We start from the raw sequence: 46,450 nt of genomic DNA, 5'->3' as shown, positions 1-46,450 counted from the left end.
CTTCTGAATAGTTCAGAAGAGCTTTTTATATTACGGTATATTGATATTTTGGTTAAATTTTGGATGTATGTGTAGCGATCGCTTTGTAGTTTCTAATAGATGGTAGATGGTAGTTGCAATTAATGGTCTTTGAGTAGTAATTTACTAGTGAGACTGATCCATATCATTAAGAAGGAATATTTATTGGCAACATTATCTTTTTACTAATACAATCGAGAACAGGCTTGGTTGTATCCAATACAAGCCTAAGATATCCTTAAGTGATTAGTTAATAACTCAGGGTTGAATAGCGATCGCAAAATCAGCAATAATGGTCAACAGAATAAATGATATCGCTTGGCAAGCACATCGGGGTAGCGTTGCTGCGATTATTCAAGTCTTGAACGAAAGATTAGCAGATTCAGGCGTCAGAACCAGAGCTATTTTTGATGATGGCGTTTTGCAACTTCTTTGTGAGGCTAACACGGTAGATCAACTTGAGAAATCCAATTTAGTAAATAAAATTCAGGAAATTCTTGAATCGATAGCACCCCGTAATGTTCGTAAAGTTAATATCAACAGCAGAATTGTACGAGAACAGCAATTATTGTGGTTAGAGGAAATTACCCGTGAGCCAGAAAGTCAACTTCTGTGGTCAGAAGAAATCATATTAGAACAACCTAATACTTTCCAGCAATTAATTAGAGATTTTCAAGATAGACAAGCTGAGTTAGGAAATTCAAATTTACCGAAAACTCAATCTTCTCGTCCTATATTGATTAACAATAATAACCCTAAAAACTTAGACCGAAGACGGTTATTATTTGCTCTAAGCCTATGCTCATTTTTGCTTTTGATAGGCTGGGTTGCTTATAATCTATCATATGGAAAATTTAAACAAACAACACAAAAATCCTCATACCCAGTTGCACAAGCTTCAAAGCTAGAAAATAATAAACAACAGAGAGCTCAAAGTCAGAATTTGCCAAAAGAAGACATATTTTTAGAAGCAGTACGAATAGCTAACCAAGCTTCTGCTGCTGGTAAAGTGGCTAAAAGCTCAACTCAATGGTTAGAAATAGCTGCTAATTGGCAAAGGGCTTCAGATTTAATGAGTCAAGTATTGCCTAGTCATAGTCGTTATAAAGAAGCGCAAATTCGGACTAAGTTGTATCAGCAGTACAGTCAGGCAGCCCAGCAAGAGGCAGAGAAAAGTAAATCTTAAGTTTTTTGTTGGATGATATATGCTATGGGAAAGGCAATTAATCTAACGATAAGTAAGGCTCATCCAACTCTGCAAGAGCTACTTTTATATTAAGCGCGTACATCTTTACAGTCATATTCTGGAAAATATCTAATAGTAACCAATTTTCTCAAGTTTCGTATTGATAATCCTGGGTTTCGCCTAAATTTTGATAAATTTTCTTTTGCACACTAAAACCAAATAAATTTCGGCTATATTCTAGCCACAATTTATCAATTATTAATAAATGCTCACGCGGAAAACCCAATATTATTTTTTAATTACTTTTGCTTACCTTCTATGTAACCCAGCATAATTATATAGAGACATATAGAGACGTGATCGCTCACGTCTCTACAAATCATCAAACTCAACCTGATTAAACACTCATCTCCAACATCCGCTGAATTGGACGCAATGCTGCCAGTCGTATCTCCTCTGACATAGTAATTTCTGGCGCACGATTTTTCATCGCTAAATAAAGCTTTTCTAAGGTATTCAAACGCATAAAAGGACACTCATTGCAATTGCAATTATTAATCGGTGGGGCAGGAATAAAATGCTTTTGAGGTGCTGCTTTTTGCATTTGGTGAATAATACCCGGCTCAGTAGCAACTATAAATTCTTTAGTGAGACTTTCTTGACAATACTTGAGTAATGCTGCGGTAGAACCAATAAAACTAGCATGACGCAAGACAGGAGGTTCGCATTCTGGGTGAGCGATCGCTTCTGCTTCTGGATGTGCAATTTTTAGCTGCACAATCTTTTTTTCTGAGAAGGTTTCATGCACAATGCAGCTACCTTGCCAAAGCACTAAATCTCGATCAGTTTGTTCCATCACGTATCGCCCTAAATTGCGATCAGGAGCAAAAATAATCGGTACATTCTCTGGTATTTGCTGCACAATTTTGACAGCATTGGAACTAGTGCAAATAATATCGCTCATGGCCTTAATTTCGGCCGAACAATTGATGTAAGAAACCACCAGATGATTCGGATGGGCAGCTTTGAAAGCTCCAAACTCCTTTGGAGGGCAACTATCTGCTAAAGAACAACCAGCACTCAAATCTGGTAGAAGTACCATTTTGTCAGGGTTGAGAATCTTTGCCGTCTCTGCCATGAAGTGAACACCAGCAAAGACAATAACATCAGCATTAGTGTTTGCTGCTGCTTTTGCTAGTTGTAGTGAGTCTCCAATAAAATCTGCTATGTCCTGGATATCTGGCTCTTGATAGTAATGTGCCAGGATTACCGCATTCAGTTCTTTTTTCAGGTTCTTAATAGCTGCAAATAAATCCAGTGGTAAGGCACCTGGTTGGTTTTTTTCTCGTTGAACAAGTGCAGTTGTAAACACAGTTTAGCGTAGCTTAATCTTGCTAGTAGTTGTCTTATCTAAGCAATTATAGTAGTTTTTACCAAAAATGACTGGTGGGTCACACTCTCTTTGGCAAAGTTGTGTCAAAACCCTCGTAAATTGCCTAAGCTGGAAACATATGGCAAGGAAAGTGGCATGATCGTTCAGACAACTAATTCAAAAACCTTGAAAATCGCTGTAGTTGGAGATGTTCACGACCAATGGGAAGTCGAAGATGGTATTGCACTTAAGCATCTCGGTGTTGACTTAGTGCTGTTTGTCGGGGATTTTGGCAACGAGTCGGTAGAAGTGGTAAGAGCGATCGCCTCCCTTGAGATTCCCAAAGCCGCAGTGATGGGCAACCACGATGCTTGGTACACTGCTACGGAATGGGGGCGGAAAAAGTGTCCTTACGACCGTTCCCAAGAAGACTGGGTACAGCAACAATTAGATGTATTAGGTGAAGCCCATGTTGGCTATAGTAAGCGGGATTTTCCCGCTTTCAATTTGACAGTAGTGGGGGGACGTCCCTTTAGCTGGGGTGGCCCAGAATGGAAATTTGCCGATATCTGCAAGCAAAGGTATGGTGTGAGCGATCTTGATGAGTCCGCTGCCCAGATTTTTCAAGCCGTAAAAAGTGCTGCTTATGAGACGGTTATTTTTGTTGGTCACAACGGGCCTTCTGGATTAGGCGATCGCCCAGAAGATCCTTGTGGCAAAGATTGGCATCCTATTGGTGGTGATTATGGTGATCCAGATTTAGCAGAGGCAATATCTCTGACTCTCAATGCTGGTAAAACTGTTCCTCTGGTGACATTTGGTCATATGCATCATACTTTGCGACATACAAAGAAAATGCTACGCAAGCGGGTGTTTAGAAGTCCAGAAGGCATTATTTACTTAAATGCGGCGAGTGTACCTAGAATTTTGGAAAATGGCGGTGAAAAGCTGCGGAATTTTTCCATTGTTCTACTGGAAGATGGTGTAGTTACTCAGGCATCATCTGTTTGGGTTGGTAATGACTTTAAGGTTGCCTCTGAAGAAATTTTGTATGAGCGATCGCGTTCAGTAGTGCAATCTGCATGAGTAATGAGTTATAATTTTTTACTGGTCAGCTTTGTTAGCTGACCGATTTATTGGAGAGGTGGCAGAGTGGTCGAATGCGCTCGACTTGAAATCGAGTGATGTGAAAGCATCCGTGGGTTCGAATCCCACCCTCTCCGTTAAGGAATAAAAAATTGAGAGAACGACTTTAGTTGGAGTCTTTAGTGGAGATGATATTAGCACCAGTAATCCGTGTCGATTCTTCGACTTCTGCTTGGAGTTAACTAATCATTTCTTAAGGTACAATTTCAGGAGCAACAAGTAACCGTAACTAATACTGAGTTTCACTGGATTCTATTCTTTAAGTGAAACCATGAGTTTGTCAATAGAATCAGCCTGACTCTAAGCAGCTTTTACCTCTTCTACATTAGCTCCAGTTGCTGTTCTTGACCTTAACAATTGTTGAGCAAGAGTGTATTATCTAAAAAACTGACGCAATTTGAATATGCAAACAGAAAAACTAGAAGTGCGAGCAAAAATATATTGTTTAGTTAGTAAAGTTTAAATATCGTTGTCTTTGAGACAACATAACTAGACAGATTGGCATTTTATAGAATTAAATTTCAATTAGTTAAACTTACGAGCTACTTTGCTGATTCTTAATAATTACTCGTAGTTATTCTGTGATTTGTTAAATTTCTCGTTTTTCTTGAATTTATCCAATTGTTTTGTCAGAAGATAAATAAAGACTTGGACAGGATTAAGTGTAGTACTTGTATGAGAGTGAGCGTAATAATACCATGTTTTAATGCAGCTGATACTATAGCTGTGCAATTGGAAGCACTTGCTAATCAAAAATGGTCACAGCCTTGGGAGACTATTATTTCTGATAATGGCTCAACGGACAATTCAATGTCAATTGTAGAGCAGTACAAGACACGCATACCTAATCTTCGCATTATCGATTCATCTGATCGCCAAGGCCCAGGACATGCTCGGAATATGGGTGCAAAGGCAGCAAAAGGAGATGCGCTACTATTTATAGATGCCGATGACGAAGTTGCTCCTGGATGGTTGGCAGCGATGGGTGAGGCACTTTCCAAATATGATTTTGTTGCTGGACGACACGAATTGAAGAAGCTCAACGAAGCTCAGATTCTCAGGTGGTATGAGCTAGAAAGTTCTACTGGGGCAATTGTGGAAAATCAATACCTGCCATTTGCAGGTGCAGGTAACCTGGGAGTTAGGCGTTCGCTCCATAATGCCATTGGCGGTTTTGATGGAGAATTGCTTCTCGTTGAAGATGTTGACTACTGCTGGAGAATTCAGCAAAGAGGAACAAAACTTCACTACGTGCCAGAGGCGATCGCTCATATTCGTTTGCGTACTAACCTCATTGGTGCATACAAAAGAGCTTGGAAGATGGGTACTTGCGAGGCATTACTGTATAAAAAGCATCGTCCGCTTGGTATGCCTCAAATGATGACATGGAAAACCTTTCTAAAAACAGCGGTAATTCTTACTTTTCAAGTGTTGCTTTTACAAATTCGTGATCAAGAAAGTTTAGCTAAATGGTTGATGAGTTTTGGCTGGCGTGCGGGGCAGCTGCGAGGTTGTATTAAGCATCGGTATTTACCAGTTTAGTCAAAGTTTTTGAGAAAAAATAACTAGAATATTGGGCGAATTGGCGAAGTATTTGGATAAAGAAATTCTGAATGCGATCGCCTACTATAATTGAGTTCTTTATCTTTAGATACAACCTACTTATGCGGCTGCAAAGAATTTATTCTCAGATACTCGGAAAGTTTGAAAATGCTTGGCAATTAATTCAAGCTGAAATATTATTTCGCTGGATCTTACCTACGAAAAGTAAACCGCTATCAGTAAGCCAAAAACCAACAATGGTATTTGCTCCCCATCAAGATGATGAAACTTTTGGTTGTGGCGGAATGATTGCTCTCAAACGCGAGCTTGGAGTTCCTGTTAAAGTTGTTTTTTTGACTGATGGACATAAATCATACTTTCAGATCAAACCAGAGGACATTGTTGAAGTTCGCAAACAAGAGGCTACAACCGCACTCAATATATTAGGAGTTGAATCACCAGAAGACATATATTTTATCGATCAACCAGATGGCGAACTACAGCATATTTCTGGCGAGCAACAATCAAATACTATTCATCAGTTAGTTCAGTTATTAAAGTCTTTTCAGCCAGCGGAGGTTTACGTTCCTCATCAAAAAGACAAGCATCATGATCATGAGGCTACTTATGATTTAGTTGACGCTGCACTTCAAGAATCTGGAATTAAAGCTCAAGTCTTCCAATATCCAATCTGGCTATTTTGGAAGATGCCACCACTTTTTAAAGTAAATCTAAAACCTTTAGGTCAGTCTTATCAATTATCTATTAAGCCTGTATTCAATAAAAAACAACAAGCAATTCAAGTGTATGATTCTCAACGTCATACCTTGCCTTTCAGCTTTATGAGAAGATTTTTCTTACCTTCTGAAATCTTTTTCCAGCAAGAGAATTAATATTTTCCTCGGCAAATAATTTTTTACTGATTAATTTAACTACCAAGGCAGTAAAATCTACCTGCCTTGAAGTTGCTCTATTATTGGGGGAAAGTGGTGTGTATCCATGTATCTACTCATTGAGTATTTTGTGTTCTGCTTTATGTGCTTTTATTCATTCGCTCTGACTACAATTTTAGGGAGAATTTCGGTGCTTTCCAATACAGTTTATTTATACACTTGAATTAGAGCCATTTACGTGTATGAAAATCTCATGAATATTAGCGTAATCATACCGTGTTTTAATGCAGCTGACACTATCGCTATTCAACTAGAAGCACTTGCTAATCAACAATGGTCACAGCCTTGGGAAGTTATTATTTCCGATAACGGCTCGACTGACAACTCAATCTCGATTGCACAAGAGTATAAGACACGCATACCTAATCTTCGCATTATTGATTCATCTGATCGCCAAGGAGCAGGACACGCTCGCAACGTTGCTGCAAAAGTTGCCAATGGAGATGCACTACTATTTATTGATGCTGATGACGAAGTTGCTCCTGGATGGTTAGCAGCAATGGGTGAGGCACTTGCCAAGTATGATCTCGTTGCTGGCTACGATGATTACAAGAAGTTAAACGATCCTTGGATAGTTAAGTGCTATCAATATGAAAATGGTACTGGAGTAATTGAAAATACATATTATTTGCCATTTGCAGGTAGTGGCAATTTGGGTATTAAGCGCTTACTTCATGATGCCATTGGTGGTTTTGATGAAACGCTATACCAAAGCGAAGATGTAGACTACTGCTGGAGAGCGCAATATACAGGAGCTAAACTTCAATATGTGCCAGAGGCGATCGCTCATATCCGGTTGCGCGATACTCTAACAAGTGTATATCATCGCAGTTGGGCTGTGGGCAAAGGTGGAGTTTTGGTGTATAAAAAGCATAGACCGCTGGGTATGCCTCAACTAGTAACATGGAAAACCTTTATAAAAACAGCGATGATTTTGACTTTTCAAGTATTGCGTTTGCAAATCCGTGACAAGGAAAGTTTAGGTCGGTGGTTAATGAGTTTTGCTTGGCGTGCAGGGCAATTGTGGGGTTGTATTAAATATGGTTATTTGCCAGTTTAGATGTTACTAATTTGACGCAGATTTAAGCGATCGCTTTTCATATCAAGTTCGGTTGAACACTTCTTAATTAAGGCTGACGCGGGGACACGGTGATACGGAGACGCGGAGAGTTGTTCTGATAAGCAATTAGGTGGGTATGATCTCAAATATTCAAGAAAGCTAGGGTAATGAGAGGTAATATCATCCCTAAGCTTTGAGAAATTGACACCAACCGATTTGGTTGGTGTCGGTGCTTTTAGGAAAGAAAATTTCTTAAGCTTCGACTTTTACACCCCGCCAGAAGGCAACATAACCCTCAATATTCTTGGCTTTTTCCTTAGCGCTGGGATAGTACCAAGCGGCGTCTTTATTAACTTGTCCATCTACTTCGATGCTGTAGTAGCTAGCAACACCTTTCCAAGGACAAGTAGTGTGGGTGTCACTGTTTTTGAAGTACTCTTTGTGAATTGAGTCAGGAGGAAAGTAATGGTTACCTTCCACGACTACAGTATTCTCGCTTTCGGCTAAAACAGCGTCATTCCAAATTGCTTTCGGCATAAGTGATTTTACGAGTAAACTGCACACATAACATTTTGACACTTCTAAACCTTGCACGACATTTTTTAATTCACGCACCAGACGCATTAGACGCCCTCCCGGCGGCTTCCCGGAGGGTAGGCGCAGAGAGTAGGTAGCAAATCATTTGTGCTTTTATAATCATTGTTATCAACTAATCACGCAGAATGCTCCAAAAAAAGCGATCGCTATGTCTCAATCTCCCCATTTAGAAAAAGCGCTCAAATATCACTTCGGTTACGATAACTTTCGCCCTGGACAAAGACAAGTCATCGAAGATGCGCTCTCTAATCGGGATCTACTTATTATCATGCCGACTGGTGGTGGTAAATCACTGTGCTTTCAGCTACCAGCATTAATCAAAAAAGGTCTAACTGTGGTAGTGTCGCCTTTAATCGCCTTAATGCAAGATCAGGTGGAAGCACTGCGAAAAAATGGTATTGCGGCAACGTTTCTCAATAGCAGTCTCAACTCTCATCAAACGCGATCGCGCGAACAATATATCTTGGGCGGTAAAGTCAAATTACTCTACGTTGCTCCCGAACGTCTCCTCAGTGAAAGATTTCTGCCATTTCTCGATTTAGTACATCATCAAGTCGGTATTTCTGCCATTGCCATAGATGAAGCACACTGTGTTTCCGAGTGGGGACATGACTTTCGCCCAGAATACCGCCAGTTGATTTCGTTACGGAAACGTTACCCTGATATTCCAGTTTGGGCGCTCACTGCCACAGCAACCGATCGCGTTCGTATTGATATTATTCAACAACTAGGATTGAAAGAAGCTAGCATCCACGTCGCTAGCTTTAATCGTCAAAATCTTTATTACGAAGTCCGTACTAAAAAAAAGAATTCTTACGCCGAACTGTTGGAGTTGATTCGCGAGACAGAAGGTTCGGGAATTATTTACTGCTTGACGCGCAAAAAAGTAGATGAACTCACTTTTAAACTTCAGCATGACAAAGTTTCGGCTCTACCGTACCATGCTGGTTTAACGGATGAAGAACGCAGCCAAAATCAAACTCGGTTTATTCGCGATGATGTGCGCATAATGGTGGCAACTATTGCCTTTGGCATGGGAATTAATAAACCGGATGTGCGGTTTGTGATTCACTTTGATATTCCCCGTAATTTAGAAAGTTATTATCAAGAATCTGGCAGAGCAGGTAGAGATGGAGAAGCTTCGCGCTGTACGCTTTTCTATAGCTATGGTGACGTCAAAACAATTGAGTATCTCATCAGTCAAAAAAGTGACTCTCAAGAACAATTAATTGCCAAACAACAATTGCGGCAAATGATTGATTATGCAGAAGGTACAGACTGCCGCCGCACTATTCAACTCGGTTATTTTGGCGAGCGATTTACAGGTAATTGTAATAATTGCGACAACTGCCGTTATCCTAAACCAGTAGAAGATTGGACAGTAGAAGCAATGAAATTTTTATCTTGTGTGGCGCGTTGTAAAGAAAAATTTGGCATGGGCCACATTATAGATGTATTGCGGGGAGCAAAAACTCAAAAAATTAGCCAATACGAACACGACAAACTTTCGACTTACGGCATTGGTAAAGATAGAGGTATAGAAGAGTGGCGTTTGCTCGGACGTTCTCTTTTACATCAAGGCTTACTAGAACAAACTAGCGATGGTTACGCAGTCTTGAAACTTAATTCCTTGAGTTGGGAAGTGATGCGGCGACAACGCCAAGTATCTATTGCCGTTCCCATACTACAAAAGATTACTTGGAATGAAGAAACTACAAGAGCAACAGAAGCAGAAATGCTATTACAAAAGCTGCGATCGCTTCGTAAACAACTTGCTGATGAACAGTCTGTGCCACCTTACGTAATTTTTGCCGATTCTACTTTGAAGTTAATGGCACAGAGCAAACCTCAAACGAAAGAAGCGTTTGCAAAACTCTCAGGCGTGGGTAGTCATAAACTTACCCAGTATGGCGAAAAGTTTATTACCGAAATTCGCAACTACTGCCAAGAATCTGGCTTCCAACAGCAGCAAATCAATGCCACCGATTTTCTTGACTTACCTTCAACTACAGAATTACAAACATTAAAGTTGTATCAACAAGGTTTAAGTATTGCCCAAATAGCCGAGAAACGCAATCTTCGTCCGACAACAATCATTCGCCATCTTTGTGATTTAATTGAGAAAAACCAATCAGTAGATATAAACCAATTGGTTCCTCTACAAAAGCAGCAAAAAATTTTGCAAGTTTTCGACACTCTTGGAGATATTTCTCTGACTCCCATTAAAGAGTATTTGGGTGAAAACTATAGTTTTGATGAAATTCGACTAGTCAGAGGTAAATGGCGACAGAAAAGCCCCAAGTAATACTATAAATAACCCCACCCGCACTAAAGTAATATCTCCGACTTCTACCCTCCGGAAAGCTACCCCAAGGGTGTCTACAAGAAGTCAGGGATCTGTGTTTTTAGCATTTGTTCTTAAGGGTAGCTAGGTACTTCTTTGCCAGTCTCTTGTGGCGCGGAGACATTTGACAAAGGTTCAGTAGCTTTACTTTTAGCTACCGTCATCATTGATAAAAACTTGGGGAAGGCAAGACATACAAAAGTACTAACAAGTGTTAGGAATAAACCATCTATTAAAGACATATATAATTCCCCTTTCAAAAATTGTGTCTATTCATCTATTCTTAAATAAAAATTTGATAATAGTGAAATCTGAACTTTTGAATTTCTTTTAGCTTATATAAGCTATATTTAATATTTATTTTTGTATCAATCGATAAGCTTTTAGACAATTCTAGAATTGTGAAATTTTAGTCTAATTTAGTGAAAGTTTTGGTTATATAATGCCATAGTTTAGACAGAAAAACAATGTATATGTTTATTGGAATAATCAATAATATCCATAAAGAGTATGAGATAAGTAGAAGGCAGGAGGCAGTGAACACCTTGCGTTTGTGTCTACTTACAGAAGTCACTACGCGCAAGAGTGAAGGTAGGCAGAGGATAGAAGGCAAAGAGCTTCTGTTATTCAGTTTCTGGCGAGCAGCATTTTATGTTTAATTATGTCTACCTACTTAATAGAAGTGAAAAAACAGAAGCCCGACCTTTTTAAAGAAGTCGGGCTTCTTAGCGTTTACAAATACTTGAAATACAAGGCTATATTTAGTTTGTGTTCTATTCACTCACCCATTAGCAGAGCATTTACTACAGAAATGAGGGCTGAATTTACATGAGGGGCTGCCTGTCAACGCGTAAGATGTGCAATAAGGAAAGGTAGTGATTTCGTATTTGGCTTTCTGCGCAGTGGAAATAGCCTTTACAAATTTAGTTTCTTTGGCTTTCGGATTAAAAAAGATACTTAAAAGCTTGGGAAACATCATACAAGCAAAAGTACTGGTAGTCGTCAGTAATATTGAATCTATCCAATCCATAGATAATCACCTCTTTTGCGTCATAGGCGTCTACTGCTTTCAGTTGGAAATAAACTTTACATAACCAACCAAAAATAAAATTAGCATTACATTTTTCTATACTATTTAATTATACTATAGATTTATTTATATATGTACACTAATAATGCAAATTTTATTTAGACAAATGGTCTTGTATCGATTGAGGTTGGTTATTTTAGCTGTATGGCAACATCAGCTATAAAAATAATTTCCTGATTACTTAGGATAGGTGTAATGTTAAAAACTTCTGTAGAAAATCCTTTTCTTGCCAATATTTCTGAACGGGAACGCCAATTAATCAAGCGTTTAACTGATTACTCAAATGTGGAGTCGCTGTCAGAAATTTGGCCATTAGCGGCACAAAAATTTGGTAATACTGTTGCTCTACGCGATCCTCATGCTCAAAGCGAGGTAGTCCTGACTTATACTCAGCTGTGTCAACAAATTCAACAATTTGCGGCGGGCTTACAGGCGTTGGGAGTCAAAGCAGGCGATCGCATTTCCCTAATTTCTGACAACAGCCCGCGTTGGTTTATTGCCGATCAAGGCATGATGACTGCTGGAGCAGTGAATGCAGTGCGTAGCTCCCAAGCCGAGAGAGAAGAACTGCTATTTATCTTGGCAAATAGCGGCAGCACAACCTTGGTAGTAGAAGACTTAAAGACACTCCAGAAGTTACGGGAACGTCTTGACGAACTACCAATTCAATTAGTCATCTTGCTTTCGGATGAAGCTCCACCAGACGCAGAAACCTTGAAAGTTTATTCTTTTCCCCAATTGATGGAAATTGGGGCGCAACATCATCTAGAGCCAGTCAAACAAACTCGTGACCAGCTGGCAACATTAATTTACACATCTGGGACTACAGGTAAGCCCAAAGGTGTGATGCTCAGTCATGGCAACTTGTTGCATCAAGTAACTACGTTAGGCGCAATAGTGCAACCAAAACCTGGAGACATGGTTCTGAGTATTCTCCCCACCTGGCACAGCTACGAACGCAGTGCTGAGTATTTCTTACTTTCTTTAGGTTGTACGCAAGTTTATACTAACCTGCGCTCGATCAAGCAGGATTTAAAAAAATTTAAACCTCATTACATCATTGCTGTACCGCGCCTTTTAGAATCTATTTACGAAGGAGTGCAAAAACAGTTTCGTGAACAACCAGCTTCTCGGCAACGCCTAATAAATTTCTTTTTTGGTATTAGTGAAAAATACATCAAAGCGCGGCGAACAGCCGAGGGTTTGAATTTACTCAATCTCAATCCTTCCTTTGGAGAGCGGTTAGCTGCCGTTACGCAAGCTGCTGCTTTAGAACCTCTACACGCCTCAGGAGAACGCTTAGTTTACAAAAAAGTTAAGGAAGCAACTGGGGGAAGAATCAAGCAAATGATTAGCGGTGGTGGTGCGCTTCCCAAGCATATCGATGACTTTTTTGAGATTATTGGAGTTGAGGTTTTAGTTGGCTACGGATTAACAGAAACTTCACCTGTCACCCATGCACGACGGTATTGGCGAAATTTACGTGGTTCGGCTGGACAACCAATACCAGCTACAGAAGTCAAAATCGTTAATCCTGAAACTCGTCAACCTCTATCAACAGGGGAAAGAGGATTAGTTTTGCTACGGGGGCCGCAAATTATGCAAGGTTATTATCAAAACCCTGAAGCAACAGCCAAAGCAATCGATTCTGAAGGTTGGTTTGATAGTGGTGACTTGGGCTGGGTGACACCGCAAAACGACTTGATTCTAACCGGACGAGCAAAAGATACAATTGTATTAACAAATGGAGAGAATATCGAACCACAGCCAATTGAGGATGCTTGTGTGCGATCGCCCTACATCGATCAGATCATGCTTGTCGGACAAGATCAAAAGAGTCTGGGTGCTTTAATTGTTCCTAATCTAGAAGCTCTAGAAAAATGGGCGCAAAGTCAGAATCTCCAACTCTGTATAGAAGATAAAATTGTGACTTCAGGTACCAGTCAAACAATAAATCTGGAGAGTAAAATAATCCAGGATTTATTTAGGCAAGAATTGAATCGGGAAGTGCAAAATCGCCCTGGCTACAGACCGGATGATCGCATTGGCCCATTCAGGTTAATTCTGGAGCCATTTTCAATTGAAAATGGCATGATGACACAAAAGCTAAGTATTAAGCGTCATGTCGTGATGGAACACTATCGCGATATCATTAACGGAATGTTTGCCTAGTAAGTCCACTGCAAACTTTAAAGTCAACTTCAACCCTTTATGGATGTCTCCAAGCCTCAACTGCTTCTAAAACGCGTCGTTAACGTTAAAGCCATTGTCACTCCTCTATGGAAAGAGGAAGTGCAGCAGCAACTGCAAGCGCAAATCAATCAAACTGATCAGCAATTGCAACAGTTGGACATCCAAGGACAACGAGCGGTTGCAGAAATTCAAAAGCAAAGCCTGCAACCGCCTGGGCCTCAAACTCTCCAACAAATTGAGAATATCCAATTTCAAGTCAATCAAAAGAAAAGCGAACTGCTAGAGCAGAAAAACCAAAGTCTGCAAAATTTACAGCAAGTACAGCTTTTAGAGTTAGACCAAGAAGTCAACCAATTTCAGATGGAAGGCTTTTTCCGGATTGAACCGGGGGATAACTTGATTAGTAAAATGCAGGTCGAAATAGTGCTGCGCGATGGCGTTGTAGAAGAAATTCGCGGCGATATTTGAGTAACAGGGAACAGGGAACAGGGAACAGGGAATAGTATGTTTGTCTTGCTATTGATAACTGCTAACTGCTAACTGCTAACTGTTAATTGAAAACTCCTCACATCACACCTGGTCGCTCCTCACTATTTGCTTCTTGCTACTCGTACTTTCGGCTACTATTGGCAGGTAGCCATTGCCAACTTCTGCTTGCTTTGATTTATAAAACATTTTTCTTGAGAACCAGCCCAAGTAATTTGCCATAGAGGTGGGGAGCTAGCAAGCAGCGACCGCCCAAAACTTGTCAATTCTACTCGATACTTCACCGCATTTCCAGCATTCCTTTTCTCCTTTGTTTTAGTAATCGTTACCAATGCCTGATTCGGTTGCGGATAAGATACCTCTACTTTGCGGGTTCCTCGTTCTGATTCCACAATATCAAAAGCATCAAGGGCGAGGGCGGCAGGATCGCTGCCTTGAAGAACCGACTTGATGCTATCGAGAGGTATGGTTTTATAGTTGGCCCGCTCTGGGTTTGCCACTAGTTCTTGGGCTGAGACGGCAGCAGAAATATGCTGCTGTTGCCCATTGACAGAAAACTGTACAGATTGCTGGCGGGTATTTATATAAACTCCGGCAGCGGTGGCAAAGATACTGAGTACCAGAATGGCCAAAATCTTAGACTTTGCCGACATAAAAAATTAAAAAGCACTTTCCAACAGTTTAATTATCAATCTTGAATTTTAGATTGCGAGATCGCCAGATTTCCTCTTGCTGTTGAGTAAATATTTCCATCACAACAGTCGTGAGCGAAAATACAAATTAATAGACCATTAGGTAATAGAATTGTTCCTCTCGTCTCACCTCAAGCTACAATTCGATCTGAAAAAAGCTGTTAAAGTCCACAAATTATCGATTCGCCAAACTCCCTATGAGCATTCACGAAGTATTCATGCCGGCGCTTAGTTCCACCATGACCGAAGGTAAAATCGTCTCATGGGTAAAATCTCCAGGCGACAAAGTGGAAAAAGGCGAAACAGTGGTAGTTGTCGAGTCGGATAAAGCAGACATGGATGTGGAATCATTTTATGAAGGGTATCTAGCCCACATCCTAGTGCAAGCTGGTGAATCCGCCTCCGTGGGAGCGGCGATCGCTCTGTTGGCAGAAACCGAAGCCGAAATTGAAACAGCCAAGTCTGTTGCCCAAAACCAAGGCTCTGGTACAGCCAAACCCCAAACTACCGCAGCCACCGCTCCCGGACAAACAATAGACACAGCTCCAATACCGACAGCCGCAGTCGCAACTCAAAATGGCTCTAACAACCGTTCAGGTAGGACTGTGGCTTCACCCCGCGCCCGCAAATTAGCCAAGGAACTGAAGGTTGATTTGACAGGTATTTCTGGCAGTGGCCCTCATGGTCGCATTGTAGCCGAAGATGTGGAAGCGGCATCTGGCAAAGTTAGCACCCAACCTGCAACAGCAACCCCTGTTACGCCAGCAGTAGCTCCAGTCACGCCACCTTCATTTGCCCAACCCACACCTACTCCTACACCAGCTGTCGCTGCTGTGCCTGGGCAAGTTGTACCTTTAACAACCTTGCAAAACGCTGTAGCGCGGAATATGGTTGCCAGCCTCTCCGTGCCTGTAATTCATGTTGGTTACAATATTACTACTGATGCACTAGACCAGCTTTATAAACAAATTAAGTCTAAGGGCGTAACGATGACGGCGCTGTTGGCAAAAGCTGTGGCGGTGACATTGCAAAAACATCCTCTAATTAACGCTAACTATTCTGACCAAGGAATTGTCTATCCTTCCAGCATAAATGTTGCTGTAGCCGTAGCAATGGATGATGGAGGATTGATTACACCAGTTCTACAGAACGCCGATCAGTTAGATATATATTCACTTTCGCGCACTTGGAAATCTTTGGTTGAACGCGCTAGAGCCAAAAAGCTACAACCAGAAGAATACAGCATCGGCACATTTACAGTATCCAATTTAGGAATGTTTGGCGTAGATAGATTTGATGCTATCTTACCGCCCAGACAAGGCTCAATCCTGGCAGTTGGGGCATCTCGCCCACAATTGGTGGCAACAGCCGATGGGATGTTTGGCGTGAAGCAGCAAATGCAGGTAAATATCACTTGCGATCACCGCATTATTTATGGTGCTCATGCTGCGGCATTCTTGCAAGATTTGGCGAAGTTAATTGAGACTAAACCTCAATCTTTGACAATGTAAATTAATAATTCTTATGTGAGAATAAAAATTGAAACTTGGAGTATCAAACTCCAAGTTTCTTGATTTTTTTGTTTATAAATCGACCACAGATGGACACAGATAAACACAGATAATTTATCCGTGTGCAGTGATTTATCTGTGGTCTCTATCGCCTAACAATTGGATTTTGCAATCAATCTATTATGTGATGAGATGATTCGTAAACTGTTTATAAAAAAGATTATAGTCTAGTATCAACATATTAATTATTTTGCATCTTATCAATAATTTCTAATTCTTTATAACCTGTTTGTTTGTCGATAGTTCTCAGAAAAGTAAAAGCATCTGTTGTCCCAATGACTATTTCTGCTGTTGTGTAAATAATACATCCATCATCAAGATGCCCGCCGATGGTTTTGCCTTGTGAATCGGCAATTGCAATATGAAGATGAACACCTGTTGTTGCGATTGTACCGTTGAGAGAAAGAATTTCAAATTTATCGATTAATAGTGTACTAGCTTGTTGATTAGCAAAGCGAATTTTTGCTTGTTTAAGGCTGCCGATCGCAGTGATAATGAATCCTGCTTGAATATTTTTCTCTCGTGCAAAATTCCATAAACTTTTTTTTAAATCTTCATCGGGCTTAAGTCTAATAGCAACAGCTTTCATTGATGATTTAGAGTTGTTGGCTAAGTTAAAAATTTTCAAGATTTAGGAATGGTCAAAATTTTTATTTAAAATTGCCTTAGCAGTTGCGATCGCCTCTTTTGTACTTCTAACCACATAAATATTTTCTGGAGATAAATTTTTGAAGAAAACTTTACTTTGTTCGTCGTCACTCAATAAAATTACTTGCTTCTTTCCCTTTAATGCTAGTGCAACTTCTGAAACAGTTCCCGCACTTACTCCAAAAGCAATTACCACATCACTAGAAAGCACATTAATATTATTGCGAGCATTACCCATGTCAGTAAAAAGAGCAATATCGACTGCATCAGAAATACCATCAGGATTAGCATCAGGAAGAATGCCAACCGTTAAACCATTAGCAGATTTTGCTCCCTGACTGGCAGCATTCATTACCCCAACATTTCTACCGCCAGTCAGCAAAACCCACCCAGCTTGAGCAATGAGCTTACCTAGTTCATAGGCATTTTCTAAATCAACTGCTGTCGCCTTTTCTCCTGGCCCCATCACCCCAATTATGATTTTTCTCATAACTCAAATTTTCTTACCATTCTTCAGCCCAATAGACTATTTCTGAGGCTGAACTATCAATTGCGACTCCGGAACTTTCTCCATGATGCCATTTGAAGTCAGAATTACCGCGATCGCGTGCATCTAATACAAATATTTCATAGGAGGAAGGAAAAGAATCTTCTTGAGAACCACTAGTATAAAAAAAAGTAGTTGGTACACCTTTGGCTAAGTTCGCGTGGTCATTTGTATTACCACCTCTATATGTATATTTAGCAATAGCTCTATATTTAGAAAGTAATTTTTTTATCTGTTGATTTGGAAGTTTCAACCTGACTTGGAAAAAGCTATTCCCTTGCGAAGAAGCGGGAGAGTAAGCAAGGTATACATCTGAATATTGGGCAGAAACAACCGTAGGAAAGTGTTTTAATTGATTTTGATTAGTCCAAAGTTTATACTTGATTTCTCCGTAGCGAGATGGATCTTGAATTATTTTAGTTTCCTTTGAGTTGCTCAAAGTTTGTTTAAAAACAAATCCCGTTGCAATCATACCAACGCCGCCGAGCAAAATCAAAGCAATTACAGCGATTTTTATTAATTGTGTAGACGCTATACTTTTTGTTGGTAAATATCGCTTCATTAAGTTGGTATATAAATTTGTGGTTATATATTCAACTTTTATCTAAATTCGTAGAGTTACGGAATAGATATCTAAGTATATTTACAGAAAAAATACCTAAAATTTATAAAGCTTGCGTACAAATCCGGTCGCTAGGAAACAGGGGGACAAAGGAAAAGGCGAGCAATAAACCACTAACCACTGTACGAGCGGGTTTTGCTGATAATCTTTGGGTTAAAACTGATAATTTATCTTCTAAACCCGCCCCTGCTAACTACTAACCACTAACCAATGACTAATGACCGATGACCAATGACAAAAAAGCTTGACAATCTCAAATACATTCGTCATAATAATAAAGTTGCCAATTAAGGGACTGTAGTTCAATTGGTTAGAGCACCGCCCTGTCACGGCGGAAGTTGCGGGTTCGAGCCCCGTCAGTCCCGTTAAGTAACCAAAAGCCTAAGCATTTACTAGTTGAGTACACAAATTTTATTGCTTTTTGCAACTGAAATTTTTACTTGTACTCCCATCCAGTTGTGACGAATAGCAATTTCTTAGATCTCGTCTCATGATGAGTATTTCCGGAATAAACTACAATGATCGTGCTTTGCAATTATAAAAAATTTGTGAATTTGCTGTGACTGTTAGAGTGCGTCTTGCTCCCAGCCCAACTGGGAATTTACATATTGGTACAGCTAGAACGGCTGTATTTAACTGGTTATTTGCTCGTCACCACGACGGCAAGTTTATTTTACGAATAGAAGATACAGATTTAGAGCGATCGCGTCCTGAATATACGGAAAGTATTCTCCAGGGATTGCAATGGCTGGGGTTGAACTGGGATGAGGGGCCAGTTTTTCAAACTCAACGTTTGGAAATTTACAAAAGCGCGGTACAAACCCTTCTAGACAAGGGATTAGCTTATCGCTGCTACACCACTGCTGAAGAACTAGAAGCACTGCGAGAATCCCAAAAAGCAAGAGGACAGGCTCCCCGCTATGATAACCGTCACCGCAATCTGACTCCAGAACAAGAAGCAGCTTACAAAGCCCAAGGGCGTAGCTTTGTAATTCGCTTCAAAATAGATGACGACCGGGAAATTGTCTGGAATGACCTGGTTCGAGAGAAAATGGTTTGGCGGGGTAGCGATTTGGGTGGTGATATGGTTATCGCTCGTGCTGCCGCAGATGGTATCGGTCAACCTCTGTACAATTTTGCGGTTGTCGTTGATGACATGGATATGCAAATAACCCATGTGATCCGAGGAGAAGACCACATCGCCAATACAGCTAAACAAATCCTGCTATACGAAGCTTTTGGAGCAAAAGTACCAGAATTTGTCCACGCACCCTTGATTTTGAACCAGGAGGGACGCAAGCTTTCTAAGCGAGATGGGGTTACTTCCATCTCTGACTTTAAACAAATGGGTTTTATTGCTGAAGCGTTGGTTAATTATATGACCTTGTTGGGTTGGTCGCCTCCGGATTCTACTCAGGAAATCTTTACTTTACAAGAAGCTGCCAAGCAGTTTAGCTTTGAGCGTGTAAATAAAGCAGGTGCTAAGTTTGATTGGGCGAAATTAGATTGGCTCAATAGTCAGTATATTCATGTAATGGCTGTAGATAAACTGACAGATTTGATAATTCCCTACTGGCAGGAAGCTGGGTATCAACTTACGGGCGGACGTGAGCGCCCTTGGTTAGAGCAGTTAGTGACTTTAATTCAGCCAAGCTTGACTCGCTTGGTGGATGCTGTAGAGATGAGTAAACTGTTTTTCACTGATTCTGTGGAATTCAGTGAGGAAGCTGCTGTCCAACTCAAGCAAGAAGGTGTTGCTCTTACCCTTAATGGGGTGATAACTAGTTTAGAAAATCAGCAAGAACTCAACGAAGCTAGGGCCCAGGAAATCATTAAACAGGTGGTGAAAGAGCAAAACGTTAAAAAAGGTTTGGTTATGCGTAGTCTTCGGGCTGCTTTGACTGGAGATATGCATGGCCCCGATCTAATTCAATCATGGTTACTACTTAATCAGATTGGGTTAGACAAACACCGCTTGATGAAGGCAACTGTAGAAAACAATTAGTAGAAAATTGACTTTAGGGATAATACCTGAAGAAGACTAATATCATTTGAATAGTAAATACAGATGGGTGGGGCGCACAAATGTGCGTCCTTATTTGTAGCTTATGGGCAATTACCCTTGTTTAGGGAACTTGGTATGTAAAATAAATGTCACTCAAAATACTGAAAAAGTTTAGAAAATATTAAATGTTAAGTAGATTTTTAAACCAAGTGATCAGACCATCGTTTGTAGTAGCGATGATAGCGATCGCATTGACAATTAATACTAAGACAAATGCAGAAGAAGCACCACCACCCATATTTGCAGATGTCACCATTGGTCTTAAATTCTCTCCAGATCCCATGACAGTTAGAGGGATGAGTGGTGGTTCATTGTCAGGATATCAAGTGGTCAATAAAACCGAAACTTCCACAGGCCCGTGTGCCGGCTTTATTGATGAAAAACCGGATCATATCCTCAATTTAACAAGTAAGTTTGACTATCTGAAATTGCAAGTAGAAAGTCCTGAAGATACTACCTTGATTGTTAGTGGCCCTGGTGGTATTTGGTGCAATGATGATTTTGAGAGTAAAAATCCTGGCATTCTTGGTGAATGGTTACCTGGAACTTATCAGGTTTGGGTTGGTTCCTACCAAAAGGACAAGTATTTTCCTTACAGTCTGCAAATAACAGCAGTTAAATAACCACTATAGAATTAGTTTTTGCACAGTTGTATACATCAGCAGGCATGAAAAAAGTTTGTTTACGTATACCTTCTTTCAAGCCAAGTGGTAGAAACCCTGAAAGAAGCTCTTATCTGTAAATATAACGACCAGGAATCATTCTGCGGCCGTAACGTGTATTCTCCCGACGTGCAGGAAGCCATACGCGACGCCTAGTGGGAACAACTATCCTTCTTCTTGCTTGCGGAACAACCACCCTTCTTCTAGCTGGAACAACTATCCTTGCTCTCCCTTGAGATCTGTGGATATGTTTTCTAGCAATCAGTTCTGATGCTGATGCTTCTGTTGGAAGGGAGATAACAGCAAAGGGTAGAGTAAGCATGACACCAGCAATTATTTGTTTTATCTTCATCACTAAATTTCCCTATTTCTTTAACATTTAGATTCGAGGCAATCAAAGCCTTGAGCTAGCCTGATATCTTACTTTCCCAGAATCATAGAAATTGAAGCTGCCATAAACTAGTGAAAAAAGTAATGAATCAAACCCTTGCTGAAGTGAGAATGTTTGGTATGACTAGTGTCATGAGTCAAGCAATGCCTAAGTAAATTTTATCTCCCCTAATTCTTACTCACTGTGGAATTCACAGACTCCCTATTTGCCAGCTTTCTCACTTTGTCTGGTGTATTGTATTAAAATTAAGTTAAATTTAATTAAGATTCTTTTTGACGGTATGGCTTTGCCATAGCGCCTGAATGGTTCTATAGCAAACTACGTCAAGACGTTAAATTAAACAAAATGAATTTATAAACTCCGTTTCACACTTATTACAGTGGCGGAAAGATATTGCACCACCCGGTGGATATCACTGACTATTTGTATCGGCATCTAGAGGCAAAAAAAGATGAAATTCTCCTGGAGAGTCCTAGTTCTCTGGACGTTGCCAGCTTTGGTAATAGGCTTTTTCTTTTGGCAAGGGGCATTTTCTGGTGCTCCTGCGGATATGAGTAAAAATACAGCCAGCACCCGTATGACCTACGGTCGCTTTCTGGAATATTTGGACGCTGATCGCATCGCGAGTGTGGATCTGTATGAAGGCGGTAGAACGGCAATTGTGGAAGCCGTAGATCCGGATCTCGACAATCGTGTCCAACGAGTGCGGGTGGATTTGCCTGTTAACGCTCCTGAAGTTATTACCAAGCTCAAAGAACAAGGAGTAAGTTTTGATGCCCATCCCATGCGAAATGACGGGGCAATCTGGGGATTGTTAGGAAACCTGATTTTTCCTATTTTGTTGATTACTGGATTGTTCTTTTTGTTCCGTCGTTCTAGTAATTTACCTGGCGGCCCCGGTCAAGCCATGAGCTTTGGCAAATCTAAAGCTCGTTTTCAAATGGAAGCCAAAACAGGCGTCAAGTTTGATGATGTAGCAGGTATTGAAGAAGCTAAAGAAGAACTTCAAGAAGTTGTTACCTTCCTCAAACAGCCAGAAAAATTTACTGCTGTGGGCGCACGAATTCCTAAAGGAGTACTATTAGTAGGGCCTCCGGGAACTGGTAAAACTCTGTTGGCAAAAGCTATTGCTGGAGAAGCTGGTGTACCTTTCTTCAGCATTTCCGGTTCAGAATTTGTGGAAATGTTTGTGGGTGTTGGTGCATCCCGTGTCCGCGACTTATTCAAAAAAGCGAAAGACAATGCTCCATGTATCATCTTTATAGATGAAATTGACGCTGTTGGTAGACAGCGGGGTGCTGGTATCGGTGGCGGTAACGATGAGAGAGAACAAACCCTCAACCAACTGCTGACCGAAATGGATGGTTTTGAAGGCAACACAGGTATAATTATTATTGCTGCCACCAACCGTCCTGATGTACTCGATGCGGCGCTATTACGTCCCGGACGCTTTGATAGACAAGTAATTGTCGATTCACCTGATATCAAAGGGCGTTTGGAAATTTTGAAAGTTCACGCCCGCAACAAGAAACTTGATGCTGGTGTTTCTCTAGAAGCGATCGCTCGCCGCACTCCTGGATTTACAGGAGCAGACTTAGCTAACCTGCTCAACGAAGCTGCTATTCTCACCGCCAGACGCCGTAAAGAAGCTATTACCCTCACAGAAATTGACGATGCTGTGGATCGGGTGGTTGCTGGTATGGAAGGCACACCTCTGGTAGATAGCAAGAGTAAGCGCTTAATTGGTTATCACGAAGTTGGACACGCTTTAATCGGAACTGTCCTTAAAGACCACGATCCGGTACAAAAAGTAACTTTGGTGCCACGGGGGCAAGCACAAGGTTTAACTTGGTTTACTCCTAATGAAGAGCAAGGTTTAATTACCCGCGCTCAACTAAAAGCCAGAATAACTGGTGCTTTGGGTGGACGCGCCGCCGAAGATGTGATTTTTGGTCGAGATGAAGTCACGACTGGTGCAGGTAACGATTTGCAACAAGTAACCAGTATGGCACGGCAAATGGTAACCCGTTTTGGGATGTCTGACTTAGGCCCCATGTCCTTAGAAAGCCAGACTGGTGAAGTGTTCTTAGGTCGTGACTGGATGACTCGTTCAGAATATTCTGAAGCGATCGCAGCACGTATCGATTCTCAAGTCCGCACCATTGTTGAAGAGTGCTACGAAACAGCAAAGCGGATTATTCGTGAAAATCGTACCGTGACAGACCGTTTGGTTGATTTGTTGATTGAGAAAGAAACCATTGACGGTAACGAGTTCCGCCAAATAGTTGCTGAGTACACAACCGTACCGGAAAAACCGCAGTATACACCAATTCTGTAATTTTTCTGAGCAATTAGGTATGCGTGAAAAGGGGATGGTGCTGTCCATCTCCTTTTTTTAATAAACCGCAGAGGACGCAGAGAACACGGAGTCAAGAGGATTCAAGAGGATTTTAGAGAGATTTTGCGTCAGTCCTAAATTGGTTGTATGACACAACGGTTTTCCAGTTTTAGAAAATATTTCGTCAATAATATCTGTATCCTGACTCAATAGCGATCTAGTGGTCAAGCTATTCCAAGTTGTCGGGTGCTGAAAACTTACCCAAATTTTCCTGACGCCACTTGGCATCAAATTTGCGATTTGTCCGCAACTCTAAAACCCTAATCCCTGTAGTTGGTAGTGGATTTAATCTCTTCTGGAACTGTTCCCAACTAGTAATCAATTCATGCTCTACACCGTAAGTGGCACATAACTGAGCAAAATCAATATCTTGGGGGGTAGCAAAAAACTCTTCAAAGGGCGGCTCAAACTTAGCAATGGGCAACATTTCAAAAATTCCACCGCCATTATTATTAATTAATACAATTGTCAGGTGACCAACAAATTTATTTCTGATTAAAAAGCCATTGGTATCGTGTAATAAAGCTAAATCTCCTGTCAACATCAGGCTGCTTTGATTACCGTGGGCAATTCCTAAAGCAGTAGATAATGTCCCATCAATACCATTTGCACCTCTGTTGAAAAAGGGTTTTACACCTGATTGATTGGGTTTCCAAAAAAATTCTATATCCCGCACGGGCATACTGTTGGCAATAAATATAGGTGTTTCTCTGGGTAGAACTTGAGACAGTAACCAGGCAATTTTACTTTCAAGTAAATCCGATGTATTTGCTAAGATTTGATTGACATTCAACCTAACCTTAGCTTCTGCTGCACACCACATTTGAAGATAAGAGGACGGGGTGAAATTAGACGCAAAGAAAGACGCGGAGAAATTATCAAACACATTCCCCGCGTCCCCGCGTTCCCACGTCCCCGTGTCCTCTTTCCCCGTATTTTCTCCAAAGGTAACAGTAAGCTGTTCTACACTCACCCGCAGATGAACTGTCCTACCGTGCAGGGGATCGAGATTTTGGTCGCTGGGATCAATTATCCAACGTTTTGCGGCAGTGGTTTTTAGCCAGTTGCGCAGCACTGGGCTGGTGGGCATTTCACCAATTTGAATTACTATTTCCGGCACTAGTTGTTTCGCCAATTGTTGATTTCGTAAAATCAGGTCATAGGTGGAAATTATATGGGGGTTAAGCTCGGCATAATTTCTAACGGGCGAGAGTCCCTCTGCCAAAACTGGGAATTTTAAGGTCTTGCTTAGTTGGGCGATCGCCTGACAATATTCTTGTGGTTGTTTTGGTTGGGCAACTCCAGCAATGATGATACCTTGATCGGATTTTAGCCATTCTTGTAGAGGAGGAGAGGCTTGGAAGCACTTTGGAGAAAGGGGAGAAATACCTGTCCAGAAGTCTTCTGACTGAAAGTGTAACTGTAAGGAATTCAAGTCAGTGCCATCAGGAATGGGTGCGAGAGGGTCACGAAAGGGTATATTCAAATGTACCGGGCCAGGTACAGGATAAAGCGATCGCTCCCAGGCATAAACTACTGTTTGCCGTAGATAAGCTAACATTCCCATATCCGCGGAGGGCGCAGCTAACTCTGCTTGCCAGTTTGGATAATTACCGTATAATTTCAACTGGTCAATTGTTTGTCCAGAATGGCAATCTCGCAACTCTGATGGTCTATCAGCCGTTAACAGCAGCAATGGTACACGACTTTCTTTTGCTTCAATGACTGCTGGATAAAAATTTGCCCCTGCTGTACCAGATGTGCAAACAATTGCGGTGGGAATTGCAGTTGCTTTTGCCCTACCCAAGGCAAAAAAGGCAGCTGAACGTTCATCAAGAATGGAAATGACTTCTAGAGTAGGCGATTCTTGAGCAAAACTGACTGCTAAGGGTGTGGAACGCGAGCCAGGACAAATCACGGCGCAAGTTAATCCTAAGCGCTTCAATGTCTGCGTTAGGATTGCAGCCCAAAGTTCATTTGTATTTCTGAAACCAATTGGCATGAAGTTACGTTGAGCAAGAAAAAATTACCGTTTGGTACAAAAGTATGAAGTCTTTACTTTACCCAGTTTGATTTATTTTCTAACTCAGGATGGCTCCTACCTGACTTAACGGTCTAATGGCTTTGCCCATTAGTTTCAGATACTATCACAATCTCAGCTCATAAAATCCACTAAATGGTTTCCTTACACAAGCGATCGCACTCAATTGATTGAGATAAATGACTGTTGTCGCTGTAGCTACTGTAGTTTTTAGCAAAATCTCAGTTAATGGAGTACACCTTGACATCTCTTAAGTTTTGTGAGGATGTACAGCTAAGTTATCAGCTAACTGGAGAACGATGGAGCTACAGGTTTTAGAGAAATATATTAACCAAGAAATAATTCCAAACAATTTAAAGCTTTCTTCTATAATGTCATGTCCTATCTTAATCATAGAAGTCATATCAACTGCTATAGACAGAAAAAATAATATAAATGCTAGAGCCAGAAAATGATATTCTGTTTGCCGAATCTGTTTTCTAAAATAGAAAAGATAAAGAAAAACATAGATAAAATAAACTATAAAAAATAATCCTTCTAATAGATTTTGTAATGGTCTGTTATTTTCAGGTAAATTAGCATCAACTCCAAAAAAAATAACGGGGTATGTCTCATGCAATTGAAATAAATCGTCTAGTAGCAAGAAGGATGTTAGAAGAAAAGAGGCTAATAAAAAATTAAACCATTTTTTAAAGCAGATTTGATTTATTTTAGTCAATACAGCACTGAAGATACAGACTGCGGCAGCGCTACTCCACAGCACAATTCCAATGTTAGAAAATAACCCTGTGTAGGGTGGTCTTCCTACTACTTCTGCTGGATCGGCAGTCAGTTCATACATTGAAATATTAAATATTTTACTGAGATACCAAACCAAAATAATAAAAATTAAAGTTGGTAAATAAATCTTGAGTGCAATTGGAGACAGATTTTTGATATTTCGAGATAAATCTAACTGGAATTTCATGCCAATTCTATTACTCTAATATTGATTTAAATTTTTTGTTATATTTTGAATAATTCGTGAAGTTAAGTATTTATTTTGCAAATCAAAATTTGCACCAAAATCTTAAAGATTTCGAGCTAAATCAAGAATGATGTTGTCAGTTGAATCATGCATTTAGTACTTAAACAGATTAGCATGATTGGTTAAGCTCAGGTTAACTAATTGTTAATGTTTTTGCAATCTCTTAATCTTATCTTTACCTAAATATATTGAATTTAAGATAAAAAACCTATCTAAAGACAGATGTAAGTATTTACTAAAGTCTTAGTTTACCGCTGTACTTGAGTATGAGTTCAAAGCCGATGCTAGAGATATTACTAGACTTGGATATGATGGCTTTGCTTCTTAGAGAAGGCGATCGCACTCGAATTCTATGCTGTAATAGCAATGCTTTAAAATCGAAGACATATAATGTCAAAGGAGATTGGGGGCGATCAGTGTTAGGCGCGGCACAACTCAGTTGCCAGGTTATTCGTTGGTGTTTAACATCAAATCAGAACAAGCAAACCGACAAATATTGAGGAGTGCTTATGGTTCAGATTGATCGGTTAAATACCGCGCTCGTTGGATTAGATTTGTACACAGTTGCAGAGCGGCATCAATCAGGATTAGTGGATGCTATCAAAGAGCAAATCCAATCCTGGAAGTCCAACGCCTACTTTGTATCAGCTAGTGTGCATCAAAGTTTAGATGGGGTTCGTGTCTTCACCTACAGTCAGTGGCAACCCAAGTTTGATCATCGCAGTTTGCAGCGTCCAGTAGTGTTCGGAGAGTTTTTTCCACCAGACTCGTTGCAGTTAGAAGTGTCGGCAAGCAAATCGAGAACAGCAGAAGTTGAGATTAGTGCAGGCGATCGCATTACACATCTGGCAGAATTTCGCATGATGCCAGCAAACCAACCAGAAATGGTGAAGCGGACAAGGGTTGAACTAGATCGAGCTATGAATAATGCGTCAGGGCTAATTTCTGCAACATTTCACCGTAGTTTAGATGGAACGCGGATGTTTAATTATGGTCAGTGGGAAAGCAAGGAAGCATTTGAAGCAATTCTCAAGCAACCAGGGTTCAACCCGGACAAGCCCTATTGGGAGGGGCTAGCCCGCAATGAGTTCCATCTATACAATGTTGTTCATGTTGTGTCAGCCAGCTAACACTTCACGGCAGCCGAAGAAGGACACAATTATGCTTGAGCCAAATTTCCTGCTGAGTATGTTGATTGTGGTTATAAGTTCTTTCCTCATACCTTAACTACCATTGCATCGTGATATGCTGCCGAGTTTCATTCTTCGCCTAGTCGTGCTGGCATAATTTGATCGTTAAATTTCCCCTTCCCGAAGTGTCAGAATTTCTACGCCATCATCAGTAACAGCGATGGTATGCTCAAATTGTGCCGAGAGTTTGCGATCGCGTGTTACGGCAGTCCACCCATCATCTAGAACTTCGACTTCCCAGGTACCTTCGTTAATCATCGGCTCAATTGTAAATACCATACCAGGCCTGAGAACTCTGCCTTTACCGCGCGTACCGTAGTGAGGGATATCTGGTGCAGTATGGAAAATGTTGCTGATGCCGTGTCCGACAAAATCTCGTACTACAGAAAAGCCTTGTGCTTCAGCATATTCTTGAATTGCAGCACCAATGTCTCCAATTCTTGCCCCAGGCTGAACCTCTGCAATACCCCTTGTGCGACATTCCTCTGTGACTTCCACTAGCTTTTTCGCAACTGGGGAAGGCGTTCCGACAAAAAATGTCTTCGATGTATCACCGTGGTAACCATCCACAATCAGTGTCACGTCAATATTAATAATGTCGCCATCTTTGAGAATCTGCTTGGGATTGGGAATACCGTGACAAACTACCTCATTGATGCTGGTGCAAATCGATTTGGGATAACCTTTGTAGCCTAATGGTGCGCTTTTGGCTCCATGAGCCTGTGTCCACCTTTCTGCTTCATCATTTAACTCTAGGGTGCTAACTCCTGGCTTTACCATCGGTTCGAGATGGTATAAGAGTTCGGCTGCTAAATGTCCAGCCTTACGCATTTTATCTAATTCTCTTTTGGATAAGATAACAATTGTTTGTTGTTTGTTCATGAAATTTTATTTACAAAATTGGCTATATGTATAAAGGGTTGGGTTTTGTTACTTTGCCATCATGTCCTTTGATGGTTCTAACGGAAGATATACAAGGACATCTCCATGCTCGATTAAACCCGTCTTCTGAAAGCCTAAGCTGAGATACAGTTTTTCGGCCACTATATTTTCCGGTTTGTAGCCAATCAAAATTTCTTTACAGTCTGGCTTTTGCTGAAGTAATTTTATCACTGCTTGCATTGCAGCTTTGCCATATCTCTTTCCTTGATGATTTTTATCAATCATAAAGCGCCATATGAAGTAACCGCTGTTTTGATAACCACTATCCATGCGGTCATACATAATAAAGCCGACCATAGTTTCGTTATAATAAATACCAAACGCAACACTAGATGGATAAAACTTGGATTCGGCTAGTGAATAAAGATTTGAAGCGACAAACTTTTCTTGTTCTTCAGTAGTTTTGAGGCGAATGCATTCTTTCCAATTATCCAGATTAATTTCTCTAAGAGTAATCTCCATGATTTCCCTCGGCAGTTTATTCCCCATTTTGATATTGGGGTGACTGATGACTAATCTTCAACTACTATAGTCAATCCTGTTTCGGCAGAACGCCTTGCAGCATCTGCAACTTTGAGGGTATATAAACTTTCTTCTGGGGTAACGTATAAGGGAGTTTCATAAAAAAGATGGTCTAACACCATAGTTGTATCTTTAGCAAACAATCCCCGACGACTACCAACTTCTATTGGTGTGGTTTCTCCGGCTTTAACTAAAACTCCTGTCTCACCATCAAAAATTAATCCGCCACGTTCACCGTGAACTTCAAACCTGCGTTCTGCTTGCCAGAGGGTTTCGCCTTTTGCATATATTACTTGTGCTAACAGCCCACTGCTAAAAGACAGTTGAGTGACACAAAAACAGCTTTGATAATAATCTGTTTGGGTTGCCCAAAATCGATTATGGCAGTTAACTGTCAACACTTTACCAAACAAATCTGTAAGGCGATGTAAGCGAGACAAAGCAGCCATCATCGGAAAGCCGAAAAGGTTGTGGTTGTAAGTCCATTTCCGGGGTGCAGGATGTTCAGGTTTAATAGTGTTGTAGCGAACGTAAAATACATGACCAACTTGTGGTAAGTGTTGCTTTAGGGCTTGATGCAGTCCGCCTAAAAGTTCAATATGCTCGACGTGAAGGAGTTTGTTTTGTACCTTGGCTAAAGCAATAAGTTCTTCAGCTTCTGCTATATCTAGAGATAGAGGATACTCAACTATTACGTGTTTACCGTAAGAAAGTGCTGTTTTGGCGATCGCACCATGATCTTGGTTAACAGTACAGATCACAACCAGATCTATTTCATTGGTTGTTACTAATTCTTGCCAAGAACTGATGACAGAACACTGAAAGTCTTTAGCAAAGGCTTCTGTTTTTTCTGGTTTATGCCCAACAACAGCGACTAAGTGCGATCGCTCATCACGCAGCAAGGCTTCTGCTCTTAATTTTGCTGCATACCCAGTACCAACTAAACCTACCCGCAGTTTTGCTTTCTCCATTTTCGCCAATTTTATACAGCTTGCCTAGAAAGGCAAAGTAATTTGTTTTGATCACAGCACTTTTGCACCAAGTCATATAAATACAATCCATCTTATTGGTATATGGATTTGTTTTTTTATATATCTGACATTTGACTGGACTTTGGTAGGTATAAACTTATCTAATACATTGGCCAATAGAAGCATTTTTGTATAAGAAAATATTATTAATATTACCTAACCAAATTTCATTACTAATCGCGGTCGATTTCCGGTTACATCTTTTTATTTTTCCCGTAGTATCAAAAGTGAAGCAAAATTTAACAGGCGGCTACTTGCACAAGGTAAGCCGTTTAGCTTGCTTTAGGATAACTTATACTGCCGTTTGTGAAAGAGAGGACTACTACATGGCAACTTATAAAGTTACACTAATTAACGACGCTGAAGGGCTGAATCAAACAATCGAAGTTGACGACGACACATACATTCTAGATGCTGCTGAAGAAGCTGGCCTAGATTTGCCCTACTCTTGCCGCGCAGGCGCTTGCTCTACCTGTGCTGGTAAAATCAAATCTGGTACCATCGATCAAGGCGATCAGTCATTCTTGGATGACGATCAAATAGAAGCTGGATATGTTTTAACCTGCGTTGCTTACCCGACTTCTGACTGTACCATCGAAACCCACAAAGAAGAAGAACTCTACTAAAATTCAAGCACCTTACACGTCTGTCTCCAGCAGCGATTATCAATGCTGTAGAGATAGTGAAAGAAAAAAAGCAGCACGGTTAGAGAAAAATTTTCCTCTTTTGTGTCTGCTCTTAAGACAGAATTTGGCAGAATGTTTACTTTTTAGTCAGAGGCAGGAACACAATTAGTCGTGTTCCTGCTTTATTGACTTGTTTTATAGTGTGGCACAAGTAGAAGGCAGGTGGCAGAGGAGCCGCTGCGCCCTTGCGGGTTAAGCGCGTTGTAGCATGTGGCGTGGCAGAAGGAGTAAGACTTTTCATTCTCTCGTTGTGAGCAATTGCCCGTGGGAGTCTAGCTTGATAGTATTGTTGAGAACTTTAATTTGAGTTTCAGGATAGTAAAACTCAAGTATTTTTGCACTTGACCAACCTAGTTTAGCTAAATTTTGAGCACCAGTTTGGCTCAAGCCTACTCCATGTCCAAGTCCGCCGCCCACAAAGGCATATCCCCATAGTTCGGATTCATCTTTGTCTAATTTGTCCTCATCTAATTTGTCTTTGTTTGATTTGTTCTTGTCTAATTTGTCTTTATCTGATTTGTTCTTGTCTAATTTGTCTAATTTACTTAAGGGTTCCAGGTAAAATAGGGTGCTTACAGGAGCGAAAAAGGCACTGCGAACCTCGTCTTTATGTAAGTAAAATGTGCCTATATCAGTATCAACAGCTAGTTTGAGAATACGTCCACTTCTGCTACGTTCCACTACGTTCATACTTTTAATAGTTTTAAAGTTGGCATAGGGACTTTTCTTAACCTTGAGAAATTTTTGCAATCCCTTAGCAATATCTTCAATTTTGCTTTCCCTGCGCCAGCGGAATACATCCCATCCACTTTCATTGAATCCTTTGTTCAAATCGATAAATTGCCGAAAGTTATTCTCATCAGCTAAATTTTGTGTAGCCAAGTTCCAAACATTGTTAGGAGCATCAACCACGGGTTGCAGGTAAGGACGATCCTCACCATTCCAAACATCACTGAAGGAAGCTGTAACACCACCAGTGGTAGATGAATATAATGCATCTATTAGCTCGTGATTGTAAGTAAGTACCATACTCCGCGTCGCCCTGATTGCCCGATCCGTTTCAGCACTTACTCCTGTCAGCCCATAATATACCTGGCAATGAGTATCTGCACATAATTGATACTCATCTATTGCAAATCTCCGTAAATTTCTTAAGGCATAGGTACGGGCAATAATTGCTTGTACTTCCAGTGCTGCTTTCGGGGCTGTTGTACCAATTTCGTATGGCACTACTCCGCGCAGGTAGGTTTCTAAAGGTACTTCATTGACTAGGGTATAAGTACCGTAGGCATTTGGCTGTAATTGTATACGTCCTGGGTATAAACGACTATTCTCTGGTTTATTGTCTTTTTTCACCCGAATTAAGTTTTTGTTACTGCTAATTTCGATGCGATCGCGACTGTAACGTTTACCATCGATGATCCAATTGACTTTTGGTACTTGTTGCTGAACTTGAGTATCAACATATGCCATTTGATTGTTGGTGGCTCGCACGCTCTCTAATAGCAAACGGCGCAGCAAAGGAGTATTGTAAACATCCCGTTTTGCCCACACTTGCCAACGTTCTGGTTGAGCTATTTCCACTTCTATACCTTGAGCGCGGAATTTTTGAGCGCTATCTTCGGCGATTTCATAAGTGCGATAGGTTCCCAGCACCACCTGTTCCTCAATTTTTGGTTGTGCTAGGGGTTGGATAATCACTTCCAGTTTAATGGGATTAGTAGTGATTAGGGTTTGCTGTTGATTACCTTTTAGAAACTCCACCCGCAAGCGATCGCCTTGAGTGGGTTCTATTTGTAGCTGTTCTTTGGGGTTATCTCCAAATCGCTGTACGATTCCAACCCGCAATTCTACGTCCGTACTCATTTCAGGGCGAGACGCAGCTGTTAACCCCAATAAACAAAATGTTGTCATTACAGTGTAGGAACGACGCCAGAGCGAGATTTTCATAGCAATTAACTTGATTCTGCTGGCAGTGCCGCCTTGGGTGGGACGACAAATTTTCTTTGTAGTGTAATTGTTTTGTGGCATTAGTTAGCCAATTGTTTTGGCAACATCATAAATCCTTATAATCTTTTTAGAAAAATAGTTGCAAAGTGAAGTCATAATGAGTATGATTTATGTAGATGTGACAAGTTAAATAAACAGTTTATGGTAAAAGTCCAAGAAATTCCTTTAAATCAAATTAGACGCCCTTTACCACGTCAAAACGATCCCCAGAAAGTAAAATTTTTGATGGAATCTATTCGTGAGATTGGGCAGCAAGAGCCAATCGATGTCTTAGAAGTAGATGGGCAATATTATGGGTTTTCTGGATGTCATCGTTATGAAGCCTGCCAACGTTTAGGCAAAGAAACAATCTTAGCTAGAGTCCGTAAAGCTCCCAAGAGCGTTTTGATGCGGCACTTGGCATGAGGCGGTGGGGACACGGAGACAAGGAGAGTAATAAACTACTAATCACTAACTACTGTACGGGCGGGTTTTATGGATAATCTTTCCGTTCAAACTGATAATTTATCTTCTAAACCCGCACGCCAGTTGACGCCAGTTGACGCCAGTCGCTTCAACGGGGGGAACCCCCGCAACGCGCTGGCTCCTTTATGCCGGGAAACCCGTCCACCCTTCGGGTTCAGCAGTCCCCCATCGCCGGAAACCGCCAAGACGGGGGCTGCTTCACCGCACTGGCTCCCCTACTAACTAATGACCGTTAACTAATTTGGAGAATAATATGCAAGCTCAAAGCAAAACATCTTTACCTGTCGATATTGGTATTGACGAAGCTAGCAGAGCAAAAATTGCTGAGGGATTATCTCGTTTGCTGGCTGACACCTACACTCTGTATCTGAAAACTCATAATTTTCATTGGAACGTCACAGGGCCGATGTTTCAAACTTTACACTTAATGTTTGAGCAACAGTATACAGAGTTAGCATTAGCAGTAGATCTAGTTGCCGAACGGATTAGAGCACTTGGTTATCCAGCACCGGGAACCTACAGCGAGTTTGTCAAACTTAGCTCCATCCCAGAAACTCCTGGCGTTCCCAAAGCTACAGACATGATTCGCCTCCTAGTAGAAGGGCAAGAAGCTGTTGTACGCACTGCACGTTCTATATTCCCTGTTGTAGAGGAGGTAAACGACGAACCGACTGCCGACTTATTAACTCAACGGATGCAAGTACATGAAAAGACTGCTTGGATGTTGAGAAGTTTACTGGAAGAATAAAGGAATTAGGGACTAGGGACTAGGGATTAGGACTAGGAATTAAAGGAATTTCAGATTTATTTAGAAATTCGCTATTTCTACCCTCTAGCCCCTAGCCTCTAGTCCCCAGCCCCTAGCCTCTAGCTCCTATGCCTGATAATAATGATTTCACTCCAAAGTTGCAAAAATTGATGCAACAAGTGGGTATTGCTAGTTTTAAAGCCTTGAGTAGCGCCGCTGGCGTTTCAGAACGTCAAGTTTTGCGATTGCGACGATTTGGAGTGGAGCAAATGCGAGTGGATGTGCTGCTTAAATTATCGCAAGTACTAAAAGTGTCATTGCAGGAGTTAGTGGCAACTTTTTCTCGCCAACAGTTAATAGAAGCAAAAGTTCCACAAAATCAGGACTTGTTACGACAAATCACAGACTTAAAAAATGAATATGATCGCTTGCAATTACAACTAGAGCAGCAGCGCTTAATTTTGCAGCAACAATTCCAGCAGTCAAGTTTACAACTGCTGGAATCTTTGTTATTACAATTTCCTACTGCTGCTCACAAAGCACGAGAAAACCCACAGTTAAGTGCGATTAACATAGTTCCTCTGGTACAGAAACCTTTGGAAAAACTTCTACAGCAGTGGCAAGTAGAAGCGATCGCACCTGTAGGAGCAGAATTACCCTACGATCCCCAACTTCACCAATTGATGGATGGAAATGTGCAACCAGGAGAAATAGTTAAAGTGCGTTATATAGGTTATCGTCAAGGTGACAAGTTGTTATACAGAGCCAAGGTGAGTCCCCAGAAAGATTAAGAACATGGTTGTCACTCTCCCAGGATGCCTTATAATCGAGAGTCAATAAATTCCTTTGCTTTACGGCTTTTGATTACTCGTGCAGGTACACCCACAGCAATAGAGAAGCGAGGAATATCTTTTGTGACAACAGAATTAGCACCAATAACGCAACCCTTACCAATAGTAACTCCATCTAAAACTTTTACTCCAGAACCTAGCCAACAATCATCTTCAATCACGATTCCTTGTCGAGTTACGCCTTGAGATTCAATAGATTGGGTTGGATCTGAATAAATATGATTATTAGCAAATATGCCAGTATGTGATGCAATTAGACAGTTTTTTCCAATTTTAATATTGCCAGGCCCAGCCATACATACGTAAGGGCCTATGAAAGTATCTTGATCTATATAAATAGACGTGTTTATTAATGATCTGATGTCAACACCATAATCAATAACCACTCCATCTGCTAGATGAATTTTATTATTTTGGTGTCCGCTGGCATTGATATTAACACCTCGAAAAATTGCCACATTGCTACCGATTTCAATACAACTAGGTTCGATGAACTCCACACCATATTGGATACGAGCAGATTTACCAATTTTGGCAAAAATATTATGGTATAGTAAACTTCTTAATTTGACACCTATGCTTGTGGGTATACCTTTTGCCAAATTAAATAAAATAGTTTCTTGAACTCGTTGCCGCTTGGAAGGATATTTTTGGCTATTTCTATTCATATTTGTATAACTCTCAGCTCACTATGCTTCTTGAAAAGATTTCTGAAAAGTTATTAACTCTAGCTTTTTGTTGGGACTGACATATCGAAACTTTTGATTTTTGGCAGCAAAAAGCTTAAAAACCTTGATAAATCAATAAAAATAAGCACTAATGGTCATAATTATCAAGCTTATAAAAAACCAGCATATGTCAAATTTGGTCAATATTCTGGTTGAGACTATTATATTTGACCTAGTTACTTACAAAGTTTCACTATGAATAATCAGGCAACAAACAATTCACTTTCAACTTTTGTTAAGTAAAAGTTTGATAGACTTGTCATTTTAATATTCTGTTGTCAACAAGCAAAAGAGTTAATCAATCCAGTTACATCTATTCAAGCTGTACAAAATCAGGAGTGAAATCTCCTCACACGCTTATTGATATGCAATTGTTGAGTTACTTACGAAAATCTTAACCGAGCGTAAACACATCAATGTTAGGGGGGAGTCTCTCCGACTTCAGCCATTACGTTGAAGTCAACCATCGGAGCGAACAAGTAAATACTTCCCCGATTGCTGTAACGGCTCTTTAGCAGCCTATTTGTAGAGTTTGCTGCTGTAATCATGATGTACAAGCTTACATATATATTGTGGGCAGCGTTTTTATAGTTATAACGGTAATGTACCCATACAATCCTAGAAGAAAACAGTGTAAGAGTTTTGTTAAGAAATAGTAAAATTCAAAGAGAAAAAATAAATTTTTAAAAAAGGCATGGCAAAATAGTAAGTATAAATACTGTTATGTAGTATTATTTATTTTACATATAAATCTGCCTAAAGATAGTAGACTTAATAAATACATAGTGCAAATTAGCTATCCTATACATAAAAGAAAGCGGTAAACAGGCTTGAAAGTTTCTTGATGCAAAGGTTTTATAATTAGCTTATGTAAATCTATCTATTACTTTATCTTGTCAATAACTTAAAAGCATCTGCGTGATCGCAGTGTATAGATTTCACAATACGAAAGAATCTTAAAAGAAGTACTCTAGCGATCGCCTCAGTAATGGCTAAATATATTAACACTTGGATACTTTCTTTAAGAAAGCGAATTATTGTCAATTACTATTTGCTACTTAGTCATTAATAAATTACTAAATAATTTATTAATTTATAAAGCTAATAATTGTACTAAATAACTTATAAATGAGATATATTTTAAATTTAGAATATTCTAAAATACAATAAAAATTACTGAAATTATATGACGGTTCAAGTAAGAATAGTTAAGCCAAGTGGAATTTTAGACTCTACGAAATCACAGGAATTTCGGGAAAAAATTGCCGAAACTCTAGAAAGTGGGGCAAAAGTTGTATTAGTTAATTTGGAAGACGTAACCTTTATGGATAGTTCTGGACTTGGTGCTCTCGTGTTGGCTTTTAAAACTCTGCGAGCAGTAGAGAGTAAATTAGTAGTATGTTCTATGAATGAGCAGGTGAGAATATTATTTGAATTAACCGGTATGGATAAAGTATTTGAGATTTTTACTAATCAAGATGAATTTAAGAGCGCGGAAGTATTTAAGAGTGAATAAGCACAAAGATATAAAGTTATATTTGAGCAATGTCAAATAGAATTTTTTAGATTTGATTATATTTAAAAGATGTAGCTAATTAAACTTCAATTGTAGTATAGATAAATCATCATCAAAAGATTCTTGTTGTTTCAACGCAGTTAACTGATTTATGATTTGATCGAGATGGTAATTACTATTAACAACCATTTTCACAAAATTTTCCAGACCCCAAAGCATACCATCTGGTTTAGCAATTTCATAAGCACCATCGCTAAAAATATAGAGGGCACTGTCTTTCTCGATATCGCAGAAACCATCCACATATTTTACTTGTGGAAACATTCCAATGGGAATACCAGGAGTTCTTAGGAGTTTTGCTTTGGTGATATCAGTTGATTTAGCTGTTGTTAATATTGCGGGTGGATGCCCAGCAGTAGAATAAACAAGTTGATGCTTGATACGGTTATAAACTCCGTACCAAATAGTAAAATATTTGTCATTTTGATAATTAATTTGAAATGTGTCATTTAATGCTCGCAATACCTCACTTGGTTGATAGTAATTTAAGTTTTTAAGAGCACGAGAGCGGAGTAAATTCAAAACAGAAATAGAAGGGAGAGTTGCTCTCAGCCCATGTCCGGCAGTATCCAGCAGATAAATTGCCAGATAATTAGAATCGAGCCAGTAGTAATCAAAACAATCACCACCAAGTTGACGGGAGGGAATGAAGCGAAAATCGATTCTCAAAGGTTCTGTCATGGGTGGAGGTAAGAGCGAACGTACATATTCGGCTGCTTCCTCCAATTCAGCTTCTAAAATTTGCTTTTGGATTTGTAAATCTCGACTGAGCTGGTGTAGGCGTAATCCCGCTCTAACCCGCGCTTGCAGTTCATTATGTTCAATGGGTTTGGTAATAAAATCATCTGCACCTGCATCTAAGCCCTTGACGCGATCAGCAACTGAATATAAGGATGTTAAAAGAATAAAGAATGTAGTAGACAACTCTGGGTTTGCCTTAATACACTGGCAAACTTCTAGCCCATTCATTCCTGGCATGATCCAATCGCAAATGATCAGTGCAGGATGACATATTAATGCTTGTTTTATCCCTTCCTCACCATTACTAGCACCTACTACCTCATAACCCTGTTTTTCCAGCATTCTTTTTAAGAGAATCTGTACTGCAGGATCATCATCAATTACTAAAATTTGAAACATAAGAGATAGGTGTGCCTGTAATTTCAAAGATTACCGTTATCAGCCAAAGTGTAAATAAACGAGCGGAAGCTAGAATTCCACAGGTAATCTTATTGGCTGTTGGAAGTAATTTGTTAACTGTCTATCAATCTACTTTGCCCAAATTTAGTATAAATGTAAACAAAAAGCTAATTATAAAGGTGACAGGGGGTTGAGCCAAAAAAGTATAGTGCGTTTAAGTTGATGCAAATCTCGGTACATTTCTTGTTTGAACCATTGCCCGATCGCATCTAAGGGGTTAAATTCCTTGCCTGGTTGCCATTTAACATCTTGTCCTAAAGGTGTGAGATGATTACCTGGAAGTGTTTGCGCTGTTACCATGCCTGGAAAGCGCTGTTCGAGCAATTCAGTTAAAGCTGCTGACTGATCGATAGTGTCATTAGTAAATTTGATGAGTAGGTTACGACGAATATTGTACCGTTCCTGCACAAGTTTCGTGGTTTCTAACGGTGAAGGGGTGAACTCAACAGCAAAATTAGCATTAAACTGAAAATTAGAGTTTAACTGTTCTACTAAGGGAATAGCATCACGGGCAGCGTAGTTGTTATAAGAAATGAGAATATTACCAGCACGTTCCACAGGAAACAAACTACCAATGAGTAAATGGAGTTTGCATCCCATACTATGCCCGATACCATAAATGGGGAGGTAGCCTTTGCTTAATAAGCCTCTATCTTCTAAGCGTACTAAGACACGTTCAAAGTTAAGAAGGACTTGTTTTGCGATCGCCGCATGATCGAGGGTATTCACAAACGGCGTAGCAATAACCACAAAACCTTTTTCTGCGGTGTTTTCTAGTAATAAACGGTAAGTAATGTGAGGTGCAGTGGCGACAAATGCACCCCCTAAAAAATGAATGATACCGATAGGTTTTTGGGGAAGTAACACCCAGTTACCAGAGATTTCTTTCCAATCCATTCGAGGGGCGATCGCAGTTCTAATTGGTGAATTAATACTTTTTTATGTTAAACCAGGCTTTACGCCTAACTCTGATGTTAGCTAAATAGACGTAGTTTCGACATCACTCTTGTTCCATAGCTAGAGCATTAACTGCGGCAGCAGCGATTGCACTTCCACCCCGTCTTCCTAATAATGTCAAGAATGGCACACCTCGACTATCTGCTGCTAGTAGTGCTTTCGATTCTGCTGCTCCTACAAACCCAACAGGAAAGCCTAAAATCACAGCCGGTTTTGCAGCCCCAGCATCTAGCATTTCCAATAACCGAAACAAGGCAGTAGGAGCATTGCCTATTGCTACTACTGCTCCTTCTAAATGCGATCGCCATAATTCTAAGGCGGCAGCAGAGCGAGTTGTCGCAAATTTCTGAGCCAGCTGCGGCACATCTGGATGATTAAGGGTGCAAATTACAGTATTTTCCGCAGGAAGTCGCTGTCGGATAATCCCTTCTACTACCATCCGAGCATCACACAAAATTGGCGCTCCGACTCTGAGGGCTGTACGTGCTGATACTACTGCTGTTGGTGAAGCTACCAAATCATTCACAATGTCCGTCATTCCACAGGCATGAATAAGACGCACAGCCACGTCTGCCACATCTGGGGCAAGTAGAGACAGATTTGCTTCTGAGCGAATGATGGCAAAGGATTGGCGATAGATTTCATTACCATCCTGAAGGTAGTTCATAGGTGTTTGTTAGTAGTTATACGATTTCCCTAAATTTTGGCTACAGATGGAAAAAGGTTTGTAATTGCGCTTAAGCGCTACTACAAACTATGTGTAGCCTTAATTTGGAGAATTGGTATTAGTAGAGGCGGGTTTAGAAGATAAATTATTCAGTTGGAACAGCCAGATAATCAATAAAACCTGCCCGTATATCCCGTATATATAGTTAGTAGTAATCCGCTACGCAATTTATGAGAGGTTATAGATCCCCGACTTTTTGAAAAAGTTGGGGATCTAAGTCAGAGCGATCGCTGAATCATGAAAATTTCTTTTGCATGCGAGTCTTGAGTGATAATTTCACCTTGACGATTAAATAAAACTGTACCAACTTTAACGGCAACATTGGCGTATTTTTGCACGTATGCACTAGCTTTGTGACTAATTTTTTCAGCCAGTGTAGCAAATACTAATTCTGACAAGCCTAGTTCCACCAATTTTTTGTATGCTGCATCAGCTGTTTTTGCATCTAAAACAGCTCGTACTGCCTGTAAATCATCACTAACTCTAGCTACAGCAGCACTGATAATTTCTAGTTTGGCATCTGCCAGATGACTAGATGTGTTGAAAATACCGCCTGCGAGCTTAATTAGCTTGCCGTGATACCCTAATAACAAAACAGAACTCGCCTGGTTTAACCCAGCTTCTACAAGCAATGCACCAATCCAATTACCTGTTTGTACAATGGCTGATTCTGGTATACCTAAACGCTGTGCTACTTGCATGCCATTGCTGCCAATACAAAAGACTAAATGGGGAGAAAACTTAACGCGATCGCCCAACGACAAACGAAATTCTTCTAGGTGTTCAGCCGCTGACAAAGGTTGAGAGATACCACTAGTACCCAACAATGCTAATCCCTTTAAAATACCAAAAGCCTCATTAGAAGTTCGTTGTGCCAAGTGACGTCCTTCAGGCAGCATAATAGATACCGTTGCTGTTTGCTCTGGCGGAATCAATGGCAATAAATTGGTATCAAATAGTTGGCGGGCGTAGCTGTATATTGCCGGTTCTCCCGATATAGTTTTTCCCAAGCCTTCACCAGCCTCCAAAACCAAAGCTTGAGACTGTCGCTCAGACAACCGCACCCAAGCCCAGATGGGTGTATTTCTAGTCAAATCTAGATTATCGCCTGGCTCACTGAGCGTGATTGCTAAGGCACTTTTAGGCTCTAGCCTTGCTAGTTGAGAGATAAAAATTTCTGCTGTACCTGGCAGAATGTCAAGTTCAACAGACTGTTTAGAGTCTATCTTTTCAAGCAGATGCATTAGAGCCGCCTTCGCGGCAGCTACTGCAAAAACTGGCAAGGTATAACCTGTTCGAGCCATTAGCTGTTAGAGAAGTAAATTTAGGATTTAGAGCGATCGCGAGTTAACCACTAACTACTAACCACTGTACGGGCGGGTTTAGAAGATAAATTATCTGTTTCAACCGTTCATATCATCAGCAAAACTCGCCCCTGCTAACTAACCCTCCGGGTTCGCCAGTCACCTGCGGAGGGAAACCCTCCCGCAGTGCTGGCTCACCACTAACTACTAACCACTATCCACTCAATATTGCCAGCACTTCAAATGAAATTTTGAACCTGCCACAGCAGTTGCAGCTACATAATTGGGAGCGGGTACTAATTCCACTAAACTCCATTCTTCTTTGATATTAAGCTTTGCTGGTGATTCTGGTGTCAAGGAAATTTCTACTTTCTCCAAATGAGCTATTCCCACTCCCGTTGCTTTCAAATATGCTTCTTTACAAGTCCAATAACGGAAAAATACCTGTTGCTGTTGATCGGGAGGAAGCGATCGCACTATAGCATATTCTCTAGGTGCAAAAAATCTTTGGGCAAGGCTTTCTACATTACTGACAGAGCGGATATATTCTAAATCAACTCCAATCAGGTGGTGAGTCGTAACCGCACACAAAGCTAAATCTTGAGAGTGAGACAAGTTAAACGATAGCCCGCTAGAAGCAAATTTATCAGCTAATAATGGTTTGCCTTGAGCTTCATAGTTAAACTGCACTGCTTGCGGCTCAATCTTCAAGTAACGTCCTAAAATAGCACGGAGAATACCCCTACCTGCAATAAAACGCTCTCGATGTTGCTGAAAATAAAATCGATTAGCTCTTGCGACTTCGTCACCACACAGAGTTGTCAGCAAACCTTCCAATTCTAGTTGCGATCGCTCAAGCTTGATTCGCCAGATGTGAACATCATCCGGTAACAAAGTTAAATCAGTCGGAGCGGGAAACCACTCATGATTAGCAAAAGTCATCAATTCATGAAATTTGGGATTTTACAGTTTTCTTCAATTTCAGATCAAAATTGCCAAAAAATTACGTAGCGGATATCACGACTAGCTTATGTATTGGGTTTACAAGTAACTTATCTGTTATATCCGTTATCCATCCTTTGCCTAGCTCTCCGGTTTTTAATCCATTTTGCAAGAGATATGTTAGCAGGACTTGTCCAAAAATGGGATCTCTGGTAAATGCTTCGCAAATGTTTTCGCACAACCCTTTTAGCATGGCGACAGTTGATCAAACAGAAGACTCGTCTTTTGATAGCAATAATAGGTATTGCCTTTGCAGATATTCTCATCTTTGCCCAGATGGGATTTGAAGCGTCGCTGTTCGAGAGTTCCACAGCTCCACAAAGGATTCTCGATGCAGATTTGGTACTGGTAAACCCTCACTTTCAAAGCGTGTATTCAGTCAAAAATATTTCCAGGGAGCGACTGTACCAGGCGTTAGGGTTTGCGGGTGTAGAGTCGGTGAGTCCAATTTACATGGGTATAGGAAAATGGAAAAATCCTCAAAACTCTCGCACACAGACAATTTTGGTGTTTGGTACCGATCCACGAACAAAAGCATTTAAACTTGCTGAAGTTAATCAAAACCTCAGTCAACTGCAAAAGCTAAACACCATATTTTTTGATCGAGCTTCCTTACCACAGTTTGGCCCAATTGCCAGTTTATATCAACAGCAGTCCATTGTTGAAGCTGAATTAAATGATGTTAATGTCCGGGTGACTGGTTTATTTACTTTGGGTGCGTCATTTGGTGCATACGGCAATGTGATTACCAGCGATTCCACTTTTCTACTTTTATTTAGCGATCGCCATCCTCGTGAAATTCAGGTAGGTTTGATTAAGTTGCAACCTAATGCTGATGTACAAGAAGTAGCAAAAAATTTATCAGCAGGTTTACCCGATGATGCGATTGTCCTTACTCCTGAGGGTTTTGCTGAGGCAGAAAAATCTTATTGGGCAAACACAACTCCCATCGGTTTCATTTTTGGTTTGGGTGTAATTGTTTCTTTTATTGTTGGCATCGTCATAGTTTATCAAATTATCTATGCTGACGTTGCCGATAATTTACCAGAGTACGCCATGCTCAAAGCAATTGGATATAGCGATCGCTATTTAGTACTTGTTCTGATCCAAGAAGCTTTACTTTTAGCTGTGTTAGGCTTCATTCCAGGATTTATAGTTTCACTGGGGCTTTATCAAATAGCAGCTACTGCCACGATGCTACCTATTTTTATGACAGTCGAACGAGGTGTTTCTGTCTTTCTTTTAACAGTAATAATGTGTATGATTTCTGCCGTCAGTACGATGCGAAAAATGCATTCTGCTGATCCTGCTGATGTTTTTTAAAGGCAGAAGGCAAAGTCGTGCGGAGGTTCCCCTCCGTTGTATGTAGACGCGGAGGGCTTCCCGTCAGGGTGACGACTGCAAAGAGGCAGAAGAAAAGAAAGCTGCACATTATAACTTAGACACATAATTCTGAGTTTTGAGTTCTAAGCAACTCGCAAAATTTCATAAATTAAATTGGATTGTTATATATAACGTACAGTAGTGTCTGTATATTCCTATTCCGTTCATTGGCAAATTGCTTCACAAACTTCATGCCAATTTTCTTTGCCACTCGTCGCGAAGCATCATGATTCCAAGGCATATTGGCATATAAGCTATCAAGCTTTAACTTTGTGAACGCGTAATCTTTGAGTGCAGTAGCAACTTCTGTTCCATAGCCATATCCCCAAAATGGATTATGAATGATATATCCTAAATCATTGATAGATTCACCTATTAATGTCGATTTCATAATCCCAGCATCACCAATTAGTTCTCCGGTTTCTTTCAAAATTACTTGATAGCGCCCAAATCCGTACTGATGATAACTCTCCAAATTACGTGCTATCCAAGCCTCTACACCTTCTCGTGTAAAAGGATGTGGCCAATAACGCATTGTGATTGGATCTGATAAAATCCCCAACAGCCTATCTACATCATCATTTTGGTAAAGACGAATCGTAAGATGTTGTGTCTCAATTAGCATATAAAAATGTTTATCTTACCTGACTTATAAACATTCAAATCCTGCTCATAAATTTTCAGATTTCCTTAGATATTTTTTTCACAGCTTCGCAAAATGGCGGATGATACGGGTAGTATTAGTCAGAACTTACGCACGAGTTATGGAATAATGAACCGCAGAGAACGCTGAGGACACGGAATCAAGAGGATTTGAGAGGGATTTTGCATAAGTCCTATTAGTATCAAATCGGAGAAAACTCTCTTCTCTAGCCCCGATTCTCAGGTGAATAGGAACGAGTTGTGGCAGTAATGGATAGATTGTCTCAGATATGGCGAGTAAGATTAGCAATTTTTGTAGGGTGGACACTGGCTAACTTTCCTCAAACCCTTATTGCTACGTTGTAAAAAGTACCCATCTTACGGTTTTACAGTATTCTTTAAATAGGGAGCAAGCTATCTTTCAACTAAAGTTATCGAGGAAATACAGCATGACTATTTGGGTAAACGAACAAATTGATCCATCTGGCATGATTTATGCTTGTATTGCCTGCTGTAATGAGTCCCAAGCCAAAGATTGCCATGAGTCATTTCAAAAGAATTTGACTGAGACACAAAAGGCAGCTGGTTGGGTAGCGCAATTACGGACAGTTGATTCTTGGGATGAAGTTCCAGTTAATGCTTTAAAGCTAGATTAATGGATTTTGACAGCAGCATCGAGGCGTCAGTTTTACGTATTCATGCTCAAGTTACCTTAAGAGTTTGACTAATTCTACTAATTTAGAAAAGATTGCGACATATGCATTAATACAACTTATATCCATTGCAGTTATTCCCAATCTCATCCAAGTCTAAAATCCAAAATGGTATTACTGTTGACAGTGCCTCTTCCTTAATTGTCTCGTCAATTTAAATATCAAATTATCATTTAATCAACTCATTAAGTTTTACGCAATCTTTCTACCAGATTACCCCCAACCTCTCTTGTCGCTGGGGGTTTTTCACATATAACAAAAACCTTGGAAGGGCTAATCGCATTTCTCTAAAATTATGCAATCTACAAACGCCCTCTATCTCAAGATAGATTGGAAATTGCACGTCTTGGTGATTGTAAGCAAAGAAGTGGCATGGGTGATATGAATGATGCTACCTAATTATGAGGTTAAGAAAATACAACATTCAGATTAAGAAATAATAAATGATTGACAATAACAAGAAATAGCTAGTTCTTAAACAGAAAATTGGTGCTTTTTATGAAAGTAAAAGAGTTATTATCTAAGCATAGTAAAAATTTAAGATTTTGAAAAAAATAAATAAGATTAATGAATTACCCAGTGGCTCACACTTCTGCTGTAGACTATTCCATTCATTTGATAGGCACAACTGCACAAGCAGTTGAAATTTCAATTCATTCTCCCAGCCAGTACATTTGTGCTAATTGCGAAAAGATATTGCCAGATTGGAAAAATCAGAATTCTTTTTGGGTTGTAATTTTTTTACAGCAATCTAAATATGAAATAGTGGAAAGTTGCCTAGAAATAGAAGCAGAAAAACAAAGGCTGCGAGAAAAGTTTATGAAGTTTGGCATTGATGTTGCCTTTATTTTACGCGATCGCGGTTATCTAACAGACTTAATCGATCCGCGTACTGGCTATCCCCTATTTTCTCGCCCAGGAAAATTTCCTCATGATGACACCGCAGCGGTAAAAGCTTTACTCGGTTATCCAGTTATTAAAAATAAATGTCGCCTACTCATACATCCGCGCTGGGGAATGGCTGTTTATCCTAGTATTTTGCTATCAGCAGCTCATCCATTCATTATTGAGAGGGTAATCAAAAATATGGCTCCCTTACATGGCTGGAAGGAGAAGAGTTAG

45 protein-coding genes and 2 tRNA genes are annotated in these 46,450 nt (G+C 40.3%); 24 read left to right on the top strand and 23 right to left on the bottom strand.

Features of this window, described 5'->3' with window-relative positions; translation table 11 throughout:
* Positions 1 to 310 precede the first annotated feature (310 nt).
* Positions 311 to 1,204, top strand: a complete 894-nt coding sequence (locus tag U2718_RS27150; protein ID WP_341993019.1) for a hypothetical protein — start codon at positions 311 to 313, stop codon at positions 1,202 to 1,204.
* A gap of 148 nt (positions 1,205 to 1,352) precedes the next feature.
* Here U2718_RS27150 and U2718_RS27145 read toward each other — a convergent pair whose 3' ends face one another.
* Together U2718_RS27145 and nadA are read right to left on the bottom strand one after the other, a co-directional pair.
* Positions 1,353 to 1,490, bottom strand: coding sequence for a GUN4 domain-containing protein (locus U2718_RS27145; protein WP_341993020.1), 138 nt, complete (start codon positions 1,488 to 1,490; stop codon positions 1,353 to 1,355).
* Between the two features lie 111 nt (positions 1,491 to 1,601).
* The gene (gene nadA / locus U2718_RS27140) at positions 1,602 to 2,576 is read right to left on the bottom strand and encodes a quinolinate synthase NadA (protein WP_341993021.1); all 975 of its coding nucleotides are present in this window, start codon (positions 2,574 to 2,576) and stop codon (positions 1,602 to 1,604) included.
* Positions 2,577 to 2,732: 156 nt separating this feature from the next.
* On the opposite strand from nadA, the gene U2718_RS27135 reads away from it, so the two are divergent.
* The 5 genes from U2718_RS27135 to U2718_RS27115 all read left to right on the top strand — a co-directional run bounded on the left by U2718_RS27135 (position 2,733) and on the right by U2718_RS27115 (position 7,277).
* Entirely contained in the window at positions 2,733 to 3,662 is a 930-nt protein-coding gene (locus U2718_RS27135; protein WP_341993022.1) for a TIGR04168 family protein, read from the top strand.
* 52 nt (positions 3,663 to 3,714) lie between these two features.
* A tRNA-Ser gene (locus U2718_RS27130) sits at positions 3,715 to 3,799 on the top strand.
* 598 nt (positions 3,800 to 4,397) lie between these two features.
* Positions 4,398 to 5,264 carry a glycosyltransferase family 2 protein gene (locus tag U2718_RS27125; protein WP_341993023.1) on the top strand — a complete coding sequence of 289 codons (867 nt, stop codon included), beginning with the start codon at positions 4,398 to 4,400 and terminating at the stop codon, positions 5,262 to 5,264.
* A gap of 122 nt (positions 5,265 to 5,386) precedes the next feature.
* Positions 5,387 to 6,157, top strand: a complete 771-nt coding sequence (locus tag U2718_RS27120; protein WP_341993100.1) for a PIG-L family deacetylase — start codon at positions 5,387 to 5,389, stop codon at positions 6,155 to 6,157.
* Between the two features lie 253 nt (positions 6,158 to 6,410).
* Positions 6,411 to 7,277, top strand: coding sequence for a glycosyltransferase family 2 protein (locus U2718_RS27115; protein WP_341993024.1), 867 nt, complete (start codon positions 6,411 to 6,413; stop codon positions 7,275 to 7,277).
* A gap of 252 nt (positions 7,278 to 7,529) precedes the next feature.
* Here U2718_RS27115 and U2718_RS27110 read toward each other — a convergent pair whose 3' ends face one another.
* The gene (locus U2718_RS27110) at positions 7,530 to 7,814 is read right to left on the bottom strand and encodes a DUF427 domain-containing protein (RefSeq protein WP_341993025.1); all 285 of its coding nucleotides are present in this window, start codon (positions 7,812 to 7,814) and stop codon (positions 7,530 to 7,532) included.
* A 208-nt stretch (positions 7,815 to 8,022) separates the two neighbouring features.
* Between U2718_RS27110 and recQ the strand changes: the two genes are divergently transcribed.
* On the top strand, positions 8,023 to 10,179 hold the full coding sequence (gene recQ, locus U2718_RS27105) for a DNA helicase RecQ (protein ID WP_341993026.1): 2,157 nt from the start codon (positions 8,023 to 8,025) through the stop codon (positions 10,177 to 10,179).
* Positions 10,180 to 10,292: 113 nt separating this feature from the next.
* Here recQ and U2718_RS27100 read toward each other — a convergent pair whose 3' ends face one another.
* Positions 10,293 to 10,460, bottom strand: a complete 168-nt coding sequence (locus U2718_RS27100; protein ID WP_341993027.1) for a hypothetical protein — start codon at positions 10,458 to 10,460, stop codon at positions 10,293 to 10,295.
* A gap of 1,043 nt (positions 10,461 to 11,503) precedes the next feature.
* Between U2718_RS27100 and U2718_RS27095 the strand changes: the two genes are divergently transcribed.
* A complete protein-coding gene (locus tag U2718_RS27095) occupies positions 11,504 to 13,480 on the top strand; it encodes an AMP-dependent synthetase/ligase (protein WP_341993028.1) in 1,977 nt (658 codons plus the stop codon).
* Between the two features lie 39 nt (positions 13,481 to 13,519).
* A complete protein-coding gene (locus tag U2718_RS27090) occupies positions 13,520 to 13,969 on the top strand; it encodes a YlqD family protein (RefSeq protein WP_016876482.1) in 450 nt (149 codons plus the stop codon).
* Positions 13,970 to 14,124: 155 nt separating this feature from the next.
* Here U2718_RS27090 and U2718_RS27085 read toward each other — a convergent pair whose 3' ends face one another.
* The gene (locus U2718_RS27085) at positions 14,125 to 14,640 is read right to left on the bottom strand and encodes a hypothetical protein (RefSeq protein WP_341993029.1); all 516 of its coding nucleotides are present in this window, start codon (positions 14,638 to 14,640) and stop codon (positions 14,125 to 14,127) included.
* Between the two features lie 236 nt (positions 14,641 to 14,876).
* On the opposite strand from U2718_RS27085, the gene U2718_RS27080 reads away from it, so the two are divergent.
* Entirely contained in the window at positions 14,877 to 16,190 is a 1,314-nt protein-coding gene (locus tag U2718_RS27080; RefSeq protein WP_341993030.1) for a dihydrolipoamide acetyltransferase family protein, read from the top strand.
* A gap of 241 nt (positions 16,191 to 16,431) precedes the next feature.
* Here the strand turns inward: U2718_RS27080 and U2718_RS27075 are convergent, their stop codons facing one another.
* Genes U2718_RS27075 through U2718_RS27065 form a run of 3 tightly spaced genes read right to left on the bottom strand, consistent with a single transcriptional unit; the run spans position 16,432 to position 18,007 of the window.
* The gene (locus U2718_RS27075) at positions 16,432 to 16,839 is read right to left on the bottom strand and encodes a PPC domain-containing DNA-binding protein (protein WP_341993031.1); all 408 of its coding nucleotides are present in this window, start codon (positions 16,837 to 16,839) and stop codon (positions 16,432 to 16,434) included.
* Between the two features lie 42 nt (positions 16,840 to 16,881).
* Positions 16,882 to 17,388: a TIGR00725 family protein gene (locus tag U2718_RS27070; protein WP_341993032.1), complete on the bottom strand. Its 507-nt coding sequence runs from the start codon at positions 17,386 to 17,388 to the stop codon at positions 16,882 to 16,884.
* A 13-nt stretch (positions 17,389 to 17,401) separates the two neighbouring features.
* A complete protein-coding gene (locus tag U2718_RS27065) occupies positions 17,402 to 18,007 on the bottom strand; it encodes a hypothetical protein (RefSeq protein ID WP_341993033.1) in 606 nt (201 codons plus the stop codon).
* 351 nt (positions 18,008 to 18,358) lie between these two features.
* Here U2718_RS27065 and U2718_RS27060 point away from each other — a divergent pair.
* The 3 genes from U2718_RS27060 to U2718_RS27050 all read left to right on the top strand — a co-directional run bounded on the left by U2718_RS27060 (position 18,359) and on the right by U2718_RS27050 (position 20,755).
* Positions 18,359 to 18,432, top strand: a tRNA-Asp gene (locus U2718_RS27060).
* Between the two features lie 194 nt (positions 18,433 to 18,626).
* A complete protein-coding gene (gene gltX / locus U2718_RS27055; RefSeq protein WP_341993034.1) occupies positions 18,627 to 20,072 on the top strand; it encodes a glutamate--tRNA ligase in 1,446 nt (481 codons plus the stop codon).
* A 185-nt stretch (positions 20,073 to 20,257) separates the two neighbouring features.
* Entirely contained in the window at positions 20,258 to 20,755 is a 498-nt protein-coding gene (locus tag U2718_RS27050) for a hypothetical protein (protein WP_341993035.1), read from the top strand.
* 109 nt (positions 20,756 to 20,864) lie between these two features.
* Here U2718_RS27050 and U2718_RS27045 read toward each other — a convergent pair whose 3' ends face one another.
* Complete coding sequence (locus U2718_RS27045; RefSeq protein WP_341993036.1) at positions 20,865 to 21,146, bottom strand: hypothetical protein; 282 nt, start codon at positions 21,144 to 21,146, stop codon at positions 20,865 to 20,867.
* Positions 21,147 to 21,636: 490 nt separating this feature from the next.
* Here U2718_RS27045 and ftsH2 point away from each other — a divergent pair, with 490 nt between their 5' ends.
* Entirely contained in the window at positions 21,637 to 23,523 is a 1,887-nt protein-coding gene (gene ftsH2, locus U2718_RS27040) for an ATP-dependent zinc metalloprotease FtsH2 (RefSeq protein WP_341993037.1), read from the top strand.
* 229 nt (positions 23,524 to 23,752) lie between these two features.
* Here ftsH2 and menD read toward each other — a convergent pair whose 3' ends face one another.
* Together menD and U2718_RS27030 are read right to left on the bottom strand one after the other, a co-directional pair.
* The gene (gene menD, locus U2718_RS27035) at positions 23,753 to 25,585 is read right to left on the bottom strand and encodes a 2-succinyl-5-enolpyruvyl-6-hydroxy-3-cyclohexene-1-carboxylic-acid synthase (RefSeq protein WP_341993038.1); all 1,833 of its coding nucleotides are present in this window, start codon (positions 25,583 to 25,585) and stop codon (positions 23,753 to 23,755) included.
* Positions 25,586 to 25,874: 289 nt separating this feature from the next.
* Entirely contained in the window at positions 25,875 to 26,591 is a 717-nt protein-coding gene (locus U2718_RS27030) for a hypothetical protein (RefSeq protein ID WP_341993039.1), read from the bottom strand.
* A gap of 326 nt (positions 26,592 to 26,917) precedes the next feature.
* Between U2718_RS27030 and U2718_RS27025 the strand changes: the two genes are divergently transcribed.
* Entirely contained in the window at positions 26,918 to 27,151 is a 234-nt protein-coding gene (locus tag U2718_RS27025; protein ID WP_341993040.1) for a hypothetical protein, read from the top strand.
* 9 nt (positions 27,152 to 27,160) lie between these two features.
* A complete protein-coding gene (locus U2718_RS27020) occupies positions 27,161 to 27,781 on the top strand; it encodes an antibiotic biosynthesis monooxygenase family protein (RefSeq protein ID WP_341993042.1) in 621 nt (206 codons plus the stop codon).
* 165 nt (positions 27,782 to 27,946) lie between these two features.
* Here U2718_RS27020 and map read toward each other — a convergent pair whose 3' ends face one another.
* The 3 genes from map to U2718_RS27005 are packed head-to-tail and all read right to left on the bottom strand — an operon-like array spanning position 27,947 to position 30,276.
* On the bottom strand, positions 27,947 to 28,723 hold the full coding sequence (gene map / locus U2718_RS27015) for a type I methionyl aminopeptidase (RefSeq protein WP_341993043.1): 777 nt from the start codon (positions 28,721 to 28,723) through the stop codon (positions 27,947 to 27,949).
* A 48-nt stretch (positions 28,724 to 28,771) separates the two neighbouring features.
* On the bottom strand, positions 28,772 to 29,245 hold the full coding sequence (locus tag U2718_RS27010) for a GNAT family N-acetyltransferase (RefSeq protein WP_411813373.1): 474 nt from the start codon (positions 29,243 to 29,245) through the stop codon (positions 28,772 to 28,774).
* 50 nt (positions 29,246 to 29,295) lie between these two features.
* On the bottom strand, positions 29,296 to 30,276 hold the full coding sequence (locus U2718_RS27005; RefSeq protein ID WP_341993045.1) for a Gfo/Idh/MocA family oxidoreductase: 981 nt from the start codon (positions 30,274 to 30,276) through the stop codon (positions 29,296 to 29,298).
* 386 nt (positions 30,277 to 30,662) lie between these two features.
* On the opposite strand from U2718_RS27005, the gene U2718_RS27000 reads away from it, so the two are divergent.
* Positions 30,663 to 30,962, top strand: coding sequence for a ferredoxin (locus tag U2718_RS27000; protein ID WP_289791484.1), 300 nt, complete (start codon positions 30,663 to 30,665; stop codon positions 30,960 to 30,962).
* A 136-nt stretch (positions 30,963 to 31,098) separates the two neighbouring features.
* Here U2718_RS27000 and U2718_RS26995 read toward each other — a convergent pair whose 3' ends face one another.
* Together U2718_RS26995 and U2718_RS26990 are read right to left on the bottom strand one after the other, a co-directional pair.
* Positions 31,099 to 31,263, bottom strand: a complete 165-nt coding sequence (locus tag U2718_RS26995) for a hypothetical protein (protein ID WP_411813372.1) — start codon at positions 31,261 to 31,263, stop codon at positions 31,099 to 31,101.
* Complete coding sequence (locus U2718_RS26990) at positions 31,260 to 33,053, bottom strand: SpoIID/LytB domain-containing protein (RefSeq protein ID WP_341993046.1); 1,794 nt, start codon at positions 33,051 to 33,053, stop codon at positions 31,260 to 31,262. The genes U2718_RS26995 and U2718_RS26990 overlap by 4 nt, the downstream gene beginning before the upstream one ends.
* Before the next feature lie 120 nt (positions 33,054 to 33,173).
* Here U2718_RS26990 and U2718_RS26985 point away from each other — a divergent pair, with 120 nt between their 5' ends.
* The 3 genes from U2718_RS26985 to grpE all read left to right on the top strand — a co-directional run bounded on the left by U2718_RS26985 (position 33,174) and on the right by grpE (position 35,036).
* Positions 33,174 to 33,437 carry a sulfiredoxin gene (locus U2718_RS26985; protein ID WP_341993047.1) on the top strand — a complete coding sequence of 88 codons (264 nt, stop codon included), beginning with the start codon at positions 33,174 to 33,176 and terminating at the stop codon, positions 33,435 to 33,437.
* Between the two features lie 313 nt (positions 33,438 to 33,750).
* Entirely contained in the window at positions 33,751 to 34,245 is a 495-nt protein-coding gene (locus tag U2718_RS26980) for a Dps family protein (protein WP_341993048.1), read from the top strand.
* Between the two features lie 128 nt (positions 34,246 to 34,373).
* Positions 34,374 to 35,036, top strand: coding sequence for a nucleotide exchange factor GrpE (gene grpE / locus U2718_RS26975; RefSeq protein ID WP_341993049.1), 663 nt, complete (start codon positions 34,374 to 34,376; stop codon positions 35,034 to 35,036).
* 29 nt (positions 35,037 to 35,065) lie between these two features.
* Here grpE and U2718_RS26970 read toward each other — a convergent pair whose 3' ends face one another.
* Positions 35,066 to 35,764: an acyltransferase gene (locus tag U2718_RS26970; RefSeq protein ID WP_341993050.1), complete on the bottom strand. Its 699-nt coding sequence runs from the start codon at positions 35,762 to 35,764 to the stop codon at positions 35,066 to 35,068.
* 1,246 nt (positions 35,765 to 37,010) lie between these two features.
* Between U2718_RS26970 and U2718_RS26965 the strand changes: the two genes are divergently transcribed.
* Positions 37,011 to 37,340 carry an STAS domain-containing protein gene (locus U2718_RS26965; protein WP_341993051.1) on the top strand — a complete coding sequence of 110 codons (330 nt, stop codon included), beginning with the start codon at positions 37,011 to 37,013 and terminating at the stop codon, positions 37,338 to 37,340.
* Positions 37,341 to 37,415: 75 nt separating this feature from the next.
* Here the strand turns inward: U2718_RS26965 and U2718_RS26960 are convergent, their stop codons facing one another.
* The 5 genes from U2718_RS26960 to hetI all read right to left on the bottom strand — a co-directional run bounded on the left by U2718_RS26960 (position 37,416) and on the right by hetI (position 42,530).
* The gene (locus U2718_RS26960; protein ID WP_341993052.1) at positions 37,416 to 38,540 is read right to left on the bottom strand and encodes a PP2C family protein-serine/threonine phosphatase; all 1,125 of its coding nucleotides are present in this window, start codon (positions 38,538 to 38,540) and stop codon (positions 37,416 to 37,418) included.
* 171 nt (positions 38,541 to 38,711) lie between these two features.
* Entirely contained in the window at positions 38,712 to 39,497 is a 786-nt protein-coding gene (locus U2718_RS26955) for a DUF1350 family protein (RefSeq protein ID WP_341993053.1), read from the bottom strand.
* 103 nt (positions 39,498 to 39,600) lie between these two features.
* Positions 39,601 to 40,224, bottom strand: a complete 624-nt coding sequence (locus tag U2718_RS26950) for a precorrin-8X methylmutase (RefSeq protein WP_341993054.1) — start codon at positions 40,222 to 40,224, stop codon at positions 39,601 to 39,603.
* 278 nt (positions 40,225 to 40,502) lie between these two features.
* Positions 40,503 to 41,588 (bottom strand): cobalt-precorrin-5B (C(1))-methyltransferase CbiD, encoded by a 1,086-nt coding sequence (gene cbiD, locus U2718_RS26945; RefSeq protein WP_341993055.1) that lies wholly within the window; start codon positions 41,586 to 41,588, stop codon positions 40,503 to 40,505.
* A gap of 222 nt (positions 41,589 to 41,810) precedes the next feature.
* The gene (hetI, locus tag U2718_RS26940) at positions 41,811 to 42,530 is read right to left on the bottom strand and encodes a 4'-phosphopantetheinyl transferase HetI (protein WP_341993056.1); all 720 of its coding nucleotides are present in this window, start codon (positions 42,528 to 42,530) and stop codon (positions 41,811 to 41,813) included.
* A 216-nt stretch (positions 42,531 to 42,746) separates the two neighbouring features.
* Between hetI and devC the strand changes: the two genes are divergently transcribed.
* Complete coding sequence (gene devC / locus U2718_RS26935) at positions 42,747 to 43,913, top strand: ABC transporter permease DevC (protein WP_341993057.1); 1,167 nt, start codon at positions 42,747 to 42,749, stop codon at positions 43,911 to 43,913.
* Positions 43,914 to 44,082: 169 nt separating this feature from the next.
* Here devC and U2718_RS26930 read toward each other — a convergent pair whose 3' ends face one another.
* Positions 44,083 to 44,598, bottom strand: a complete 516-nt coding sequence (locus U2718_RS26930) for a GNAT family N-acetyltransferase (protein WP_341993058.1) — start codon at positions 44,596 to 44,598, stop codon at positions 44,083 to 44,085.
* A gap of 466 nt (positions 44,599 to 45,064) precedes the next feature.
* On the opposite strand from U2718_RS26930, the gene U2718_RS26925 reads away from it, so the two are divergent.
* Together U2718_RS26925 and U2718_RS26920 are read left to right on the top strand one after the other, a co-directional pair.
* Positions 45,065 to 45,271 (top strand): hypothetical protein, encoded by a 207-nt coding sequence (locus U2718_RS26925; protein WP_016876512.1) that lies wholly within the window; start codon positions 45,065 to 45,067, stop codon positions 45,269 to 45,271.
* A 624-nt stretch (positions 45,272 to 45,895) separates the two neighbouring features.
* A complete protein-coding gene (locus U2718_RS26920) occupies positions 45,896 to 46,450 on the top strand; it encodes a methylmalonic aciduria and homocystinuria type D protein (protein WP_341993059.1) in 555 nt (184 codons plus the stop codon).

It is taken from the genome of Chlorogloeopsis sp. ULAP02, from assembly GCF_038404745.2.
Taxonomy (GTDB): domain Bacteria; phylum Cyanobacteriota; class Cyanobacteriia; order Cyanobacteriales; family Nostocaceae; genus Chlorogloeopsis.
The sequence above is the reverse complement of the archived record's forward strand: the minus strand, read 5'-3'. Positions and strand labels throughout refer to the sequence as shown.

Bases quoted from the DNA above. Each gene is read 5' to 3' on its own strand.
- U2718_RS26985 (WP_341993047.1), top strand. From the start codon at position 33,174: ATGGTAAAAGTCCAAGAAATTCCTTTAAATCAAATTAGACGCCCTTTA.
- U2718_RS27085 (WP_341993029.1), bottom strand. From the start codon at position 14,640: ATGTCGGCAAAGTCTAAGATTTTGGCCATTCTGGTACTCAGTATCTTT.
- recQ (WP_341993026.1), top strand. From the start codon at position 8,023: ATGTCTCAATCTCCCCATTTAGAAAAAGCGCTCAAATATCACTTCGGT.
- U2718_RS27050 (WP_341993035.1), top strand. From the start codon at position 20,258: ATGTTAAGTAGATTTTTAAACCAAGTGATCAGACCATCGTTTGTAGTA.
- U2718_RS26950 (WP_341993054.1), bottom strand. From the start codon at position 40,224: ATGAACTACCTTCAGGATGGTAATGAAATCTATCGCCAATCCTTTGCC.
- U2718_RS27025 (WP_341993040.1), top strand. From the start codon at position 26,918: ATGAGTTCAAAGCCGATGCTAGAGATATTACTAGACTTGGATATGATG.
- U2718_RS26980 (WP_341993048.1), top strand. From the start codon at position 33,751: ATGCAAGCTCAAAGCAAAACATCTTTACCTGTCGATATTGGTATTGAC.
- grpE (WP_341993049.1), top strand. From the start codon at position 34,374: ATGCCTGATAATAATGATTTCACTCCAAAGTTGCAAAAATTGATGCAA.
- U2718_RS26955 (WP_341993053.1), bottom strand. From the start codon at position 39,497: ATGGATTGGAAAGAAATCTCTGGTAACTGGGTGTTACTTCCCCAAAAA.
- U2718_RS27030 (WP_341993039.1), bottom strand. From the start codon at position 26,591: ATGAAATTCCAGTTAGATTTATCTCGAAATATCAAAAATCTGTCTCCA.
- U2718_RS27070 (WP_341993032.1), bottom strand. From the start codon at position 17,388: ATGAGAAAAATCATAATTGGGGTGATGGGGCCAGGAGAAAAGGCGACA.
- U2718_RS27135 (WP_341993022.1), top strand. From the start codon at position 2,733: ATGATCGTTCAGACAACTAATTCAAAAACCTTGAAAATCGCTGTAGTT.
- U2718_RS26970 (WP_341993050.1), bottom strand. From the start codon at position 35,764: ATGAATAGAAATAGCCAAAAATATCCTTCCAAGCGGCAACGAGTTCAA.
- U2718_RS26960 (WP_341993052.1), bottom strand. From the start codon at position 38,540: ATGTTTCAAATTTTAGTAATTGATGATGATCCTGCAGTACAGATTCTC.
- U2718_RS26920 (WP_341993059.1), top strand. From the start codon at position 45,896: ATGAATTACCCAGTGGCTCACACTTCTGCTGTAGACTATTCCATTCAT.
- U2718_RS26995 (WP_411813372.1), bottom strand. From the start codon at position 31,263: ATGAAAAGTCTTACTCCTTCTGCCACGCCACATGCTACAACGCGCTTA.
- U2718_RS27095 (WP_341993028.1), top strand. From the start codon at position 11,504: ATGTTAAAAACTTCTGTAGAAAATCCTTTTCTTGCCAATATTTCTGAA.
- U2718_RS27065 (WP_341993033.1), bottom strand. From the start codon at position 18,007: ATGAAGCGATATTTACCAACAAAAAGTATAGCGTCTACACAATTAATA.
- U2718_RS27020 (WP_341993042.1), top strand. From the start codon at position 27,161: ATGGTTCAGATTGATCGGTTAAATACCGCGCTCGTTGGATTAGATTTG.
- U2718_RS26965 (WP_341993051.1), top strand. From the start codon at position 37,011: ATGACGGTTCAAGTAAGAATAGTTAAGCCAAGTGGAATTTTAGACTCT.
- U2718_RS27045 (WP_341993036.1), bottom strand. From the start codon at position 21,146: ATGAAGATAAAACAAATAATTGCTGGTGTCATGCTTACTCTACCCTTT.
- menD (WP_341993038.1), bottom strand. From the start codon at position 25,585: ATGCCAATTGGTTTCAGAAATACAAATGAACTTTGGGCTGCAATCCTA.
- U2718_RS27075 (WP_341993031.1), bottom strand. From the start codon at position 16,839: ATGAAAGCTGTTGCTATTAGACTTAAGCCCGATGAAGATTTAAAAAAA.
- U2718_RS27110 (WP_341993025.1), bottom strand. From the start codon at position 7,814: ATGCCGAAAGCAATTTGGAATGACGCTGTTTTAGCCGAAAGCGAGAAT.
- U2718_RS27150 (WP_341993019.1), top strand. From the start codon at position 311: ATGGTCAACAGAATAAATGATATCGCTTGGCAAGCACATCGGGGTAGC.
- U2718_RS26990 (WP_341993046.1), bottom strand. From the start codon at position 33,053: ATGCCACAAAACAATTACACTACAAAGAAAATTTGTCGTCCCACCCAA.
- U2718_RS27090 (WP_016876482.1), top strand. From the start codon at position 13,520: ATGGATGTCTCCAAGCCTCAACTGCTTCTAAAACGCGTCGTTAACGTT.
- map (WP_341993043.1), bottom strand. From the start codon at position 28,723: ATGAACAAACAACAAACAATTGTTATCTTATCCAAAAGAGAATTAGAT.
- U2718_RS27005 (WP_341993045.1), bottom strand. From the start codon at position 30,276: ATGGAGAAAGCAAAACTGCGGGTAGGTTTAGTTGGTACTGGGTATGCA.
- U2718_RS27100 (WP_341993027.1), bottom strand. From the start codon at position 10,460: ATGTCTTTAATAGATGGTTTATTCCTAACACTTGTTAGTACTTTTGTA.
- U2718_RS27080 (WP_341993030.1), top strand. From the start codon at position 14,877: ATGAGCATTCACGAAGTATTCATGCCGGCGCTTAGTTCCACCATGACC.
- U2718_RS27120 (WP_341993100.1), top strand. From the start codon at position 5,387: ATGCGGCTGCAAAGAATTTATTCTCAGATACTCGGAAAGTTTGAAAAT.
- U2718_RS27115 (WP_341993024.1), top strand. From the start codon at position 6,411: ATGAATATTAGCGTAATCATACCGTGTTTTAATGCAGCTGACACTATC.
- devC (WP_341993057.1), top strand. From the start codon at position 42,747: ATGCTTCGCAAATGTTTTCGCACAACCCTTTTAGCATGGCGACAGTTG.
- U2718_RS26925 (WP_016876512.1), top strand. From the start codon at position 45,065: ATGACTATTTGGGTAAACGAACAAATTGATCCATCTGGCATGATTTAT.
- cbiD (WP_341993055.1), bottom strand. From the start codon at position 41,588: ATGGCTCGAACAGGTTATACCTTGCCAGTTTTTGCAGTAGCTGCCGCG.
- U2718_RS27000 (WP_289791484.1), top strand. From the start codon at position 30,663: ATGGCAACTTATAAAGTTACACTAATTAACGACGCTGAAGGGCTGAAT.
- U2718_RS27010 (WP_411813373.1), bottom strand. From the start codon at position 29,245: ATGGAGATTACTCTTAGAGAAATTAATCTGGATAATTGGAAAGAATGC.
- U2718_RS26930 (WP_341993058.1), bottom strand. From the start codon at position 44,598: ATGCTAATTGAGACACAACATCTTACGATTCGTCTTTACCAAAATGAT.
- ftsH2 (WP_341993037.1), top strand. From the start codon at position 21,637: ATGAAATTCTCCTGGAGAGTCCTAGTTCTCTGGACGTTGCCAGCTTTG.
- U2718_RS27125 (WP_341993023.1), top strand. From the start codon at position 4,398: ATGAGAGTGAGCGTAATAATACCATGTTTTAATGCAGCTGATACTATA.
- hetI (WP_341993056.1), bottom strand. From the start codon at position 42,530: ATGACTTTTGCTAATCATGAGTGGTTTCCCGCTCCGACTGATTTAACT.